Here is a 54,956-nt window from a genome sequence, read left to right as displayed (position 1 = left end):
GCCGGGTGCGGGTGGAGCTGATCCGCCTCAGCCGCAACTTCGGCAAGGAGGCGGCACTGACCGCCGGCCTCGACGCCGCCATGGGCGATGCGGTGGTGTTCATGGATTCGGACGGCCAGCACCCGCCGGAACTGATCGACACCTTCGTCCATCACTGGCTGGTCGATGGCGACGACATCGTCTACGCCGTGCGCCGCCGGCGGCAGGAAGGGCCGGTCTACCGGCTGCTGGTCCGGTCCTTCTACGGGCTGATGAATTCCGGCAACGCCTTCCGCATCACGCCGGATGCGGCCGATTTCCGCCTTTTGTCGGCACGGGCGGCGGAGGCGCTGCGCGGCCTCAGGGAGCGCGGCCGGTTCTTCAAGGGCCTGTCGGTCTGGGTCGGGTTCCGGCAGCGCCGGATCGACTACCAGCCGGCCGAGCGGATCGGCGGCACGACCAAATGGTCGTTCTGGAAGCTGCTGCTGCTGTCGCTCAACGGCGTGACGTCGTTCAGCCGCATGCCGCTGAGGATCTCGACGCTGCTGGGCTTCGCCATGGCCCTCGCCGCCTTCGCCTATGGGTTGTGGATCACCGCGGTCTGCCTGGTCGAGGGCGTGGCCCTGCCCGGCGTGCCCGGTGTGATCGACATCCTGGTGCTGATCGGCGGCGTGCTGCTGATCAATCTCGGCATCCTCGGCGAATATCTCGGCCAGATCCTCGACGAGGTGAAGGACCGTCCCCTCTATGTCGTCGCCGAGCATATGCGGCGGGACCGTGTGGAAGAGCTGCCCCATGTCCTCCAGGCGTATCACGCTGGTCGCCGATGACTACGGCCTGGCCCCCGGCGTCTCGCTGGCGATCCGCCAGCTCCTGTCGACGGGGAGCCTGTCCGGCACGAGCTGCCTGACGGTCGGGGCGTCCTGGCCCGAGGAAGCCGAACTGCTGCGCGGCCTTCCCGCCGATGCCGGACCGATCGAGGTCGGCCTGCATCTGTGCCTCACCGGCCCCTTCGCCCCGCTGTCGCCGCAGCTGCGCGTCGATGCCGGCTGGTACCGGTTCCCGAACCTCGCCGCCATGGCCCGGCTGAGCTTCGGCCGGCGACTGCCGCAGGGCGCCCTGTCGGCCGAGATCGAGGCGCAATACGCCGCCTTTGTCGCCGCCTTCGGCCGGGCACCCGATTTCATCGACGGGCACCAGCATGTCCATCTTCTCCCGGGGATCGCGGAGACCCTGGCGCTGACGCTGCGCTCGGCCACGATCCGGCCGCGCTGGATCCGGCGCTGCGGCGACCGGCCGTGGCGGATCCTGCGCCGCCCCTTCGCTGCGAAATCCCTCGCCCTCCAGGCCCTGAGCCTGCGGTCCGACGCCGTGCTCGAGCCGGTGGCCGAGCGGCGGAACGACAGCTTCTGCGGGGTCTATGATTTCGCCGACCGCGACTACGCCGCGCTGTTCGAGCGTTGGCTCGAGACCGCGCCGGATCGGACCGTGATCATGTGCCATCCCGGCGTGGTCGACGCCCGGCTCGCCGCCCTCGATCCGGTCCTCTGGCCGCGCGAGGCCGAATACCGCTACTTCGCCGGAACGGAGTTCCGGCGCACGCTGCAGCGGCACGGCGCGACGCTGGCGCCCTTCGGCACGCCGGCGGCGGCGAATGCGCCCGGCGCGGCCGCGGAGGCTCCCTTCCGCCGGCAAATCGGCTAGACTCGCCGGGTCTCATCCGCAGATCCCGGAATGGCCATGCCATCCTTCGACATCGTCTCCAAGACCGACCTCACCGAAGTCGACAACGCCATCGCCGGCGTAACCCGCGAGGTGGCGCAGCGCTTCGACTTCAAAGGGTCGAAATGCTCGATCGAGCGCAGCGACAACACGCTGACGATCCTGGCCAACGACGACCTGAAGCTGAAGCAGATGCACGAGCTGCTGCGCGGCTATTTCGCCCGCCGCAAGCTCGACGCCGGCGCGCTCGATTTCAAGGCGCCGGAGAAGGCCTCCGGCAACATGGTGCGGCAGGAGGTGGTGGTGAAGCAGGGCATCGACCGCGACCTGGCCAAGACCATCATCAAGGCGATCAAGGACAGCAAGCAGAAGGTCCAGGCCGCGATCCAGGGCGACGAGCTGCGCGTCAGCGGCAAGAAGATCGACGACCTGCAGGCCACCATCGCGCTGGTCCGCGGCCTGAAGATCGAGCAGCCGCTGCAGTATCTCAACTTCCGGGACTGACGCGGGGGCTGGGGCGCCGATCCCCGCGGGGACGGCGCCCGCCCGGTCAGAGCACGAAGTCGGCCGCGGTCAGGGTGGCGGTTCCCTGCACCAGGATGGCGAAATCGGCGACCATGTCGCCGTTCACGTCGCCCTCGACCAGAAGGTCGTCACCCGCGGTGGTGAAGCGCACCTCCGCTCCCGCCCCGGTGAAGGGATCGGTGCCGATGAAGCTGAAAGTGCTGTTCCCGTTGCCCACGTTGCCGTCCGCATCGATCTGACTGAGGTCGATCTTGTCCTGCTCCAGGCTGTTGAGGTCCTGGATCGTGTCGCGGCCCGCGACGGCGACGGTGCTGTCGCCAACAGCCCGGTAGGTGAAGAAGTCTCCCCCGAGCCCGCCGTTCAGCACATCGGCCCCGCCGGCCCCGGTGAGCCGATCATTGCTGTCCTCGCCGGACAGCATGTTGGCGCCACTATTGCCCGTCAACGTGTCGCCGCGGGCGGAGCCGGTCAGGTTCTCGACGCCGACGAACACATCGCCCTGGGCATCGCCGAAGCGGGCCGTGCCGGTGCCGAGATCGACCGTGACGCCTAGGCTCGAGTGCGCGTAGCTGGCCGTGTCGATGCCATCGCCCCCGTCGAGGCGATCCACACCGAGGCCCCCGTCGAGGACATCATCGCCCGCACCGCCTCGCAGCACATCCGCCCCGCCGTTACCGGCCAGCGAATCGTTGCCGATTTCGCCCCAGATCCCGTTGTCGGCGCCGTCGCCGGTCAGCGCGTCGTCATGGGAGCTGCCGACCAGGTTCTCGATACCCGACAGCGTGTCCCCGGCGGCCGAACCGCCGGCGCCGGTGCCGGACTGCAGATTGACCTGCACCCCGGCCGTGCTGTCGCCGTAGGTTGCGGTATCAATGCCGGCGCCGCCGATCAGTTGGTCCGCCCCGGCGCGGCCCGCGAGATAGTCGTTTCCGGAGCCACCATCGAAACGATCGTTTCCGGCGCTCCCGGTCAGGGTGTCAGCGAAGGCGCCGCCGACCACACGGTTGACATTGGTGAAGGTGTCGCCGTCGGCATCACCGCCCATGGCGATGCCGCTGGTGAGGCTGAGGACGATTCCCGTCGCGATCCCGTCATAGGAGACGGTGGCCAGATGGGCGCCGTCGAAATGATCAGCGCCGGCGCCGCCCATCAGGACGGCGGTCGCGGTCGTGCCGAGCAACGTGTCGGCGCCGCCCTCCCCCCGTAGGATGTCGTTCCCGGTTCCGCTGACCAGAGTGTCGTCGCCGTCCCCGCCGAACAAGAGGTCGTCGCCCGCGCCCCCCTCCAGCCGGTTGTCTCCGCCGCTTCCCTTCAGCACATCACTGCCGCTGCCGCCGACGGCGTTCTCGATGCTGACATAGGTGTCGCCGAACGCGCCCCCGGTGATCCCTTGGGCGAGTTCGAGGTCGACTCCCACCGCGGCGCTGAGATCCCCGTAATCGACCGTGTCGCTGCCGTCGCCGCCATCAATGGTATCGCCGCCGCCGGAACCGCTCAGCCGGTCGTCCCCCGCCAATCCCTGCAGGTGGTTGACGACCCCGGCGCCGTTATCTCCGATCAGCCGGATGACGTCGTTGAAGTTGCTGCCGACGGCGTTTTCGATCGAAGTCACCTGGGGGCCGCCGTTGAACTGGGCCCCTGACGTCCGGTTCACGAAGCTGACCGTATCGTCGCCGCTGCCTCCGAACAGATAGGTGATAAACCCTCCGTCATCGAGCCGGAACAGATCGTCGCCGGCGCCGCCATCCATGACGTAGACACCGATGTTCACGGCAATCACGTCGTCGCCGCCATTACCGTAGATGTACGGAGTCCCGCCCAGATTGACGAGGATCTCATTATAGCCTGGATAGGAACCCGGCGCGCCCGGCGAGTGGATAAAGTCACTCCCCTCCGTTCCATTGTAATTTGGCACGATATTCCTCCATATATTATCGAAAATGATGGCAATCCTATCAACTCAGTCGCCCAAATCAAGGATCGAACTTCTAAAATATTATTGCGCTTCATAGTTCGGATATTTCAGGTTGAGCCGTAATAAAGCAACCGCTCCGGATCCCTCAACCGCCCTGGCGAATCGAGGAAGGAGGTCCATCGAGGCGCAACCGATTGACGCGCGGAGCGTTGTCTCCCGACAGTGCATTGGCTCGTTTGGGCCTGGAGAGACCGATGAACCGCTTGTCCCTTCTCGCCGTCACCCTGGCTGCGGCCTTCGTCCTCGCCGCCTGCGGCCCGACCGGAGAACCCGTCACGCCCATGCAGACGGCCACGCCCGCCGCCAGCGCCGCCGTCACCGGCACCGCGACCTATCGCGAGCGCATCGCCCTGCCGGCGGATGCGGAGCTGATCGTGCAGCTGCTCGACGTCTCGCTGGCCGATGCGCCGTCGACGGTGATCGCCGAGCAGCGCATCGCCCCGGTCCGCGTGCCGGTGTCCTTCACCCTGTCTTACGACCCGGCGCGGATCGATCAGAGCCACCTCTACGCCGTCTCGGCCCGGGTCGAGCGCGGCGGCCAGCTGCTGTTCGTCACCGACACCCGCCACCCGGTGCTGACCCAGGGGGGCGGCAGCAACGTCGAGATCACGATGGTGCGGGCGCAATCGCGTTAGCCGCGCCCTGATCAAGCCTTCTGCCGGTCGCGCCACAGCGCATAGAGGTCGAGACCGTCCGGCCGCACCGGCAGGTGACGGATGGCCATCGCCTGCTCGGCCAAAGGCTTGGCCAGCTCGGCATAAACCCCGGCGGTGGACAGGCCGTAGGGCGCCCCGTCCTCGTTCGAATAGGCGTAGTACACCGCCGTGACGCCGGTCATGATCATGGCGGCGAGGCACATCGGGCAGGGATGGCCGCTGGCGTAGACGGTGCAGCCGTCGAGCCGGAGGGCGCCGAGCGCGCGGCTCGCCGCCCGGATCGCCTGCAGCTCGGCATGCGCCGTGGGGTCGCCGGTGGCGCCCATCTGGTTGACCCCGTTGGCGACCACGGCGCCGTCCCGCACCACGATCGCACCGAAGGGCCGGCCCCCCTCGTCCTCGACATTGCGGCGGGCGAGCTCGATCGCCTGGGCGAGGAAGCGTTCGTGCATCGTCATCGTCTCACACCCCTCGTGCCGGCAGTCCCCGCCGGGTCTCGGCGATGCGGGCCAGGATAGCATCGACGGTCTCGTCGACGGTCATCACCGAGCTGTCGAGCCACAGCCCGAGCCGCGGCGTGTCGGCACGCAGGCCGCGATCCAGGTCGGCGGGCGTCCAGGCGCCGTACCCCGTCTTCACCCGACCTGCTTCGCGCTCGGCCACGGCCTCGGGCGACGGGCAGAGCACGACGATGCCGAATGACCGGCCGCGCAGCAGCTCGGCGACCCGTGCCAGCGCGGGCCCGAGGATCACGTCCTGCCAGATCACGGCGAAGCCGGCCTCGGCATAGCGCCCGGCCGCCATCGCCGCCAGCTCGTACCGGAGGTCGAGCTGGCGCAGCACCTCGGCCGGCAGGTCCGGCGTCACCTCGACCCGGCCGGAGACGATCATGCGCCGGAACACGTCGCCGCGCAGATGCACCGCGCGCGGCAGCCGCTCGGCCAAGGTCTGGGCCACGGTCGACTTGCCCGCCGCCATGATGCCGGTGACGACGAGGATGTCGGGCATCTCGGTTTCGGTTGGCATAGCGGCAAGGCTCCTAGACCATCCCTATGGTAGACAGGTTCACGGCCCGACAACGACCGCCGTATTTTAGACGTCCAACGGCAATGGATGAGGTCAGCTCGATGAAGCATATCGCCTGCGCCATCCTGCTGCGCGACGACCACATCCTGCTGGGCCGCCGGGCGCCGCAGCGCCGGTTCTATCCGGACTGCTGGGACGTGCTGGGCGGGCATCTCGAATCCGGAGAAACGCCGGAACAGGCGTTGATCCGTGAGGTGCAGGAGGAGGCGGGTGTCACGCCCCTCCACCACCGCCTGATCGCGACGTTGGCGGATCCCGATCCCACCCGGAATGGCGAGGCCCTGTGCCACATTTTCGTCGTCACCGGCTGGGCCGGGGGCGAGCCGCAGGTGCTGGGCGACGAGCACAGCGAGATCCGGTGGATGCCGATCGCCGAAGCCGCCCTGCTACCCGACCTGGCGATCGAGGACTACCGCGACATCTTCCGGTCGTTGGCCTCGGCCTCCTAGGCCCGGCCGCTGCACTCCCGCACCAGCAGGGTCTGGAACCAGTCGTCCTTCAGCAGGAAATTGAGGTTCTTGGCGATGGCGTCGTCCACCGCGCGGTCCACCGACTGGCCGCGGGCGACGGTGAAGGTGGTGCCGAAGGCCTGGTCGAACTCGACATTGTTGCCGACGGTCAGGACGTAGCGGATGTCGACGCCGTAATGCTCCTCCGCCCCCGCGCGGTCGACCTTGAAGTCGCGGATCGTGCCGTCGAGGACGCAGCGCGCCGAGTTCAGACCGGCGCCGGCGCGGCGCAGCTCGGCCTTCAGGGCGTTGGTGACATAGCCCGGCACGTCCCGGACGCTGCCCTGCGGCGCCACCCCGCCGCGCGGCTGATAGCCCATCGGATTGACCGCGATCGATCCGGTCAGATGCGCCGTGGTCCGCGGCTGATAGCCGGTGCGCGGCCCCGGCCCCGGCGGCTGCACGGCGCAGGCGGCGACCAGGAGAGCGAGGGCGAGCGGCAGGCGACGCGGCATCGAGTGGGCTCCGATGGTTCCAACGGGGCCCGAACGCCCCGCCCCGACATAGCCTCGCCGCCGCCGCAGGGTCAATCCGATGCAGGTGCCGCCGGCCCCGCCACGGGCTCAGCGGAAGCCGGTCACCCGGTGCGGCACATAGGGAGCCTCCAGCGCCGCGATCTCCTCTGCGGTCAACTGCAAGGACAGCGCGGCCACGGCGTCATCGAGATGCTCGACCTTGGTGGCACCGACGATCGGGGCCGTGATCCCCGGCTGCTGCAGCACCCAGGCCAGCGCCACCTGGGCCCGCGGCACGCCGCGCGCCCGGGCGACCGCAGCCACCGCCTCCACCACCTTGCGGTCGGCCTCGGCGGTCGCGGCATAGAGCGTCTTGCCAAACTCGTCGGTCTCCGACCGGGCGCTGGTCTCGTCCCAGTCGCGCGTCAACCGGCCGCGGGCCAACGGGCTCCAGGGAATCACGCCGATCCCCTCCGCCCGGCACAGCGGCAGCATCTCCCGCTCCTCCTCTCGATACAGCAGGTTGACGTAGTTCTGCATCGAGACGAAACGGGTCCAGCCGTGGCGATCGGCCAAGTACAGCGCCTTGGCGAACTGCCAGGCATGCATCGAGGACGCGCCGATGTAGCGGGCCTTGCCGGCCCTGACCACGTCGTGCAGCGCCTCCAGCGTCTCCTCGATCGGCGTCTCCGGATCCCAGCGGTGGATCTGGTAGAGGTCGACATAGTCGGTGCCGAGGCGGCGCAGGCTGTTGTCGATCTCGCTCAAGATCGCCTTGCGCGACAGGCCGGCGCCGTTCGGTCCCGGTCGCATCCGGCCATGCACCTTGGTCGCCAGCACGATCTCGTCGCGCCGCGCATATTCCTTCAGCGCCCGGCCGACGATCTCCTCGCTGCTGCCGTCCGAATAGACATTGGCCGTGTCGAAGAAATTGATGCCGAGGTCCAGCGCCTTGCGGATGAAGGGCCGGCTCTCCGCCTCGCCCAGCGTCCAGGGATGGGTGCCGCGCCCGGGATCGCCATAGCTCATGCAGCCGAGGCAAAGACGCGACACGTCAAGGCCGGTCCGGCCCAGTCTCGTATAGTCCATGATCTCGTTCCGTCTGGCGGGGCCGCCGGCGATCGCCGGACGGCAAGGGATCCGCGGCCCGATAGGGGGCGGCGTCCTCAGTCTAAGGCGACGGGACGCAGCCGGGAAAGCCGTCAGCGCCGGTCGCGGCCCGGCGTCGCAGCGGGGCATCTCTCAGTCGCCGCCGATTCCCTTCATCGAATTTTAGACAAAATCAGACAAATCCGAAGAGACCAATCTTTTCCGTGACGCTCAGCACAGGGAAATATGAGAAAAGAATTGGGCAAAATTCCCAGAGCAAACAAAGGCGCAGGAATATCTATTGCACCTTTGCTTCGCTTGTAGGCTGAATTCCGACAACGTGCCTTTCCGGAGAGAAAAAGGCATCGTCCAACAACTGTGGAGGCAAACGCATGTCAGACACGATTCGAGGGGCTGTCCTGTCCGCCGGGGAGGACCCGCTGCTCGATCTGCAGTGGCACCTCAAAGGGCCGGAGGCGAACGGCGCCAATGTCGAGGCGGTGTGGGCGGACTACACCGGCAAGGGCATCAGGATCGCCATCCACGACGACGGCATCCAGCTCGATCATCCGGATCTGGCGCCCAACATCGACCGTTCGCTGTCGATCTACGCCGTGACCGGCGAGGAGGCGCCGAACTATGTGCCGTCATCGGTCGACAATCACGGCACCGGCGTCGCCGGCGTCGCGGCGGCGGCCGGCAACAACGGGCTCGGCGGCCGCGGCGCCGCCTATGAGGCGACGCTCGTCGCCATCCACGATCCCACCATCGCCGGCGTCCCGACGCTGGCCGCGATCTTCAACGCCCGCAACCACGCCGCCGAGCACGCCGACATCATCAACGGCAGCTGGGGCTATGCCGACGACCTGGACAACGGCGTCCTGCGCGACAATTTCGACGATCCCTACTTCGCCCCGGTCCGGGACGCGACGATCAACGCCGCCGAGAACGGCCGCGGTGGGCTCGGCACCATCATCGTTCAGGCCGCCGGCAACGGTCGCGAGGACGACGACAACACCAATTATCACTCCTTCGACAACAACCGTTACACCATCTCGGTCGCGGCGGTCGCCGACGACGGCAAGACCTCCTGGTACAGCAACCCGGGCGCCGCGATCCTGGTCGCCGCGCCGAGCAGCGGCTTGACCGGCACCAATGAGCGCATCGTCACCACCGATCGCACCGGCGACGACGGCTACGGCGCCGGCGACTATCAGGGCGTCAACAACGTCCGCGGCTTCGGCGGCACCTCCTCCGCCGCGCCGCTGGTGTCGGGGATCGTCGCCCTGATCCTCGAGGCCAACCCCGACCTCGGCTGGCGCGACGTGCAGGAGATCCTGGCGATCTCGGCCCGCCAGTCGGATCCGGACGAGGCGATCCAGGTCAACGGCGCCCACAACTGGAACGGTGGCGGCTATACCGTCAGCCACGACTACGGCTTCGGCGCGGTCGACGCGCTGGCCGCGGTGCGGCTGGCCGAGACCTGGGGCGCCGCCCACACCAGCCACAACGAGGTGAAGGTCGAGAAGACCGTGCTCCTCGGGCAGGCCGGCGCGATCGCCGACAATCCGGCGGCGCCGCTGGTCTCCACCGCCGTGATCAGCCAGGGCATCGACATCGACCGCGTCGAGGTCACGGTCAAGCTGCAGCACGAGGAGATGGGCGACCTGAAGATCGAGCTGGTTTCCCCGGACGGCACCTCGAGCCTGCTGTTGGACACGCCGACCACGGCGGCCGACTTCATCACCGATCTGCACTTCACCTTCGGCAGCACGCTGCTGCGCGGCGAGACCGGCCAAGGCACCTGGACGCTGCGGGTCACCGACACGGAAGGCAACGACAAGACCGGCCTGCTCGAATCCTGGACCCTGAAGCTGTATGGCGACGCGCTGTCGGCCGACGACACCTACTACTACACCAATGATTTCGCCAAGCTGACCGCCACTTCGCGCCTGACGCTGGCGGACACGGATGGCGGCAGCGACACGATCAACGCCGCCGCCCTGTCGACGGCGAGCGACATCGACCTCGGCACCGGCAGGGCCAGCCTTGCCGGCAAGTCGGTGACATTCGCCGCGGGGTCGATCGAGAACGCCTTCGGCGGCGATCTGGGCGACACGCTGGTCGGCAGCGCCGTGGCAAACCAGCTGCATGGCGGCCGAGGGGACGACACGCTGATCGGCCGGGCCGGCGACGACCGCCTCCACGGCGACAACGGCAATGACGTGCTTCGCGGCGGCGCCGGGGCCGACGTCCTGCATGGCGGCGCCGGAATCGATCTGGCGAGCTACTTCGACAGCTCGGTCGGCGTCACCATCAACCTGGCCACCGGCACCGCCCGCGGCGGCGATGCGCAGGGCGATCTGCTGGTCAGCATCGAGAGCGTCAGCGGCAGCCAGGGCAAGGACAGCCTCGTCGGCAGCGACGGGGCCAACACCCTGTCCGGCAACGACGGCGATGACGTGATCAACGGCGGCGGCAGCCGGGACAGCCTGCGAGGCGGCGCCGGCACCGACCGCTTCGTCTACTCGTCGATCCAGGACAGCGGGATCGGCGCGAATGCCGACCGGATCGGCGGCTTCAGCCACGGCCAGGGCGACCTGATCGACCTCAGGCTGATCGACGCCAACACCCTCGTCTCCGGCGATCAGGCCTTCACCTTCATCGGCAGCGGCCTGTACACGCATGCGGCGGGAGAGCTGCGCTTCGCCGTCAATGCGCATGGCAGCGGCACCGTCACCGTTGCCGGCGACATCGACGGCGACGGCGTGTCCAACTTCCACATCGTGCTCAACGGCGTCGCCGGCCTGGTCGCCGCCGATCTCCTGCTTTGATCCTACCGTTCCGGTAAAATTGCCGGGGGGCCGCTCTTCGGAGCGGCCCTTTCCGCTTCGGCGACGGACCGTTCCGCCGAGCTTCGACGGAACTCGGACCCCATTGCCGCGTTGGTACGATGCTGACGCCGGAGACCCGGCGCTCCTTGCCTTCCAGCTGTGTCTCGCGGCTGCCGCCGCTGTGCTCGATTGCGTCAGTCCGCACAGGGAGCCTGCCATGTCTCCTCACGACCTGACGGTGAAGCTCGACGCCGACATGCCGCAGCTCAAGGTTCTCGATCCCGAGCTGCTCGACTACATTCAGCAGCGCCAGGTCGACGACGTCATCTATCCGGCCGGCGCCCGGATCATCGCGGAGGGGGAGCCGGATCCGCCGCTTTACACCGTGACCAGCGGCTGGGCGATGCGATTCAAGACGCTGCAGGACGGGCGCAGGCAGATTCTGTCCTTCGTCATGCCGGGCGATGTGATCGGATTCCAGGCCCAGTTCTTCGACAGCGCGGTCACCTCGATCGAGGCGATCACCGAGATTTCCCTCTGCGTCGTCCCGTATCACGACATCGCCGGGCTGCATGACGCCCAGCCGGAGATCGCCCTGCGCTTCGCGGCACTGGCCGCGGACCAGAAGCGCGTGATGGAGGAACAGCTCCTGTCGCTGGGCCAGCGCACGGCGCTGGAGCGGGTGGCGGCACTGATCCTGGAGCTGTACGGCCGGGCCGAGGCGCGCGACATGGTGCGGGACGGCGGCATGCCCTTCCCGCTGACCCAGCGGCACATCGCCGACGCGCTCGGCATCTCGCTGGTGCACGCCAATCGGACGCTGATGCGGCTGCAGCGCGATGGGCTGTTCCGGATCAGGGGGCGTCGGCTGCAGATGCTGGATGCGCCGGCCCTGGAAAAAATGGCGCAGAAGCGGACGAGTTGAGCGGCGTTACGCCGCCTCCGCGGCCGGCGGGACATAGGCCATCCGGGCGGCGCGCACCTGGTGGTGATGCTCGTCGGCCCAGTGCACCAGGGCGTTCAGCGGCTCCATCAGCGACTGGCCCAGCGGCGTCAGCGCGTAGTCGACCCGCGGCGGGATGGTCGGATGGACCGTGCGCGACACCAGGCCGTCCTGCTCCAGCCGGCGCAGCGTCTGCGCCAGCATGCGCTGGGAGATGTCGCCGATCTCGCGCTTGACCACGGTGAAGCGCTTCATCCCCGGCGCCAGCGTCTGCAGCACCAGCAGGCTCCAGCGGTCGCCGATGCGGTCCAGCACATCCCGGATCGGACAGGGGTGGAACGCCCCATCCACCATCTTGCGCGCCACCATGACCCCGCTCCCCCTTTCGCCTGCAGCCACACGCCAGTATATTATCGGAACCGAGGTCCTGGCGGGAACCGAAAGCTGTCGCAGGCAGCAAAGCCGCCGGATCGGATCAGAGATCATGGGCCGCGCCTTGGCAGAGCCGAAGGCTACCCAAACGAAGCCGACGCACCGGCTCTAAATTAAGGATTTTTCATTGGGAACCCGGCTTCGCTGCGGCCTATTCCCATGGCGTGAGCCCACAACAAGGGAGCTTGGACCATGGCGAACAGCCAGACTCCGCACCGGGGTGGCGCCGGCAACTTCGCTTACAACCGGGAGCGTGCGGCGGCGGCTGGCCGCAAGGGCGGTCAGATGAGCAGCGGCAATTTCGCCCATGACCCGGCGCGTGCGGCGGAGGCGGGCCGCAAGGGCGGGCAACACAGCGGCGGCAATTTCAAGAACGATCCGGCACGCGCCGCGGCGGCCGGCCGCAAGGGCGGGCAGGAGAGCGGCGGCAACTTCGCCCATGATCGCGAGCGTGCGGCCGAGGCGGGCCGGAAGGGTGGCCTGTCCGGCCACGGACCGCATTGACGCCACCCCGTTGAATTCGCTCCATCCGGGCAGGCTCGAGCCTGCCCTTCTTTTTTGCCTGCGTCCGGCCGGGCCGCCGTCAGGACTCGGCGGCCGGCCGGTCGTGCCGTGCCTCAGGCGGCCTGCGGATGGGCATGCTGGGCTGCCGCGACGTTGATCGCGGTCTTGGCCAGCTTGGTCAGCTTCTCGTCCGTCGCCTTCTCCTCCGCCAGCGTCTCCAGCAGCAGGTTCAAGGCCTGGTCGTGCTTCATCGCCTTGGCCCAGGTGCTGACAGTGCCATAGGCCGCGATCTCGTAATGCTCGACCTTCTGCGCCGCCGCGATCAGCGCGGCGTCGAGCGCATCGGGCTCGAGCCCGAGCTCGGTCAGCTCCTGCGCCTCGGCCAGCAGCCCTTCCATCGCCTCGCATTTCTGACCGCGCGACGACACGTCGAGGCTCTCGAACACATTGTCCAGGCGCTCGACCTGGGTCTTGGTCTCCTCGAGATGCTGCTCGAAGCCCTGCTTCAGCTCCGCATTGCTGGCGGCGCGCGCCAGCTTCGGCAGCGCCCGGGTGAGCTGCCGCTCGGCGTTGTAGATATCCCTGAGCTCGTTGATGAATAGATCATGCAGCGTCTTCGTTGCCATGGCCGGCCTCGCTGTGGCTGATGATGGGAACGGATGGCCGCCGGGCAACCCGGCGGCCATCTTTCCAAGGCAATGGCAGCGATCGGCCCGCGGTTCCACGGGCCCGGAGGTGCTGATGCGTCAGGCCAGGAGCGGCATCATCGCCGCCACCAGCGGGTGGCGCACAATATCGGCGGTGGTCAGGCGGACGACGGCGACGCCGTCCAGCGGCTCCAGCCGCCGCGCCGCCTCCTCCAGCCCCGACAGGCCCGGCAGCAGGTCGGTCTGGTCAGGGTCGCCGGTGATCACCATGGTCGAGTGCCAGCCGAGGCGGGTCAGCAGCATCTTCAACTGCTGGAAGGTCATGTTCTGCGCCTCGTCGACGATGACGAAGCTGCGCGAGATGGTGCGGCCGCGCATATAGGCCAGCGGCGCGATCTCGACGATCCCCTCCTTGGTCATCTGGCGCACCTGCTTGGCGCCGAGACGGTCGGACAGCGCGTCGTAGATCGGGCGCATCCAGGGGTCCATCTTCTCGTTGATGTCACCGGGCAGGTATCCAAGGCTCTCGCCCGCCTCCACCACCGGCCGGGTGATGACGATGCGGCTGATCCGTTCGGCGGTCAGCGCCTCGACCGCCTTGGACACGGCGAGATAGGTCTTGCCCGTGCCGGCAGGCCCGAGCGCGAGGGTCATGGCATGGCCATCGATGGCCTTCATCAACGCTTCCTGATTGGCGGTCCGCGGCTTGACCGTCTTCAGGTAGCTCTGCTCCCGGAAATCGTCGTCGTAGCCCTCGCTGATCGCGACGACACGGGCACTGGAGGCGTTGCGTTTGGCCATGGAACGTCGTCCTTTGCTCTCGCTTGCATCCTCGAAGATGGGATCCCAGCCACCGCCTCCTTCATTGGGAGATCTCATTTGCCGGAATCCTCCTTCAGGTCGGGTGGAACAGGACAGGTTGCGGATCGGAGGGCTGAAAACGACAAACGCCCCTGCGAGGGGCGTTCGAACGGGTGTCGATGCTGAGTCTGGCCCTGGTCGGAGCCGGGAAGCGGATGGTGATGCCAGGCTGCAGCCCGTCGCATGTCGCCTTTCCGATCACAGGCGACGAAATCGCGTCGCCGGATAGAAGAGTCGCATCATCCTCCGTGCTGCACCAGCGAAAAGAACGAGCGACACGGAAAATTCATACCAATTGTGGCCGAACCGCGCCGCGGGTGCAGCTAAATCTAGCGGCTACTACCAAAAGATGAATCGACCCGCGTCGCCATTTCGATGAAGGCGCGCGCCGCCGGGGAGGTCTCGTCGCGGCGCCAGGTCAGCCACATGGTGGTGACGGCGCCCGGATCGGACAGCCGGCGGAACACCACGCCTTCGACCTGGATCCGCTGCAGCGAGGCCGGCAGCAGCGATACGCCGAGCCCGGCCGCGACCAGCCCGACGATGGTGGAGACCTCGCGCGCCTCCTGCCCCAGCCGCGGGCTGAAGCCGGCATCCCGGCACAGGCCGATCATCTGGTCGTACAGGCTTGTGCCGGCGTCGCGCGGATAGCAGACGAAGGATTCGCCGGCGAGCTCGACCAGCGCGATCGGCGCCGGCGCCCCCGCGGCCAGGGCATGGTCGGCGCGCAGCACGGCCACCAGCGGGTCGCGGAACAGCTCGCGCACCTCGATCTCCTCCGGCACCGGCGGGAAGGTCGGGTTGCGCAGGAAGCCGATCTGCAGCCGTCGCTCCGCCAGAGCCTCGATCTGCTGGCGGGTCGGCATCTCCTGCAGCTCCAGATGCACGTCCGGGTGGCTGCGGCGGAACGCGAAGATCGTCTGCGGGATCAGCGTGGTGAAGGGGGCGGAGGCGGTGAAGGCGATGCGGATCTCGCCGATCTCGCCGCGCTGGGCCCGGCGCGCCACCTCCGCCGCCCGGTCGGCGGCGGCCAGCACCGTCCGCGCCTGCTCCAGGAACAGCCGCCCGACCTCGGTCAGCGCCACCCGGCGGTTGCTGCGCTCGAACAGCCGGGCGCCGAGCTCCTCCTCCAGCGCCTGGATCTGCTGACTCAGCGGCGGCTGCGAAATGCCGAGCCGCGCCGCCGCCCGGCCGAAATGCAGCTCCTCGGCCAGGGCCACGACATAGCGCAGATGCCTCAGTTCCATCATTCGTCAAAGCTATCAAATGTGCCGCCAAACATATTGGACACTATCAATCGGCGGGACCATGTTTTTCCGCAAAGGCCGGGCGCCTTCCCTTCCGCAGGCCCGGCCGGAGAGATCCCGTGACGTCATCGATCCAGTCGCTGCCGCGCCCGTCCGCGCCCCCGTCCATAGCCCACGCCGTCCCGGCCGGGACGATCGCGGCCGAGGACCTCGTCGCCTATATCGAGCACGGCACCGCCGCGTTCCACCGCACCAACCTGGCGCTGTTCGCCGCCGGCTTTGCCACCTTCGCCCTGCTCTACTGCGTGCAGCCGCTGATGCCGGTCTTCGCTGGGACCTTCGGGGTCGGCGCCGCCGAGAGCAGCCTGTCGCTGTCGCTGACCACCGGCACGCTGGCCTTCGCCATGCTGGGGGCCAGCGCCCTGTCCGAAGCCTGGGGCCGCAAGCCGGTGATGCTGGCCTCGCTGTTCGCCTCGGCGCTGCTGACCGTGCTGACGGCGCTGATGCCGTCCTGGCACGGCCTCCTGCTGCTGCGGGCGTTGATGGGGCTGACGCTCAGCGGGTTGCCGGCCGTCGCCATGGCCTATGTCAGCGAGGAGATGCATCCGCGCTCGGTCGGGCTGGCCATGGGGCTGTTCATCGGTGGCAGCGCCCTGGGCGGGTTAGGCGGACGCTTGATCGCCGGCGTGCTGACCGATCTCGGCTCCTGGCGCCTGGGGCTCGGCGTGGTCGGGCTGACCGGCCTCATCTGCGCGGTCTTGTTCTGGCGCAGCCTGCCGCCCTCGGCCCATTTCCGCCCCCGGCCGCTGCGGCCGCGGGCGCTGCTCGCCGCCTTCGCCGACCATCTGCGCGACCCAGGGCTCCGCTGGCTGTTCCTCGAAGGCTTCCTGCTGATGGGCGCCTTCGTCACCCTCTACAACTACACCGGCTTCCGGCTGCTGGTGCCGCCCTTCGGGCTGAGCCAGACCGTCGTGGCGGCGATCTTTGTCGTCTATCTGGTCGGCATCGGCGCCTCGATCTGGGTCGGCCATCTCGCCGGGGTGCTCGGCCGCCGTCGGGTGTTCTGGACGCCGATCGCGCTGATGCTGGCCGGCATCGCCCTGACGAGCAGTGACGCGCTGTGGGCGATCGTCACCGGCGTCGCGGTCCTGACCTTCGGCTTCTTCGGCGCCCATTCGGTGGCCAGCAGCTGGGTCGGCCGGCGGGCGCGACAGGCCCGGGCCCAGGCCTCCTCGCTCTACCTGTTCTTCTACTATCTCGGCTCCAGCGTCGCCGGCTCGCTCGGCGGCATCGCCTGGACCGGCTGGGGCTGGCCGGGCATCACCCTGATGATCGGTGCCCTGGTCTTGGCGGCGCTGCTGATCGCGCTCCGCCTCATCGCCCTGCCGCCGCGTCAGCCCTGATGCGCCTGTCGGCGGAGATGCACGCCTTCGCGGTCGAGTCTATCCTGCCGCGCATCGGAATCGTCTCCCAGGCCGCGGACATCGTGCTCGGCCGATCCTGAGGCGGAAAGCGAGGCTGCAGTGGTTTCCATGAGCGGCTCGGCAACGCCGAGCCTGGCCAAGCTGCCGCGTGCCGGGCAATGGGCTCTCCTGCTGGTTGCTTCGGCTGCCATGGCCGGCCTGCTGGAGGCCGCCGACCTGCCCGCGGCCCTGCTGCTGGGGCCGATGATCGCCGGCATCGCGGTCGGCGTCGGCGGCGGCACCATCCGGGTGCCGCGCCGGCCCTATTTCGGCGCCCAGGCGATCATCGGTTGTCTGATCGCCGCCGCGATCACGCCGACGATCCTGGCCTCGTTCCTGCAGGACTGGCCGCTGTTCCTGGCGATCGTGCTGTCGACACTGGTCGCCAGCAGCGTGCTCGGCTGGCTGATGAGCCGCTGGCAGGTGCTGCCCGGGACCACCGGCGTCTGGGGTTCCTCCCCCGGCGCGGCGACCGCCATGGTGCTGATGGCGGAGGCGTTCGGCGCCGATGCCCGGCTGGTCGCCTTCATGCAGTACCTCCGCGTCGTCTGCGTCGCCACCGCGGCCTCGGTTATCGCCCGCGTCTGGATCGATGCCGGCGCCGCCGGCCCACCGGCCATCATCTGGTTCCCGCCGCTCGACGCAGGCCCGTTCGCCGTGACGCTGGCCCTGGCCGGACTCGGCGCCGTGGCCGGGCGGCTGCTGCGCATTCCGGCCGGCCCGATGCTAGTGCCGCTGGTGGTCGGGGCGGTGCTGCACTCCTTGGGCCTGATCGAGATCGAGCTGCCGGAATGGCTGCTCGCCATCGCCTACGCCCTGGTCGGCTGGAACATCGGCCTTGGCTTCACCCGGTCGGTCCTACAGCATGCCGCCCGCGCGCTGCCGCAGATCCTGCTGTCGATCCTGGTGCTGATCGCGTTCTGCGGCGGGCTGGCCTATGTGCTGGTGCGGACGCTCGGGGTCGACCCGCTGACCGCCTATCTCGCGACCAGCCCCGGCGGCATGGATTCGATCGCCATCATCGCCGCCTCCAGCGATGTCGACCTGCCCTTCGTCATGGCGCTGCAGACCGTGCGCTTCTTCCTGGTGGTGCTGCTGGGCCCGACGGTGGCGCGCTTCATCGCCCGGCGGACGCGGCACGTTTGATAGGCGGCTCAGCCGGCCGCTGTCTTCAGCCGCCCCAGCTCGACCAGGAACCGCTCCGCCGCCAGGTCCGGTGCCCAAGGCTCCCACGGCGTGCCGCCATAGATCGGCTGCAGCGGATCGTCGTCGATCGGGCGGAACCGGATCTTCAGCACCCGCGAGACCTCGTCACGGGTCCAGCCGACGACATGGATCGCCTCGCTGGCCGCGGCGACCCGGTCGGCCCGCTTGTGGAAAGCCTTCTGCTCCGCCGTCCAGCGCGGCAGGCCGTAGCGCTGGAACACCGCATCCTCAAGCCGCGCGGTCAGGGCACGGAACTCCTCGCCCAGAAAGGGCTTGATCACCGATAGCGGGTCGAAGCCGAGCAGCCCTTCATCGGCGTCGTGCAGCAGCTCGCGCAGCTCGGCCAGGGGCGACAGAGGGGCCGGCGCCCAGGCGCGGCACAGCGCCAGAACCGCCAGCGAATGCTGAGCGACCGAGAGCGGCAGCGGCCAGGCCGAATGCCCGCCCCAGCGATAGGTCCGGGCGAGGCCCAGCGCCAGATCGCGGTCGTCCCAGTCGAAGGGAGTCGGATTGAGCAGGTCGAGCCGCTTGCCCGACGGCAGCCGGACCCAGGCCCGCGCCATCGCCGTCCGTCCTTCCCAGCGCATCCGTTCCCCTCGATCGCCCGACCATGCTGACTCCCGGGTAGCACCGTACCGACGGGCTGTCATCCGCGGTCGGTGCGGAAAGCCGTTCCAGACCGCGGGCAAGCGAAAGCCGGCGGGCCGCGTCGGCGGCCGCCGGTTCGATCGAGAACTGTGCTCGGAGAAGGCTAGAGCTTGATGCCGCTCGGCTGCGCCTGCCGCGGCGCCCAGTTGCGCACGACGGAACTGGCCGGACCGTAGCGACGGGCGAATTCAGCCTGCGACAGGTGCAGCCCGCGGCACAGCATCTCGGCCCGCAAGGCCGCATGCACGCGCGACGGGCGGGGCATGGGGGCTTCGGCCGGACGGTCCACTTCCGCGATCTCCCTCATCGGGACCACAGCGCCGGTGTCGTTCGCGGCCTTGGGCGGAAGGGGAACCATCTCGTGTTCATCCGCCCGAAGCGGGGCCGGGCTCGACCTGGGACGCCTGCGGTGCTGACCAGCCATGGCGGTTCCTCCAGCAGCTTTTGTCATTGCGGCCCTTGGCAGCCCCGAAAGCCTGCCGCGCGCCGTGTTCTCGCAGGAGAAGATCGATCACTGCATGTTCATCGGCGATGCGACGGATCCTGTGAAGCGCATCGACATCGGGGAACGGATGCCAAACCGATAAGCACACGGGCCGGCGGGGCTGACGGCAATATCTGTTTGCTGCCCCGCGGTCGATCTCCGACCTGCAGGGTCGGCACTCTGCGCCAGTGAGGGCGTGCCGACAAGGAAAATCATCAATCAGGACATAATATTACATTCCTATGACGCTCCGGTACCTGAACCGTCGAACATATGTTCAGGATCCGTCACCTTGAACACTGACGCCACCTCGGCCTGGTCCAGGAGCCGCCATCGGCCTTCAGCCAAATCGCCGAGGCCGAGGCCGCCGATGGCGATCCGGTGCAGCGCCTCGACATGGTTGCCGACAGCCGCGAACATCCGGCGGATCTGATGGTAGCGGCCTTCGGTCACGGTCAGCCGGGCCCGGCGCGGCCCCAGCGGCTGCAGCACCGCCGGCTCCAGCGGTGTCGTCTCCGACCGCAGCATCAGCGTGCCAGAAGCGAAGACCGCCGCTTCCTCCCCCGTCAGGTCGCGCGCCAGCGTGGCCTGGTAGACCTTCGGGATCCGGCTCTTCGGCGAGATGATCCGGTGCAGCAGCGGGCCGTCATCGGTCAGCAGCAGCAGGCCGGTGGTGTCGCGGTCGAGGCGCCCGACCGGGGCGATGATCGGATTGCGCAGGCGGAAGCGCGGCGGCAACAGCTGATAGACCACGCGGCCGGGATCGCTGGTCGAGCAGGTGTAGCCGGCCGGCTTGTGCAGCATCAGCACGGCGCCCGGCGGCGGGTCGAGCGGCCGGCCGTCGACCCGGACCGCCTCGTGCTCCGGCTGCGCCTCGGCTCCGAGCGGCCGGCCCTCGGCATCGGTGACGCGGCCGTCGCGCAGCATCGCTTCGACCTGCTTGCGGCTGCCGTAACCGAGATTGGCGAGGCGGCGGACCAGCTTCATCGCGCCCCCTTCGCCGCTTCGATCACCTTGTAGGCACCGTCATCGGCGACGCGGCGGACCATGGTGAAGGCCTGCTCCAGCGCCGCCTCGTAGGGCAGATGCCGGTTCGCCACCAGCCACAGCCGCCCCTTCGGCCGCAGCGCCGCCGCCGCGGCGGCGATGAAGGCGCGGCCGAGATCGTGGCGGTCGGCCCGCCCGCCCTCGTGGAAAGGCGGGTTGGTGACAATGAAATGGTAGCGTCGGCCCGGCATCAGCCCGGCGGCGACGTCGTGCCAGAGGAAGTCGAGCTCTGCTCGGCCGGCATAGGGTTCGAGATTGCGGCGTGCCAGCTCCAGCGCTTTGGCCTCCGCCTCGTAGAGGTCAAGCGCCGTCACCTCCGGGCAGCGCTCCAGCACCTCGGCGGCGAGGAAGCCGAAGCCGGCCCCGAGATCGGCGCCGCGGCCCTTCAGGTCCGACGGCAGATGCGCGGCCAGCAAGGCGGAGCCGGGATCGATCCGGTCCCAGGCGAACAGGCCGGGGCGGCTGAGGAAGCGGCCGCCCGCCACCGGCCGCGGCGCGTCCAGCGCCGCCCATTCGGCGCGCAGGGCGGGATCGCCCGTGTCGTCACTCGGCTGCGCCCAGAACACACGGCAGCGGTTCTTCGACCGGCTCTCGACCGGGCCGGCCAGACGGGCCAGATCCTCCTCGACCGAGCGAGCCCCGTCGGTGTTGGCCAGGCTGGCCACCACCGTCCCGCCGGGTTCGGCCTGGTCCAGCGCCCGGGCCAGCAGTGCCCTCGCCGCCTCGCGCTGCCGCGGCGGCAGCACGAGGACCAGCGGGAACCGGCCTTCGACCCGGGTCGAGACCGCGAGCCCAGCCCGCTCCAGCGCCGCGGCCTGCGGCCGGAAGCTCTGCTCGCAGGCCAGCGCGGGCGAGGCGAATTCGGCCAGGGCGGCGCCCGCGCGGGCGCCGAGGAACAAGGCCCGGTCCTCCGCGGGCCAAGCCAGGGCCCCGGTCCGGAACGGCAGGAACAGGGTGTCGAGCGCGGGATCGTCGGTCATGCCGGCCCTCCCTGGCATATCGACGCTGAAAACGGAAGCGTCACCCTCCGCGCGAGGCGCTGCCCAATAGCTGCGCCGGCCGGCGCAGCGCCGGGTCGAAGGGGTTGAGGCGCGGGCCGATCGCCGCCGCCTCGCGCTTCAGGATCTCGACCACGGTCGGCAGCCGGTCCTCGCCCAGCCGCTCCGAGATCGTGCCGATGCTGAGTGCCGCCACCGCCCGCTCCTCACGATCGAGGATCGGCACGGCGACGCCGCCCATGCCGGGGAAGACGAAGTCGCGCCGGGCGGCGAAGCCGGTCTCGCGCGCCTTGGCCATCTCGGTCCGCAGATAGACCTCGTCCATCATGAAGCTCTGGCCGATCAGGCGCGGGACGTTGAAGCGGATCACCTCCTCCCGCTCCGCCTCCGGCAGGAAGGCCAGGATCACCAGCGCCCCCTGTCCGACCCCGAGCGGCACCCGGCCGCCGATGTCGCCGGTGAAGGAGCGGATCGGGAACGGCCCCTCGCAGCGGTCGAGGCACAGCGCGTCGAAGCCGCTGCGCACCAGGAGGAACACGGTGTCGCCGAGCATGGCGGAGAGGCGCTGCAGCACCGGTCGGCACAGGTCGCGCAGGTTGCCGGGGTTCCCGGCCCGCGCTGCCAGGGCGAAGAACTCGATGCCGAGCCGGTAGAGCCGGCTGCGCCCGTCCTGCTCCACCATCCCTTCCGCCTGCAGCGCCTGCAGCAGCCGGTGAACGGTCGCCTGGGTCAGGCCGGTGGCCTCGGCGATGCGGATCAGCTTCGCCCCCTCCCCGCCCGCCTCGGCCAAGGCACGCAGAATGGCGAAGCCGCGCTGCAGGCTCTTGACCGGGGCTTCGCTCTCTTTCGTCATTTCCGGAAACTCCAGATCAGTATCGACGCCAATGATTCCGACATATGGAATTAAAATGATAATACCTCCTATAAAACGGAATGTCTCCTTGACTCTCCGCTTTGAAAGGGTGTTCTGAAAAGACGCGCCGGCGCCTTTCGTTCCACGGAAGCCAAGATCGGCGGGGCCGATGCGCGGCAGCGCGGAACGGCCGGACATCGACAGGGATGCCAGGGAGCCGGCAGTGACCTTTCTCCGTCTCGAGCGGATCTCGAAGCTCTATGGCGACGTCGCCGCGGTCGCCGATCTCGACCTGACCGTGGAGCGCGGCGAGTTCGTGTCGCTGCTGGGCCCGTCCGGCTGCGGCAAGACCACGACGCTGCAGATGATCGCCGGCTTCGTGCCGGCCACCACCGGGCGGATCGTGCTGGACGGGCAGGACCTCACCCGGGTGAAGCCGAACCGCCGCGGCCTCGGCGTGGTGTTCCAGAGCTACGCCCTGTTCCCGCACATGACCGTGGCCGACAACATCGCCTTTGGCCTCGAGATGCGCGGCGCACCAAAGCCGGAGCGGGCGAAGCGGGTGGCCGAGGCGCTGGCGCTGGTCCATCTCGACCATCTCGCCGGCCGCTATCCGCGGGCCCTGTCGGGCGGGCAGCGCCAGCGCGTCGCCCTGGCCCGGGCGCTGGTGATCGAGCCGCCGGTGCTGCTGCTGGACGAGCCGCTGTCGAACCTGGACGCCAAGCTGCGCGAGGCGATGCAGTTCGAGCTGCGCCAGATCCAGCGCCGCACCGGCACCACCACGATCATGGTCACCCACGACCAGGCCGAGGCGCTGTCGATCAGCGACCGGGTGGTGGTGATGGAGCACGGCCGCATCACCCAGATCGACCAGCCCTACCGGATGTACGAGCATCCGCGCAGCCGCTTCATCTCCGACTTCGTCGGCAAGGCCAATCTGCTGGACGGGGTGGTGGCCCAGGCCGGCGCCGTGGCGCGGGTGACGGTCGGCGCCTCGACGCTGGAGGTGCCGGGCGATGGCCTGGCCGCCGGCGCCCGGGTGCTGCTGTGCCTGCGGCCGGAGAAGCTGACGCTCGGCGCGCCCGGCACCGGCCGGCTGCCCGGCACGGTGTCGCGCCGCTACTTCCTGGGCAGTCAGTGGCTGTACCACCTGGACAGCCCGGCCGGCGAACTGCTGGCCGCGGCGCCGAACCTGGGCGGCGAGCCGCTGGCCGAGGGCGCCCAGGCTGGCATCGACTGGGCGCCCGGCATGATCCGGGTGCTGCGCGACGCCGAGGCGGCGGAGGCGGCCCCATGAGCGCGGCGGCAGGGAGCCGCCTGGCCCCGGCGGCGATGGTGCTGCCGGCGACGATCCTGTTCGCCGGGCTGGTGCTGGCGCCGCTGGCGCTGACCCTGATCCTGTCCTTCCGCGTCTACGACCACGCCACCGGCGTGCAGGACGCGCTGACCCTCGGCCAATACCTGACGGTGCTGACCGACCCCTACTATTACGAGATCTTCCTGCGCACCTTCCGCCTGTCGGCCCTGACCACGCTGATCTGCATCGTGGTCGGCGCGCCCGAGGCCTATGTGCTGAGCCGGATACGCAGCCCCTGGCGGTCGATCTTCCTGCTGGTGGTGCTGGCGCCGCTGCTGGTCTCGGTCGTGGTCCGCGCCTTCGGCTGGAGCATGCTGCTGGGCCCGACCGGGCTGGTGAACGAGGCGCTGATCGCCCTCGGCATCGGCCGCGTCCGGCTGCTCTACACCGAGACTGCGGTGGTGGTGGCGCTGGTCCACATCATGCTGCCCTTCATGGTCATCCCGGTCTGGACCTCGCTGCAGAAGCTGGACCCGGCGGCCGAGCAGGCGGCGCTGTCGCTGGGCGCGTCGCACGCCACCGTGCTGCGCCGGGTGGTGCTGCCGCAGATCCTGCCCGGCCTCCTGTCCGGCAGCCTGATCGTGTTCGGCCTCGCCGCCAGCTCCTTCGCCATCCCGGGGCTGCTCGGCGGACGGCGGCTGAAGATGGTCGCGACCGTGGTCTATGACGAATACCTGAACTCGCTGAACTGGCCGCTGGGCGCCGCCGTCGCGGTGATCCTGCTGGTCGCCAACCTGGCCATCATGCTCGGCTACAACCGGATCGTCGAAGGACGGTACCGGAAGAGCCTCGGGTGAGGCGGCGATGTCCCGCAACGGCCCCCTCGCCCTGGTCTTCCACACGCTGGTCGTGGCCTTCATGCTGGCGCCCCTGGTGATCGTCTGCCTGGTCGCCTTCACGCCGGAGAACACACTGGGCCTGCCGACCGCCGGCGCCTCGCTGCGCTGGTTCGAGGCGGTGTTCCACCACCCCGATTTCCTGCAGTCCTTCTGGAACAGCCTGGCGCTGGCGACCCTGTCGGCGACATTGTCGACCGCGATCGCGGTGCCGGCCGGCATCGCCATCACCCGTTATCCCTTCCCTGGTCGTGACGCGCTGAACGCGCTGTTCCTGTCGCCACTGTTGATCCCGCATCTGGTGCTGGGCGTGGCGCTGCTGCAGCTGTTCTCGCGGCTCGGCGCCGCCGGCAGCTTTTTCTGGCTGGTGCTGGCGCATTGCGTGGTGATCACGCCCTATGCGCTGCGGCTGGTGATCGCTGCCCTGGTCGGCTTCGACCGGTCGACCGAGCAGGCGGCGGCGTCGCTGGGCGCGAGCGCCTTCACCGTGTTCCGCCGCATCACCCTGCCGATGATTCTGCCCGGCGTCGCCGGCGGCTGGCTGCTGGCCTTCATCAACAGCTTCGATGAGCTGACGATGTCGATCTTCGTCACCTCGCCCGCCACCGTCACCCTGCCGGTGCGGATGTACATGTACGCGACGGAATCGATCGACCCGATGATGGCCGCGGTGTCGGCCCTGATGGTCGCCGTCACCGCTGTCGCCATGGTCGTGCTCGACCGCATCTACGGCCTCGACCGCATCCTGGTCGGCCGCCAGTGACCGGATCCTCCACCATGCCCATCCTGATCCGCCTCGCCGAGACCGGCCGGCCCGAGATCCGCTTCCGCCTGGACGGGCGCCCGGCCACGGCACTGGCTGGCGACACGGTGCTGACCGCGATCCTGACCGCGGCCGACCGGCTGCGGCGATCAGAGTTCGGCGGCGCCCCCCGTGCCGGCTTCTGCCTGATGGGCGCCTGCCAGGATTGCTGGGTGGCGACCAAGGACGGCCAGCGCTTCCGCGCCTGCTCCACCTTCATCGCCGAGGGCATGCGGCTGGTCACCGGGCCGGGGGAGGCGGCATGAGCGGCAACATCCGCCCGGTGATCGTCGGCGCCGGCCCGGCCGGCATCCGCGCCGCCCAGGCCCTCGTGGCCGCCGGGCTGCGGCCGGTGCTGGTGGATGAGGCCGCTCGGGGCGGCGGCCAGATCTACCGCCGCCAGCCGGACGGATTCACCCGCGACGCGAAGACCCTCTACGGCACCGAGGCGGCCAAGGCCGAGGTGCTGCACCGGACCATCGACGACCTCGCCATCGACCACCGGCCGAACACGCTGGTCTGGAACATCGAGGCCGGGGCGCTGGACCTGCTGCGCGACGGGCGTGCCGAGCGCCTGCCCTATAGTCATCTGATCCTGGCCACCGGCGCGACCGACCGGATCCTGCCGGTCCCCGGCTGGACCCTGCCCGGCGCCTACAGCCTGGGCGCGGCGCAGGTGGCGCTGAAGTACCAGGGCTGCGGCATCGGCCGGCGCGTCGCCTTCATCGGCACCGGCCCGCTGCTGGCACTCGTCGCCTCGCAGTATCTGAAGGCAGGGGCCCAGGTTGCGGAGGTGCTGGACACGGCGCGGCAGGCCGACAAGCTCGCCGCTCTGCCCGGCCTGCTGCGAGGCCCGGCGGTGCTGGCCAAGGGCTTGCGCCTGATGGCGGCCCTGAAGGCTGGCGGCGTTCCGGTGCGGCACGGGGCCCGGCCGCTGCGCATCCTCGGGACGGAGCGGGTCGAGGGGCTGGTCTGGCACGACGGCGAGCGCGAGCGGCGGATCGACTGCGATGCCGTCGCCTTCGGCTATGGCTTGCGGTCCGAGACCCAGCTGGCCGATCTGGCCGGCTGCCGCTTCCGCTTCGACCCGCTGAACCGCGCCTGGCTGCCGGAGCGCGACGCCGCCGGCCGCAGCAGCGTGGCCGGCCTCTACCTGGCCGGCGACGGCGCCGGTATCGCCGGGGCGGATGCCGCCGAGCTGGCGGGCGAGCGCGCGGCCCTGGCTCTCCTCGAAGACCTCGGCCGGCCGGTCGACACGGCCCGCGCCAGACGGCTGGAGGCGAAGCTGGCCGCGATCGGCCGGTTCCGTCGGGGGCTGGAGCGCGCCTTCCCCTTCCCCGCCGACTGGGCCGCGGCGGCGCCGGACGAGCTGGTGGTCTGCCGCTGCGAGGAGGTGTCGGCCGGCACGCTGCGCGCCACCGCCACCCGCTGGGGCACGCCGGAGCTGAACCGGCTGAAGGCGCTGTGCCGGGTCGGCATGGGCCGCTGCCAGGGCCGGATGTGTGGCGCCGCCGCGGCGGAGATCCTGGCCGCCCATCGCGGCGTGCCGGTCGAGGCGGTGGGACGGCTGCGCGGCCAGGCGCCGGTCAAGCCGATCCCGGTCGCGATCGAGGACGCGCCGGAAGAAGCGGCGTGATGGATACCATGACCGACTCGTTCAAGCGCCTGCACCAGCCCCCTCACCCTCCCATTCGCTGTCGCGAATGGGCCCCTCCCTCTCCCCGAGGAGAGGGGAAGACTATCGGCGCCCGACACCTCTCCTTGGGGAGAGGTCGGAAATCCGCAGGATTTCCGGGTGAGGGGGCGGCTCAGGCCCATCCCCTTCCGCGCCACCCGCTGGTCCGGAGCGCCGCATGACCGCGACCGAGCGGATCACCACCGACGTCGCCATCATCGGCGGCGGCATCGCCGGCGCCGCCGCGGCCCTGGCGCTGCGCCGCATGGGCATGCCGGTGCTGCTGCTGGAGCGCGGCTTCTGCGGCGCCCAGGCCAGCGGCGTGAACTATGGCGGCGTGCGCCGGCAGGGCCGGCCGCCGGAGCAGATCCCGCTGGCTCAGCGAGCGCATGCGATCTGGCAGCGCCTGCCGGAGGTGATCGGCATCGATGGCGAATACATCCGCTCCGGCCATCTGAAGCTGGCGCGCAGCGAGGCCGACCTGGCGTCGCTCGAAGCCTATCAGGACCGGGTGCGCGACCTCGGCCTCGGGCTGGAGATCGTCGCCGGCAGAGCCTTCCGCGCCCGCTGGCCCTGGCTGAGCGACCGCGCTCTCGCCGGCTCCTGGTGCCCGGGCGACGGCCACGCCAATCCGCGGCTGGTGTCGCCCGGCTTCGCCCGCGCCGCGCGCAAGGCCGGGGCCGACATCCGGGAGAACACGGCGGTGCGGGAGGCGATGGGCGATGGCGACGGCTTCCGCCTGCTGGCCGGCGACGGGCTGGAGGTGCGGTGCCGCATCCTGCTGAACTGCGCCGGCGCCTGGGCCGGCCGCTTCGCCGCCGCCTTTGGCGAGCCGGTGCCGCTGGTCTCGGCCCATCCGAACATGGCGGTGACCGAGCCGCTGCCGCGCTTCATGGACGTCAACATCGGGGTCGAGGGCGGCGGCATCTACGCCCGCCAGGTCGAGCGCGGCAACTGCGTCATGGGCGGCGGCCGCGGCTTCGCGCTGGATGCCGACCGCGCCCGGCCCGGCCGCTCCGCCATCGGCTCGTTGCTGCGCCAGGCGGCGGAGCTGTTCCCGGGGCTGCGCGGCGCCCAGGTGATCCGGTTCTGGAGCGGCGTCGAAGGCGACACGCCCGACCGCAACCCGGTGCTGGGGCCGAGCCGCACCACCCCGGGGCTGATCCACGGCTTCGGCTTCTCCGGCGCCGGTTTCCAGATCGGGCCGGCGGTCGGCGAGGTGGCGGCCGAGCTGGCGCGCGACGGCCGCAGCACCACCCCGATCGAGGCGTTCGACATCGGGCGCTTCGCCACCCAAGCGGCGACCACCGCCGCGTGACCAACACCAAACAGGAGAGCGCGGAATGAAGACACAGGGACGGATCCGGGCGGGGCTGCTGGCGACCGCGGCGCTGCTGGCCTCGGGCGCCGCCATGGCGGAGACCAAGACCCTCTACATCGGCATGAACGGCGGCGACATGGAGCGCGCCTTCACCCAGCACGTTTTCCCCGAGTTCGAGAAGGCCAACGACGTCAAGGTCGTGGTCGTACCCGGCACCTCGTCGGAGGTCCTGGCCAAGGCGCAGGCGGCCAAGGACAATCCGCAGATGCATGTGATGTTCCTGGACGACGGGGTGATGATGCGGGCGATCGGCATGGGCCTGTGCCAGAAGACCGAGCCCGACCCGGTGCTGGACGAGCTGTTCCCGGCCGCCCGGATCAAGGACGACATGGCAACCGGGGTGACGCTGGGCCTGACCGGCCTCGGCTACAACACCAAGATGTTCAAGGAGGAGGGCTGGCCGGCCCCGACCTCCTGGATGGACCTCGCCGACCAGAAGTTCGAGGGCAAGGTCGTGTTCCAGTCGCTGTCGAGCAGCACCTACGGGCTGCACGGCTTCCTGATGTTCAACCGCATCCAGGGCGGCAGCGAGGCGGATGTCGAGCCCGGCTTCGCCAAATGGGGCGAGAGCATCGGCCCGAACGTGCTGGAGTACATCCCGAGCTCGGCCAAGCTGTCCGAGATGGTGCAGACCGGCGAGGCCGCGGTCTTCCCGCTGACGCCGACCGCCGTTGCCGGCATGCAGGACAAGGGCATCCCGGTGGCCTATGCCCAACCAAAAGAAGGCGGCGTGCTGCTGATGGTGACGCAGTGCGTCATCGCCGGGAACACCGAGCCGGCCCTGGCCCAGAAGCTGGCGCACTATCTTCTGAGCGCCAAGGCCCAGGCGGCGGCCCTGGAATACGGCAACCAGATCCCGTCCAACAGCAAGGCCGAGGGCGCGACCCCGGAGGCGAGCAGGATGCTGTCGGACATCCGCGGCTATCTCGAGCACGCGGTCACGGTCGACTGGGACCAGATCAACGCCCATCGGCCGGAGTGGAACGACCGCTGGAACCGGACGGTGGAGCGGTAGGAAGGCCCTCCCCACCAAAACGTCCTCGCGAGGTGTGAAGCGAACCGCATTGCCAGCGCGGCGAGGGCGTGGCAATCCGGCGCGGCCGACCCGCAGGAGGACAGCAGCGCATGACCGACCTTCCCGTCCGTCAGTTCCGGGGCCGCGACGGCGTCGATCTCGCCTATCGCGAGATCGGGGAGGGCCGGCCGCTGGTGCTGATCCACGGCTTCTTCTCGACCGCCACGGTCAACTGGCTGCGCTACGGCCACGCCGCCGCGATCGCGGCGCGGGGCTATCGCGTGATCATGCCGGACCTGCGCGGCCATGGCGACAGCGCCAAGCCGCATGACGCTGTCGCCTACCCGCCCGACATCCTGGCCGATGACGGCTTCGCCCTGGTCGAGCATCTCGGCCTCGCCGACTACGATCTCGGCGGCTATTCGCTGGGCGGCCGGACGGTGGTGCGGATGCTGGCGCGCGGCGCCGCGCCGGCGCGGGCGATCATCGCCGGGATGGGGCTCGACGGCATCGTCAGTGCCGGCGGCCGCAACGCCTATTTCCGCCGCATCCTGACCAATCTCGGCAGCTTCCAGCGCGGCTCGCCGGAATGGATGGCGGAAGCCTTCCTGAAGACGGTCGGCGGCGACCCGGAGGCGCTGCTGCAGGTGCTCGGCACCTCGGTCGACACGCCGCGCGAGGCGCTGGCGCGGATCACCGCGCCGACCCTGGTGGTGGCGGGCGCCGAGGACGACGACAACGGCTCCGCCGCGGCGCTGGCGTCCGCCCTGCCGAACGGCCGCCACGTCGCGATCCCCGGCAACCACATGAGCGCGGTCGCGAAGCCGGAGCTGGGCGCGGCGATCGCCGAGTTCCTGGGGGATGCGCCGCGGGGCTGAGGTCACGCCTTGGTGACGACGACCTCGAGATACTCGCTGGGCACGACCATGGAGCCGTCGCCGCTCCGGTTGAACCGGTCGATCAGGGCGACGAGATCGGCCTCCAGCGCCGCCTGTCCCGCCGGTGGCAGCGCCGCGAAGGCCTTCAGCACCGGGCCGTAATAGGTCTTGAAGACCTCCAGCCAATGCCCCGGCGAGCGGTACCGGAACACGAAGTGCCGCTGCGCCGAGGCGACCGACGCCGCCCGCGCCGAGAACAGCTCCGCCAGCCGCTCGCGCGTGCCCCACAGCGCCGGTGACCGCGTGCCGGCCGGCGGCGGCAGGTGCCGGCCGATGGTCTTGAACAGCTGGCCGATGAAGCCGTCCGGTGTCCAGTTGGCGAGGCCGATCCGGCCGCCACGCCGGCACACCCGCAGCAGCTCGGCCGCGGCCCGATCCTGGTCCGGGGTGAACATGACCCCGAAAGTGGACACGACGACATCGAAGCTTTCGTCGGCGAACGGCAGGGCCTCGGCGTCGGCCTCCCGGAACTCGATCGGCAACCGTTCGGCCTCGGCGCGCTCGCGGGCCCGCTGCAGCAGCGCCGGCACATAATCGGTCGCGACCACGTCGCACCAGCGCCGTGCGGCGGCCAGGGCGACATTGCCGTTGCCCGCAGCGACATCCAGCACGGTCTGGCCGGCACGGAGGTCGAGCGCCTCGCACAGCTGCTCACCGACGATCTGCAGGGTCGTGCCGACCACGGCGTAGTCGCCGGAGGACCAGGCTCCCTGTTGGCGGGCCTTCACAGCCGAGAGGTCAGGTTGAGCGGGCGGCGGGTTCTGAGTCATGCTTTCGCTGGCGGTGGCCATGATCGTTCTCCATGGGGCCGTCGGCCCAAGGGGTCCGCCCCCGCGGGATGCGGTGGCGGTCGGCCCTGACGTGCGCGGGCCTGGATCGCGATGACGAGCGTAGCCGGCTCGCGTGGAGGCGAGCGTGGGTGGTGGCGTGGGAATGCCCGAGGAATCCGCCAAGCCGGACCGGACCGGCCCGCCGATCGAGCTGCGGCTGCTGGGGCCGATGGCCGTGCGCCGGCACGGCGTGGCGGTGGCGCTGCCGGCGTCGCGCAAGACCCGCGCCCTCCTGGCCTATCTGGCGATGGCGCCGCATCCGGTCGGCCGCAGCCAGCTGTGCGAGCTGCTGTGGGACGGACCCAGCGATCCGCGCGGCGAGCTGCGTTGGTGCCTGAGCAAGATCCGCGGCCTGGTCGACGAGCCCGGCCGGCACCGGGTCGTGGCCTCGGCGGACGCCATCCGGCTCGAGCTCGCGGATGGCTTCGTCGACGCCGTCGAGATCGCCCGGGCGGCGCAGCAGGGCATCGCGGCGATCGCGCCGGAGCGGCTGCGGGCGATGACCGCGCTGTTCGCCGGGGAATTCCTCGAAGGGCTGGAGATCGAGCACAGCCCCGGCTTCACCAGTTGGCTGGCGGCGCAGCGCCGCCGGTTCCGCGGCTGCCGCGCCGCCCTGCTGGAGCACCTTGCCACCGGCGATGAGGACGAGGAGCGGCTTGGCCATCTCGAGGCATGGCTGGAGCTGGCGCCGTTCGATCCGCGCGTGCACGCATTATTGCTGGCGGAGCTCGCTCGCCGCGGCCGGATCCGTGAAGGGGAGGCTCATCTCGCGGCGACAGTCCGGCAGTTCGAAGCCGACGGACTTGACGCCGCGCCGTTGCGCGAATCCTGGCGGGCGGCGCGGGCGCGGCGTGCCGAGCCCCCCAGTGCCGCGTCGGCCGCCACCCCGACCGAAGCCGTCGGCGACGTCGCCGGCATCCGGCGCGCGTCCATCGCAGTGATGCCCTTCGCCGACCGATCACAGGCGGCGACACCTCCGGGCAGCATCGCCGACGCCCTGGCCCATGACGTCACCGTCCGGCTGGCCAAGCTGCGGAGCCTGTTCGTCATCGCCCAGGGCACGATGTTCGCTCTGCGCGACCGGCACGTCGGGGCGGAGGACGCCGGCCGGATGCTGAATGTCGACTACGTCGTCAGCGGCTTCGTCGAGCAGCAGGGGCCGCGCCTGACCGTAGCCGCCGAGTTGGCCGAGACGCGGACCGCCCGGATCGTCTGGGCCGAGATCTTCAACCACAGGCTGGACGATGCCTTCCTGGTGCTCGAGGAGATCGGCAACCGGATCGTCGCGGCGATCGACAGCGAGATCGAGACGATCGAGCGCAACCGCGCCATCCTGCGGCCGCCCAACTCCCTCGACGCCTGGGAAGCGCATCACCGCGGCCTGTGGCACATGTACCGCTTCACCCGGGCCGACAACGACCAGGCGCGGCACTTCTTCCAGGCCGCGCTGCGCCAGGACCCGACCTTCGCCCGGGCCCATGCCGGCCTGTCCTTCACCCATTTCCAGAGCGCTTTCCAGGGCTGGGCCCCGCGTGGGCCGGAGGTCGACCGGGCCTTCGAGGCCGCCGGTCGGAGCCTGATGGCGGACGACCGCGACCCCACCGCGCATTGGGCCATGGGCCGGGCGCTGTGGCTGCGCGGCGAGCACCACCAGGCCATCGTCGAGCTGGAACAGGCCATCGAGTTGAGCCCGAACTTCGCCCAGGGCCACTATACCCTTGCCTTCGTCCACTCCCAGACCGGCGATCCAGGCACCGCCATCGCCTCCTCCGAGCGGTCGCGCCGACTCAGCCCCTTCGACCCGATGCTGTTCGGCTTCCTCGGCGCCCGCGCCATGGCGCTGGTGCGCCTCGGCCGGTTCGACGAGGCGGCCCATTGGGGGGTGAAGGCGGCCGCCCGACCAAACGCGCATGCGCAGATCCTGGCGATCGCCGCGCTGTCCCTGGCGCTGGCCGGCCGGACGGACGAGGCGCGCGGCCATGTCACCGCGATCCGCCGGGCGCTGCCGCACTATCGCGTCGACGATTTCCTCACGGCCATGCAGTTCGCCCCCGAGGACCAGCGCCTGTTCCGTGAGGCTGCAAAGCGCATCGGACTCGACTGACCCGGCCCCGGCCGGTCCCTACAGCACGAAATCGCCCACGGCCAGGGCGTGGTCGGACAGCACGACGATGGCGATGTCGGGCGTCTTGTCGCCGTCGGTGTCGCCATAGACCGCCTGGTAACCCTCGGGGATGGCCACCACCCGCAGCTCTCCGGCCGTGCCGGTGAAGCCGCCGGTGCCGAAGACGAAGGCGGTGTCGCCCGCGCCGGAGCCGTTGGCGTCGATCGCCGACAGGTCGATCCTGTCGCCGGTCGTGAAGTCGTTGATCGTATCGCGGCCTGCGGCCGCCACGGTGCTGTCGGCCGTGCTGCCGTAGGCGAAGCTGTCGGTGCCGGCGCCACCCTTCAGCGTGTCGGCGCCCGCGCCTCCGGTGAGCACGTCGTTGCCGCCGTCGCCCCACAGCCCGTTAGCGCCGGCATTGCCGGTCAGCCGGTCGTTAAAGGCCGAGCCGAACAGCTGCTCGATGCCGGTCAGATTGTCACCGGCCGCGTCGCCGCCGGTCGCCGTCCCGGCGCCGAGACTGACCGTCACCGCAGCCGTGCTGCTGTCGTAGACCGCCGTGTCGATGCCGGCACCGCCGGCAAGGGTGTCGCCGCCGGCCTCACCGATCAGGATGTCGTTATCGGCCCCGCCGGTCAGGCTGTCGGCGCCGCCGCCCCCGCGCAGATTGTCGTCGCCGCCGAAGGCATCGATGACGTCGGCGGCGCCGGTGCCGACGAATCTGTCGTCATTCTCGCTGGCGCGGGTGACCAGCTGCCCGCGGATCGCGCCGCCACCGAACTGGGCGGTGTGGATGTTGAAATAGAACGAGACGTCGTTCGGGCCGGTCCCCGCCTGCAGCGCGGCGACGATGTCGGCCGGCAGCGGATCGCTGTCGGTGGTCTCCCAGACGCCGCTGATCGTGACCGAGCCGTCGCCGTTCTCGACGATGGTCAGGTCGTCGTCATCGTCGGTCACGGCCCGCGGCAGGATATCGAACACGACCCCGCCGTTGCTGCCGCGGGCCTGGGCGTGGATGTGCATCAGGGTGGCGTCGTCGAGAGGATCCGCCGTCCGCCCGACGCCGTCGATCAGCTCGCCGAAATCGATACCGGCGGAGACCGTGACCGAATAGGTCATGGCGGTGCCCGCCGTGTTCAGGCTCACCGTCGCCACGCCGGTCGCGGTCTCGGTGCTGCCCGTCCCGACCTCCTGGGACGAGTCCAGATTCGCTGTAAAGGTGGTGGTCATGGCGAATCTCCCCTTTCCCCATGTTGCCTCGGGGACTGTTCGGTTCGACGCGCCTGCCTGTTTCGCCCCGGACCGCCGCCAACGGCAGCGGTCCGGGGTCGAGAGGCCTTTCTAGAGCAGGAAATCCGCCGCAGTGAGAGCGTGGTCGGAGATGACGTTGATGGCGAAGTCCGGCGCCTTGTCGCCGTCGACATCGGCATAGACCACCTGGATCGCGCCCGCCGTCACCACCCGCAGCTCGCCGCCGTCGCCGGTGAAGCCGCCGGTGCCGAAGGTGAAGGCGGTGTCGCCGTTGGCCGAATTGCCGTCGGCATCGATCGCCGACAGGTCGATCCGGTCGCCTGTCGCGAAGTCCGCGATGGTGTCCTTGCCGAGGCCGGAGACGGCGCTATCAGACAGGGCGGTATAGACGAAGCGGTCGTCGCCGGCGCCGCCCTTCAGCGCATCGCCGCCGCCACCGCCGGTGAGCACGTCGTCGCCAGCCCCGCCCCACAGCGTGTTGGCGTTGGCGTCGCCGGTCAGCACGTCGGCCAAGACCGAGCCCAGCACCTGCTCGATGCCGGACAGGGTATCGCCCTCGGCATCCCCTCCGGACACCGCCCCGGTGGCGAGATCGACCGTCACCCCGGCGGCCGAGCCGGCGTAGCTGACCGTGTCGGTGCCGGCGCCGCCGGTCAGGACATCGGCCCCGGCCGCCCCTTCCAACAGATCGTTGCCGTCGCCGCCGTCGAGGCTGTCGGCCCCGGCGCCGCCATAGAGGACATCGTTCCCGGCCTCGCCGAAGACGGTGTCGTTCTCGCTGCCGGCATCGACCGAATCGGCACCGATGCCGCCATGGATGGTGTCGATCCCGGCCCCGCCGACGAGCCGGTCGTTGCCGTCGCCGCCATCGAGGCTGTCATTGCCCGCCTCCCCGGCCAGGACATCGTCGCCGCCATTGCCGACGAGGGTGTCATCGCCGAGCTCGCCGCCGATGATGTTGCGGGCATTGTTGCCGGTGAGCTGGTCGTTGTGGCTGGATCCGTACAGGTTCTCGATGTTGGTCAGCACATCGCCCTGGGCGTCGCCGCCGGAGGCGGTGCCGGCCAGCAGGTTGACTGCGACCGCCGCGGCCGAGCCCTGGTAGTTGGCGAAGTCCGAGCCGTTGCCGCCGTTGATGGTGTCTCCCCCGGCTCCGCCGCGGAGCGTGTCGTCGCCCGCCCCGCCGCCGAGCGCGTTGGCGCCGGCGGAGCCGTAGAGATGGTCGGCCTGGGCCGACCCGGTCACGTTCTCGATCGCCGTCAGCGTGTCGCCCTGGGCGTCGCCGCCGCTGCCGGTGCCGGCCGCCAGGTCAATCGTCACCCCGGCGGCCGAGGCCGAGTAGTCCGCCGTGTCGGTGCCGTCGCCGCCGAGGAGCTGGTCCGCCCCGGCGCCGCCGGTCAGCTGGTCGGCGCCCAGCCCGCCGGTGAGAATGTCGTCGCCCGCCAGCCCGTCGATGGTGTCGTTGCCGTCTGAGCCGATCATGCGATCGGCCCCGGCCGAGGCCGCCAGCGAGATGCGGAACACGTCGAAGCCGGTGCCGTTGGCGTCGGTGCCCGCCCCGACATTGGTCGCCTGCGTCTGGAAGGTGACATAGCGGCCATCGGCCGAGATCGAAGGCGTGTTCGAGAGATCATTGAGCTGCGACCCGTCGATGCCAACGGAGAGTCGCGTCACCGTGCCCGTCACCAGGTCCTTCAGGAAGATGTCGCGGACGCCGTTGGTGTCGCCCTGCACCAGGTTGCTGGCATTGCTTTGGAACACGACGAAGCGGCCATCGGCAGAGATCACCGGCTGGAGCGACTGGTCGTTCGCCTGGCTGCCGTTGGTGGCGGTGGAGACGCGGGTGGTGGTGTTGGTCTGCAGGTCGCGGACGAAGACGTCGCCGAAGCCATTGCTGTCGCCTGCGACCAGGTTGGTTGCGTCGCTCTGGAACACGACGTAGCGGCCGTTGCCGGAGATTGAGGCGCCGGAAGACGCGCCGTCGCCCGACCCGCCGCCGGTGGAGACGGAGACGAGGGTGGTGGTGCCGGCGGCGATGTCGCGGACAAAGACATCTCCAACCGCGCCGTTGCTGTCGTTCGCGGTCAGGTTGCTGGCGTTGCTGACGAAGGAGACGCAGTTGCCGTCCTCGGACAGGCGGGCCACGAAGGACGCCCCGTTCGACTGCGAGCCGTCATTCGCCACCGAGACGCGGGTGACCGCGCCGGTCGCCAGATTCTTGACGAAGATGTCGCCGACACCGTTGCTGTCGCCGGCCACCAGGTTGCTGGCGGTGCTCTGGAACCCGATGAAGGCACCGTTGCCGGTGACATCCACATTCTGCGACGCGCCATTGGCCTCGCCACCGGCGGAGGTGGTCGAGACCCGGGTGGTGACGCCCGTCTGGGTGTCCCGCATGAAGATGTCCAGGACACCGTTGGCGTCGCCGCCGACCAGGTTGGTCGCGGTGCTGCTGTAGAACACGAACCGGCCGTCATCGGTGATCGCCGGCACGCTGGAGACGTTGTTGCCTTGCGTCCCGCCGGTCGCCGTGGAGATCAGCGTCGTGGTGCCAGTCTGCGTGTCGCGCAGGAAGACGTCGAAAAAGCCATTGGCGTCGCCGGCGACCAGGTTGGTCGCGGTGCTCTGGAACACGACGTAGCGGCCATCGGCCGACATCAGGCCGCCTGTCGCGATGTTGTTGGCGGCATTGCCGCTGCTGTCGACTGAGATCCGGGTGATCGAGCTGGCGTTGACAGTCATGACGGAAAACCTCCCCATCAAATCTGTTGTCGATGGCGCCCGTTGGCGGGGCTGCACCGTCGGGAAAATCAGGAGGAAAACAAAATCGTACGAATAGCAGTGATACGAGTAATGAACGTGGGTTCACACACCGGGCCTCAGGGTTCTACACGCCCCCGCCTAGTTCCGACGATCGTCCAGGACTTAAGTCAGTTCCGGCATATCCGGCAATGCAGCCAGACTAGCGCACCAGGATCGCGCGGAAGTCGTTGACGTTGGTCAGGGTCGGGCCGGTCACCACCAGCCGGTCGAGCGCGGCGAAGTAGCTATAGGCGTCGTTGTTCGCCAGGAATTCGGTCGCGACCAGCCCCTGCTCTCGCCCAAGGGCCAGCATCGTCGCGTCGATCCAGGCGCCGGCATTGTCCTCCGACCCGTCGATGCCGTCGGTGTCGCAGGCGATGGCGGCGATGCCGGGACGGCCCTGCAGCTGGATCGCCAGCGCCAGCAGGAACTCGACATTGCGGCCGCCCCGCCCCTGCCCCTTCACCGTCACCGTGGTCTCGCCGCCGGACAGCAGCACGCAAGGCCGCGCCGCCGGCTGATCGTGCCGCGATACCTGCTCGGCGATACCGGCCAGGACCCGCCCGACCTCGCGCGCCTCGCCCTCCAGCGCGTCGCCCAGGATCAGGGGCGTCAGGCCCAGCTCCCGCGCCTTCGCCGCCGCCGCCTCCAGCGCCATCTGCGGCGTCGCCAGCATGTGCAACTGCTGCCCCGGCGGCAACTCGGCCGGGGCAGCGTTGGTGCGGACCGCGCGCTCCACCGGCTCCGGCACAGCGATCTCGTAGCGGCGCAGGATGGCCAGCGCCGTCTCGGGATCGGCGCCGCCGGCGACCGTGGGACCGGATCCGATCACCCCCGGCTCGTCGCCCGGCACGTCGGAGATCAGATAGGTGACGACCCGCGCCGGCGCCGCGGCCGCGGCCAGGCGCCCGCCCTTGATCGCGGACATCGCCTTGCGCACCGCGTTCATCTCCTGGATCGGCGCGCCGGAGCGCAGGAGGGCCTTGTTGATCGCCTGCTTGTCTTCGAGGGTCAGCCCCTCGGCCGGCAGGGACAGCAGGGCCGAGGCGCCGCCCGAGATCAGGCAGACCACCAGGTCGTCCGGCCCGGCGGCGCGGGCGAGGTCGAGGATGCGGCCGGCGGCGGCCCCGCCGGCCGCGTCCGGCACCGGATGCGCAGCCTCGACCACCTCGATCCGTTCGGTCGGCGTGCCGTGGCCGTAGCGGGTGACGACCAGGCCTTCGCAGGGATGCGGCCACAGCGTCTCGAAGGCCCGCGCCATCCGCGCCGCGCCCTTGCCGGCGCCGAGCACGATGGTGCGGCCCTTCGGCGGCTCCGGCAGCAGATGCCGCATCCGCGTCTCCGGATAGGCGGCGCTGAGCGCGGCCTGGAACAGGGCCTCGAGGACGGCGCGGTCGGACGCGGACATGGAGGCCCCTTCTCTCCGGATGCGGCTGCGGGCGCCCATCCAAGGCGAGGATCGGCCGCGGTTCAAGAGCGAATCGCAGGCGAGCGGCGGTGGATGTTCCACGCTGCGGAAAAGCGCCTCAGAGCCCGATCCGCTCCGCCTCGAAGGGCACCGTCAGCGCCGGGCCGCCGGCGATGCGCAAATCGAGCCCGGCGGCGCCGTGGCTGATCGCCTCGACCCGGTCCCAGCCCGGCTCGGCCGGGATGGCGCCGAAGGCGTAGGCGATCTCGACCCGCCCTGTCGGCTCCAGGGCGATCGCGGTCGGGTAGCCCTCGGCGTTCAGCGGGTTCGGCCCGGCCGAGGCGCGGTGGCCGAGATGCAGGTACATGCAGCCCTCCTCGACCCCCAGCACATGGCGGTGCCGGCCGGAGAAGGGCGGGTAGTCGCGGCCGCCATTGCTCATCCACAGCATGGTGAAGGGCAGGCGCCGCGGGTCCTTGAGGCCGAAGAACAGGAAGCCCTCGCGCGCCGCCAGCGCCGCCGACCAGCCGAGCGGCGAGCCCGGCGCCTCGGCGAGCAGCACAATGTCCTCATGGCTCTCGGCGAAGGGGTAGCGCGAGGCGTCAACCGTGCGCCCGTCGGCCAGGCGCAGGGCGTCGAGCCCGGCGAAGCGCTGCGGATAGTGCAGCACCGACCGGCCGCGCGCCGGGTCGGGCTCGACCGGGGTCGGCGGGGTGGTGCCGAAGGCCTTGGGCGAGAAGCTGAGCGCCGCCCCGCCCGGCGCCCGGATCATGGCGTGATGCGCCATCGGCAGCGCCCCGGCGCCGCCCTCGAACACGTGGCGCTGATAGACGATCGGCTGGCCGCGGCGCAGCGTGATCGCCTTGCGCACGGTGGCACCGAACACCTTTTCCTGCAGGGTGAAGCGCGCGGTGACGCCGCCCGCCTCCTCGTCGATGCCGTCGAGGTCCCAGTGGCCGTTGGCGGTCCAGCCATGGCCGGGCGCGCCGTCCAGGTCGCTGTCGGCGAAGGGGGCGCAGAAGAAGTCGCCGGCCAAGTTGCGCAGCCCGAGCGGGATGTCGGCCGGCAGCGCCTCGCCGCTGTCGATCCACGGCGCCCGGTGCAGCGGCCGGATCTCCCGCCCGTTCCAGCGCATCACGACGTCGTGCAGATGCCCGCCCGCCGGGTTGAACACGATCTGGACCGTATCGACACCGAACTCGATCATCGTCTTCTCCCGGATGGCCTGACAGCGGGGTAGCATCGATGCCGCGGCGGCGCGAGCGTGTAAACGTCAACATCGGAGCGATTGCAGCCGTCGGGGATTCCGGCGAGAATCACGGCAAGCCATGGCCGATCGCTCCAAGACCTCTCCTGTGAACGTTTTCCCGGCCCGCCGGCCGACGATCCGCGACGTGGCGGCGCGGGCCGCCGTCTCGATCGGCACCGTGTCGCGCGTCGCCGGCGGCAGCGCCCGGGTGGCGGAGGCCACGCGGGCGCGCGTGCTGGCGGCGATGGCGGAGACGGGATACCAGCCCAATGCCGCCGCCCGGACCATGCGCACCAGCCGCACCCGCACCATCGGCTTCCTGATCCCGGACATGGCGAACCCGGTGTTCTCGCGCGTCGCCATCGGGGCCGAGCCGGTGCTGTCCGCCGCCGGCTACATGCTGTTCGCCGTCTCCTCCAACCGCTCGCCCGCCCGCGAGATCGCCTTCCTAGAGGCGGCGCAGCAGCGCCAGATGGACGGGCTGATCGTCACCCTGGCGGACGAGACGCATGCGCCGGTGGTCGAGCGCCTCGGCCGGATCGGCGTGCCGCTGGTGATCCTGGACCGCGACGTGCCGGTTGCGGCCGATGTGGTCTACAGCGACCATGCCCGGCCGATCGAGACGCTGGTGCGGCAGATGGCGGCGCAGGGCCATAAGCGGATCGCGCTGATCACGGCGTCGGAGAAGATCCGCCCCGGCCGCGCCCGCGCCGAGGCCTTCCGCAAGGCCGTGGCCGAGGCCGGCCTGCCGGTGGAGGAGCGGCTGATCCGCTCTCGCGCCCAGACCGCGGATTACGGCGCGGCCGAGGCGCATGACCTCTTGACCGGGCCGAAGCCGCCGACCGCACTGATCGCCGGCGGCAACGAGATCTTCCAGGGCGCCCTGCGCGCGATCCGGCTGCTGGGCCTGTCGGTGCCGCGCGACCTGTCGCTGGCCGGGGCGGACGACCGGGTGCTGGCCGAGCTGGTCGATCCGCCGATCACGGTGATCGACCGCGACATGGCCGAGGTCGGCGCCACCGCGGCGCGGATGCTGCTGGAGCGCCTCGCCGGCCTCGACGCCCCGCCGCGCCGGGTGCTGCTGGGCAGCAGCGTGGTGCTGCACGGCTCGATCGGGCGGCCGAAGGGGAAGCAGACGAAGGATGCGCGGTGATGACATCCTCGTCATCGCGAGGCACGTGGGGGCGATCCAGGGGCCGGGACCACTGGATGGCCACGCCCCTTCGGGGCTCGCCATGACGGATCAATATTTTGGGCCGGTGATATGCTGCAGCAGCGCATCGGCGAGGCGGAGCCGGCTTTCTTCGTCGAGGTGCTGCAAGGCATCGCGGCGGGCCGGCTGCCGGTTCCGCAGGCCCTCCCAGACTGTCATGCCCGGGCTTGACCCGGGCATCCAGAGACTGTCGAGACCTTCTGGATTGCCGGGTCAAGCCCGGCAATGACAGAAAAAGGAAGGCGCAGCCGGAGAAAATACCCTCAGAAGTTGAAGTCCCCAATATTGCTCTTGTCGAAGGTGGTCGGCTGGGACTGGGTCAGGATCTGGTTGTTCTCGCCGATCTTGATCGTGCCCAGCTTCGGCACCTCGAAGCTGCTCCCCGGCTTCAGTTCGATCTTGCCGCCCATCACTCCGACCGCGAGATGCGAGGCCAGCCAGCCTTCGTTGTAAGGGCTCCACAGCTGGAAGGCCGTCACCGTACCGTTCTCGATGAAGCGGCGCATCTGGTTCGGGGTGCCGAGGCCGGTGACCTTCACCTTGTCGGCCTTGCCCGCCGTCTCCACCACCTGGGCCGCGGCGGCGACGCCGACCGTGGTCGGCGAGATGATGCCGGCCAGGTTCGGGTAGTTGGCGAGCAACGCCTCGGTCTCGGTCGTGCTCTTCTGCGGGTCATCGTCGCCATAGGCGATGGTGACCAGCTTCATGTCCTTGTACTTGGCGTCGCCCTCCAGCACCTTCTTCATGTCGGCGATCCAGACATTCTGGTCCGGCGCGTCGGTGGTGGCGGACAGGATCGCCACCTCGCCCTTGTAGCCGATCAGCGAGCCCATCAGCTCGACCTGCGCCGCGCCGGTCTGCGAAAAGTCGACCGGCAGGATGGCGGCGTCGCGATGCGCCTCGTTGCCCGGCACGTCGGAATTGACGACCAGGATCTTTACCCCGCGCGACCGGGCGCGGTCGAAGATCTGGTTCAGCGCGTCCGGGCTGTTCGGCGAGATGGCGATGACGTTGACGCCGCGCTGGATCTGGGCGGTGACGAAGGGGATCTGCGAGGTCGCCTCCGGCGTCGCCGGGGCGACCGTGGTGAACTCGCAGCCCAGCTCCTTGCAGCCGTCCTCGAAGCCCTTGATGATGCTGTCGAAATAAGGATTCCCGGTGTTCTTCGGGATATAGACGATCTTGACCGGGTCGGCCGCGAGGGCGGTGCCGGCGAACAGGCCGGCGGCGACCGCGAGGGCGGTGAGAAGCTTGGGCATGGTTTCCTCCTTGTTCAACTCTTGTCAGCGTCTGCGGGCGGCGGTGATGGCGTTCGAGGCGATGATCGACAGGATCAGCAGCAGGCCCAGCACGGTCAGCTGCGCCTCGATCGCGATGTTGGCCACGGTCATGCCGGTCTGGATGATCACCAGCAGCCACAGCGCCAGGAAGGTGCCGGCGATGGTGCCGCGGCCGCCGAAGATCGAGGTGCCGCCGAGCATCACGATCAGCACCATCTGCAGCTCGCCCCCCGCGGCTAGGTCGTAGCGGACGGAGCCGAGGCGCGAGGCCATCATCTGGCCGGCCAGCGCCGAGACCACGCCGGAGGCGACGAACAGCATGGTCTTGATGCGGTCGACCCGGATGCCGGCATGGCGCGCCGCGGTCTCGCTGGTGCCGATCTGGTAGATCTGGCGACCGAACACGGTGCGGCCGAGGAGGAGCCCGAGCAGCAGCGCCAGCACCAGGAAGATCAGCACCGGCACCGGCACGATGCCGATCTCGACGAAGTCGATGCCGACGAACCAGCCCGGGAAGCCGCCGATCGAGCGGTCGCCGGCGAAGATCTGGGCGATGCCGCGATACAGCGTCATGGTGCCGATCGTCACGATGATCGAAGGCAGGCGCAGCCAGGTGACCAGCAGGGCGTTGAAGCCGCCCATCGCCGCCCCGGCCAGAACGCCCAGCGCCATGGCGGCCGGCATCGGCAACCCGGCCTTGGCGGCGAGCGCGAACAGGCAGGTGGACAGCGCCATCATCGCCGCCACCGACAGGTCGATCTCGCCCGACACCACGATCATGGTCAGGACGAGCGCGACGATGCCGAACTCGATCGAATAGGTCGCGCTCTCCAGCACGAAGCCGAGATCGGCGAAGAAGGGCGAGAGCTGCGTGCCGACGACCGCCGCGGCCACCAGCAGCAGGAAGGTCATCGTCTCCGGCCGCAGCAGGGCGCGGCGCCAGGAGAAGGCGGGTCGCTCCATCGGCAGCACCGTCATGCCGGCCCCCGGCGCCAGAGATGGGCGAAGCCGCCTTCGCGCACCGAGCGGTCGATCACCAGCGCCAGGATGATGATGGCGCCGTAGATCGCGTTCTGCCAGAAGCCGGAGATGCCGAGGATCGGCAACGCCACGGTGACCGAGCCGAGCAGCAGCACGCCGAGCGCGGTGCCGGCGACGCTGCCGGTGCCGCCATTGATGCTGACCCCGCCGATGACCACCGCAGCGATCACCGTCAGCTCGAAGCCGACGCCGGTGATGCCGGGGTTCACATAGCCGAAGCGGGAGGCGTAGAGCAGGCCGGCGAGGCCGGCGCAGGCACCGGAAAGGGCGAAGACGGCGAGCGTGACCGGCACCACCCGGATGCCGCGCAGCCGCGCCGCCGGCGGGTTCGAGCCGATGGCGTAGATCTCGCGCCCGAAGCGCAGATGGCGCAGCGCCAGATGGGTGGCGATGGCGACGGCGAAGGCGATCAGCACGATCCAGGGGATCCCGATCGGCGAGGTCTGGGCCATGCGGATCAGTTCCGGCGGGATGTGGTTCGGGTCGACCTGCCGGCCGCCGGACAGGATGAAGATCAGCCCGCGGAACAGGCTCATCGTGCCGAGGGTGACGATGATCGAGGGCAGGCCGAACAGGGTGACGACGAGGCCGTTGACGAGGCCGAGCCCGGCGCCGATCGCGATGGCCAGCAGGAAGCCGAGCCAGATCGGGAAGCCCGGGTCGTCGCGGAAGATCATGCCGACGGCGATGGCGGCGAAGCCGAGGACCGAGCCGATCGACAGGTCGACGTGCCGGGCCAGGATCACCATCATCTGCCCCATCGCCGCGACCAGTATCAGCGGGATGGCCAGGAGGACGATGCGGAAGGTCTCCCAAGTCAGGAAGCGCGGCTCGATCGCGCCGACCACGGCGTAGAACAGCACCAGCATCACCACGATGCCGGCCTCTCGTGCGGCGAGGAGGCGGGTCAGGGCGGTCATCTGGGTGCCCCCTCGCGCCAAAGTCTATCCTCCCCCTCCCCTCGCGGGAGGGGGCAGGGGGAGGGGGTTGCCGATGAAGCCGGCCGGTCCACCCCGGAGGCTCGGAGACGTGCCGTCGCGCGCGAGACCGCTCTTGCGGCGCGAGCCCCCTCCCCCTGCCCCCCTCCCGCAAGGGGAGGGGGAGGTTGAAATGGGCAAGGAAGGGGGCGAGGCATCTGCATCACGCCCCCTCCGCCCGGCGGCGGGGCACGGCGGCTTCCATGATCGCCTCCTGGGTCGCCTCGGCGCGGCTGAACTCGGCGGTCAGCCGGCCCTCCGACATCACCAGGATGCGGTCGCTGAGGGTCAAGAGCTCCGGCAGCTCGGAGGAGATCAGCAGGATCGCCCGCCCGTCCGCCGCCAGCGCGTTGATCATGTCGTAGAACTCCGCCTTCACGCCGATGTCGATGCCGCGGGTCGGCTCGTCGAGGATCAGGATCTCCGGGTCGGTCATCAGCCAGCGCGCCAGGATCGCCTTCTGCTGGTTGCCGCCGGACAGCTCGCCGATCGGCTGGCGCGGCGAGGCCAGGCGGATGCGCAGCCTCTCGATCGCGCCGCGCGCCGCCGCCCGCTCCGCCGCCGTGCTGATCACGCCGCGCCGCGCGATCCGGCCGGGCGCCGCGGCGGTGATGTTCTGGTCGACCGGCAGCGACCGGAAGATGCCGGCGGCCGCCCGGTCCTCCGGCACATAGGCGAGGCCGAGGCCGATCGCCCGGGCCGGGTCGGTGATCGCCACCTCCCGCCCCTTCATCCGGATCCGGCCGCGATCCGCCGGGGCGATGCCGAACAGCGCCCGGGCCACGTCGGTGCGGCCGGCGCCGACCAGCCCGGCCATGCCCAGCACCTCGCCGCGGCGCAGGGTGAAGCCGATATCGGCGAAGCGGCCGGCGTGGCCCAGCCCCTCGACCTCCAGCGCCGTCTCGCCGATCGCCGCCTTCTCCTTGTGCAGGAAGGCCTTGAGCGGCCGGCCGATCATCAGCCGGATGATCTCGCCATCCGGCAGGTCGGCGGCCGGCGCGGTCGCCACCCGCTCGCCGTCGCGGAAGATGGTGACCCGGTCGCACAGCGCCCGCACCTCCTCCAGCCGGTGGCTGATGAAGACCACGGCGCGGCCCTCGTCGCGCAGCCGGCGGACGATGGCGAACAGCGTCTCGACCTCGCGCGGGGTCAGGGGCGCCGTCGGCTCGTCCATCAGGATCAGCCGGCTGTCGGCGGCCAGCGCCCGGGCGATCTCGACCATCTGCTGGTCGGCGATCGACAGGCCGCCGGTCGGCCGCGTCACGTCGATGGCGACGCCGAGATCCTCCATCAGCCGCCGCGCCGCGGCCGCCATGCCGCGCCAGCGCACCCGGGCGAACGGCCCGCCGTCGATGCCGCCGATGAACAGGTTCTCCGCCACCGACAGATGCGGGAAGGAGATCGGCTCCTGATGGATCAAGGTGATGCCCAAGCGCTGCGCCTCGAGCGGCGAGCCGATCTCGACCGGCCGGCCCTGCAGCAGCAGGCGCCCGGCGCTGGGCCGGTGCACGCCGGCGAGGATGCGGGCGAAGGTCGACTTGCCAGCGCCGTTCTCGCCCAGAAGCGCGTGGATCTCGCCGCCGGCCAAAGCGAGGTCGATGCCGCGCAGCACCTCGACCCCGGCGAAGGATTTCGAGATGCCTTCGGCGGCGATCACGGCCGGCGTGCCGGCGGACAGTTCGGACGAGGCGGTTTCCCGGACGCTCACATCCCTCCCCTCGACGCTCTTCGCCCGCGGGAGGTGCCCGCGCCGGCGCCTATTCATCAGACCGTTGCCATGTTTGGACGAATCCGTGTGAACGTCAACATCCGTGCGGCGAAGTCCAATGATAAGACCGGCGGTGCAGGGGCAGATCGCGCCACGCATGATTGTTAAAACGTTTCCACAACCGGCGCCTGATGGCCGCCTGCCGCGCATGCCAGCCCTTCCGGCTTTCGCCACCCGTTTTCCGCCGACAGGCGTATGTCTGACCTCCGGGGCAGGACGGGCAGCCCGCCGCCCCCGAGGGAAACGAAACGACCATGCGACTCTGGCGGCGCGGCGACGATGATGTCCCGATGGCCCCTGTGCCTGCGCCGGCGGCGCCCCCCGCCGCCCTGTCCCCGCTGGCCGCACCCGCGGCCGAGACGCCGCTGCTCGGCGTGCTGTGCTCGCTTCTCGCCAATCTCATGTTCGCGTCCAGCGACGCGCTGGTGAAGGGGCTGACCGCGAGCTATTCGATCTTCCAGATCATCCCGATGCAGGTCGCCTTCGCCTGCATCCCGATCCTGATCATGCTGCAACGCGACGGCGGGCTCGGCCGGATGCGGGCGGCGCATCCGCGGCTGATCGTGCTGCGCGGCCTCTTGGCCGGGATCGGCACGATCTTCGGCTTCTACGCCTTCTCCGCCCTCCCCCTGGCCGATGTCTACGCCATCGCCTTCTGCACGCCGATGGTGGTGACCATCCTGTCGATCCCGATCCTGGGCGAGCAGGTGCGCGCCCATCGCTGGGCCGCCGTGGTGGTCGGCTTCCTGGGCATCCTGGTGATGGTGCGGCCCGGCTTCGAGTCGCTGACGCTGGGGCATCTCTCGGCCCTGTGCTCGGTCTTCACCGGCGCCGGGGTGGTGCTGATCATGCGCAAGATCAGCCGCGACGAGCAGCGCGCCGTGCTGGTGACGGCGGTGATGCTGGGGCTGCTGACCACCAGCCTGCCGGTCGCCTTCTTCGTGTTCAAGCTGCCGAGCTGGTTCGACCTGCTGCGTGTCGGCGTCGCCGGCCTGCTGATGGGATCGGCCCAGTTCCTGGTGGTGCGGGCGCTGTCGCTGGCGCCGGCCAGCACCATCGCGCCGATGCAGTACACCATGATCGTCTGGGCGCTGGCCTATGGCAGCCTGTTCTTCGGCAACGAGATCGACCCCTTTGTCGTGATCGGGGCCTGCATCGTCATCGCCTCCAGCCTCTACATCATGCATCGCGAGCGCGTCCGCGGCCGCACCCTGCGGGCGCATGTGAAATAGCTTTCAGAATATTGCCTGCTTGGTAGAATAATATTCGTCAGATTCTATAATTTTATTACTAATTCGAGGAATTGATCATGCCCACTCCGCTTGCCACGGTGGATGCCGCGAGCATCAGCCTGCTCCAGCTCTGCCAGATCTCCTACCTCGATCCCTCCGCCATCCCCGGCAAGTTCCCGCTGGCCTGGCCGGCGCCGGACGGCGGCAGCTGGTCGCTGGCCTGGGGGCCGGCGCAGGATCCGTCCCAGGCCAATCTCGCCTATGTCGCGGTGCGCAGGACGACGGGACAGACCCTGTCCCTGGCCGTCGTCGTGCGCGGCACCGACTGGGACGTGCCTCTGCTCGGGCTGTGGAACCAGATCGTCCAGGATCTCGACGCCGACAGCCAGCAGGCGCCGCCCTGGACCGCTCCGAGCGGCGCGCTGATCGCCGCCGGCACCGCCGACGCACTGTCCCGGGTCACCGGCATGACCGCGGGCGGGCAGTCCCTGGTCGATTTCCTCGCCGGCTTCTACGGCACCGCCGCCAACCAGCAGGTGCCGCTGCAGGTGACCGGGCACAGCCTGGGCGGCTGCGTCACCACCGTGCTGGCGCCGTGGCTGCAGGCGCAGCTGGGGCAGCGGAACCTGTCCCCCGCGATCGTGCCCACCACCTACGCAGCGCCGACCGCCGGCAACCAGGTCTTCGCCGATGCCTTCCGCAGCGCCTTCCCGACGGCAATCTGCTATCGGAACACGCTCGACATCGTGCCGAAAGCGATGGCCGATCTGGACGAGATCCCGCTGATCTATGCGGATGTCGGCCCGGGACTGCTGGCACCGGTCTATATCGCCACCGCGGTGCTCGGTTATGCGTTCTGGCTGTGGGATTGCGGCGCCACCTACGCCGACATTCCGGACAGCCAGCCGCTACCGGGCACATGGCTGACGCCCGATCCCGACTCCCCGTTGGGCCCATGGCTCGACGAGGTGCTGCAGCAGCACGACACCAAGACCTATATGAAACTGCTCGGCGGCACCTCGGTGACGGAGGGCGAGGCGGTTCGGCTGAGGACACTGGCAACGGCGGTGGCCGCCCGGCCTCTGCCGCGGCAACGCACCCTGTCAGGCGACCCGATCTACGCGGCGCAGCTGAAGGCGGCCTTCGCCAGAGTGCGGCAGACGGCGCAGCCGGCCGACGGCAGCCCTTGACCGTCAGAAAGACGCCCGGCCGGGGGAGGAGCCGGCCGGGCGCAGTCAGGCGAACAGGGGCCGGGGGCTCAAGTCGAGCCCGGCCGCGGGTCGTAGGTCGGGTGGCCGGTGTCGCGGTCGGCGGCCTCCAGCGCCTGCAGGATCCGGATGATGCGCTCGTCGCGCCAGCGCTCGATCCGCTTCACCGGCCAGCCGCCCGCCTGCTCCCGCGTGCCGTCGACCATGCGCTGGAACAGCGTGTCGGTCAGCTTCGGCGCCTCCAGCCTGGTCCAGGGCAGCTCCAGCGCCGGGCCGAACTGCTCCAGCATATGGGCCATGCCGCCCTCGCCGCCGGCGAGGTGGTAGGTCAGGCAGGTGCCCATGAAGGCCCAGCGTATGCCGGCCCCGAAGCAGATCGCCTCGTCGATCTCCTTGGTCGTGGCGATGCCGTCGGCGACCAGGTGCAGCGCCTCGCGCCACAGCGCCTCCAAGAGGCGGTCGGCGATGTAGCCGTCGATCTCGTTGCGGACATGCAGCGGCTTCATGCCGAGCGAGGCGTAGAAGGCCGAGGCCGCCTTGATCGTCTCCGGCGCCGTCTGCTTCCCGCCCACCACCTCGACCAGCGGCAGCAGATAGACCGGGTTGAAGGGGTGGCCGATCACGATCCGCTCCGGATGCCGCGCCCCGTCCTGGATCTCGCTGGGCAGGAGGCCGGAGGAGGAGGAACCGAGGATCACCTCGGCCGGCGCCGCCTCCGCCATCGCGGCGTGCAGCTTGCGCTTCAGCTCGATCCGCTCCGGCGCGCTCTCCTGCACGAAATCGGCCTCGGCGGCCACGGCCTCGGCCGAGCTCAGGAAGCGCAGCCGCTCCGGGTCGGCGCCCGGGGCCAGGCCGATGCGGATCAGCGCCGGCCAGGCATTGGCGACGGCGTCGCGCAGCGCCTGCTCGCCGGTCGGGGCCGGGTCCCAGGCGACGACGTCGAGGCCACAGGCCAGCGCCCGCGCGGCCCAGCCGCTGCCGATGACGCCGCCGCCGACGATGCCGAGGGTGCGGATCTCACGCGGCATGGGCCTGCCCCCTCGCCTTCAGGCCGAGATGGCTGCGCGCCTCGGCCGGGGTCATCACCTTCGACCCCATCGCCTCGATGATGGCGCGCGCCCGTTCGACCAAGCTGCCGTTCGAGGCGTAGACGCCCTTGTCGAGATAGAGGTTGTCCTCGAGCCCGACCCGGACATGGCCGCCCAGCAGCACCGCCTGGGCGACGAAGGGCAGCTGCAGCCGGCCGATGGCGAAGCCGACCCAGACCGCGCCCTCCGGCAGCATGTCGCGCATCGCCAGCATCATCCGCGGGTCGGGCGGCGCACCCCAGGGAATGCCGAGGCAGAGCTGGAACAGCGGCGGCGCGTCGATCAGCCCTTCCTCCACCATCTTCCGCGCGAACCAGAGATTGCCGGTGTCGAAGATCTCGAGCTCGGGCTTCACCCCCAGCTCCTGGATCCGCTTCGCCTGCTTCCGCAGGATGTCGGGGGTGGAGACATAGACCAGCGAGCCGTCGCCGAAGTTCAGCGAGCCGCAGTCGAGGGTGCAGATCTCCGGCAGCAGCTGCTCGACATGCGGCAGCCGGGCGATGCCGCCGACCAGGTCGGTGTCGGGGCCGAACTGGGTCGGGTTGTCCTCGGGGCCGATCACCAGGTCGCCGCCCATGCCGGCGGTCAGGTTGATGACGATGTCGACCCCCGAGGAGCGGATGCGGTCCACCACCTCGCGATAGAGCGCCGGGTCGCGGCTGGGCTTGCCGGTCTCGGGGTTGCGGACATGGATATGGGCGACGGTGGCGCCGGCCTTGGCCGCCTCCAGCGCCGCATCGGCGATCTGCTGCGGCGTCACCGGGATCGCCGGATGCCTGCCCACTGTGTCGCCGGCGCCGGTGACGGCGCAGGTCACGATCACCCGCCGGTTGATGTCAGTCTGCAGGGCCATCGCCCGCCACCTCCCCGTCTCGCCGGCGAACCGGCATCCGGGTCAGGCTACGCCCTGGCGGGCTCCGGAGCCTTGATCGGGAGCGACAGCGGCTTGACGCTTTCCGTTATGTGGCGGAGGCGCGCCGGTCGCGGCTGGGCGGCACGCCGAATTCGCGCCGGTAGCAGCGGCAGAAATGCTCGTAGCTGCCGAAGCCGCAGGCGACCGCCACCTCCAGCAGCGGGTCATCGGAATACTGCACCATCGACCGCGCCCGCTGCAGCCGCAGCGATTGATAGAAGCCCTGGGGGCCCTTGCCGAGATGGCGGGCGAACAGCCGTTCGACCTGGCGCGGCGACATGTCGACGGTGCGGGCCAGGGCGGTGACGGCGATCGGACTGGCCACGTTGCGCTCCATGATCTCGACCATCCGGGCCAGGCGGCTGTCGCGGATGTCGAGCTGCCGCGGCACCGACAGGCGCTGCCGGTCCTCGGCGTGGCGCAGGGTGTTGTAGATGAACTGCTCCGACACCGCGGCGGCCAGCCGGGCGCCGTGGTCCATGCGGATGATCTGCAGCATCAGGTCGAGCGCCGCGGTGCCGCCGGCGCAGGTCAGGCGGCGGCGGTCGGCCTCGAACAGGCAGGCGCGCGCCTCGACCCGCGGGAACTGCTCGGCGAAACCGTCCAGCGCCTCCCAATGCGCGGTGGCGCGGTAGCCGTCGAGCAGCCCGGCGGCGGCGAGCGCGAAGCAGCCGGTGTCGATGCCGCCCAGCACGGCGCCGGCGCGGTCGAGCCGGCGGAACCAGCGGATCAGCGCCGGGGTCACCGCGGCCAGCGGCTCGAAGGCGGCGCAGACGATCAGCATCGGCAGGTCGTCCTGGCTGCCGGCCACGGCGTCGGCCGGCAGCGGCAGGCCGTTCGAGGCCGGCACCGGCAGGCCGTCGGCGGAGAAGATGGTCCAGCGATAGACCTGGCGCCGCGACAGTCGGTTGGCGACGCGCAGCGGCTCCAGCGCCGAGGCGAAGGCCATCATCGAGAATTGCGGCAGCAGCAGGAAGCCGATGCGGCGGGGGGCGTCGGTCGTCATGGTGGGCCCGATCGGAAGCGTCGCCTTTCATCAAGCCGGCGGGCCCGGACGTCAAGCCCGCCCGCAGGCGCCCGCCCTGCCATGCCGGCGACATCGTCCGGCCATCTTCCGCTGATCCACTGATCCCGTCGGGCACGGGGGGACAGAGACGATCATGGCACGGCCTGCGGACCACGGGGTTCCGTCACGATGGGGCGCGCTGGCCTTCCAGGCGAAGGCCACCCTGCTGCGCACCCGCCGGACCCTGGCCGAGATCCGCAGCCGGCCGGCACGCCATCGACGGGCCGAGGCGCTGCGCGATGCTCCCGTCGTCGCCGAGATCCGGTCGCCGCTGTGGTCCGGCGTCGAAAGGGCCGGCGAGCACGATCTGACCGCCGGCAAGATCCAGAATCTGCGTCTGGCCGTGCGCGCCGTCGACGGCGTCGTGGTGCCCGCCGGGACGGTGTTCAGCTTCTGGCGGCAGGTCGGCCGGGCCACCAGCCGGCGCGGCTTCGTCGCCGGGCGCGAGCTGCGCGAGGGCTGCCTCGTCGCCAGCACCGGCGGCGGGCTGTGCCAGCTGTCGAACGGCCTGTACGAGGCGGCGCTGGCCGCCGGCTTCGAGATCGTCGAGCGCCACGCCCACAGCCGGCGGGTGCCGGGATCGCGCGCCGCCGTCGGGCGCGATGCCACCGTGTTCTGGAACTATGTCGATCTGCGCTTCCGCAGCCCGGCGAGCTTCCGCATCGAGGCGCGGCTGACGGCGTCGGAGCTGGAGATTCGCTTCCGCAGCGCCGCCGCCCCGGCCGCCGGCGTCGTGGTGCCCTTCCCAGCCCCGCGGGAGGCGGCGCATGACTGCGTCGGCTGCGTCCGGGAGGGTTGCGTCCACCACCTGCCGAGGGGCGCGGCGGTCACGCGGCGGCCGACGGCCTGGCTGGTCGATGGCTGCTGGCCGGAATATGCGGCGCTGATACGCGCCCAGGCGGGGCCGAAGGACAGGCTGTTCCTGCCGATGCGCTGGCCGGCCCGGGCCCGCTACGCCTGGCCGGAGCTGCCCGGCGGCGAGAGCCGCGCCACGCTGGTCGCGCTGGCCCGCGCCCGGGCGCTGCGCCGCCTGCCGGCCACGGGCGGCGCCCTGCCGCGGGCGATGCTGGACCACGACCGGCGTCTGGCCGAGTCCTATGCAAGCCGCCTGTCCTACCGGCACACTCATCTGGTGGTCGGCCAGGGGCTGCTGCCGCATCTCTGGCGCCTCGGCTGCCTGCAGGGCCGCAGCTTCGACGTGCTGATGGAGCGCTGGCCGCTGGCGGCACTGCAGGCGCGGCTGGACCGCGCCCTGGCCCGCCACCCCGAGAGCCCGACCCTGGGCGACTTCCGGGCGCCGGAGGAGATCGTGGCGGCCGAGGCCGAGGCGCTGGCCGCCGCCTCCCGCCTCTACACTCCGCATGCCGGCATCGCCGCGCGTTTCCCGGACCGGGCGGTGCATCTCGACTGGGCGCTGCCGGATGTGGCTGCCGCACCGCGGCCGGCGATCGGCGGCCGCACCATCCTGTTCCCGGCCTCGGCCCTGGGCCGCAAGGGCGCCTATGCCCTGCGCGACGCGGTCGAGGGCATGGACATCGACCTCGTCGCCACCGGCCGGGCGCGCGAGCAGGACGGCCCGTTCTGGCGCAACGTCGCGGTGCGGACGCTGCCCGCCGGCCCCTGGCCCGACCCGATTGCGGCCGTGGTGCTCCCGGCCATCGTCGAGCACCAGCCGCGGGCGCTCCTGCGCGCCATGGCGCTCGGCATCCCGGTGATCGCCACCGCCGCCTGCGGCATCGATGCGGGTCTAGGCGTCACCCTGGTGCCGGAGGACGACGCCGCGGCCCTGCGCCAGGCGCTGCAGCAGGCGCTGGGCGACGCGCCGCGGCGGCGTCAGGCCTCTTCCAGGAACTCCGCATAGGTGCCGGCGATCGCCTCCACCGCGGCGTCGTAGAACTGCTTGCCATGCTCCGGCGTCGCCAGGCCGGGGTTGGAGCCGATGCGGCCGTCCGGAAAGCGGCGGCGGTAATCGGCGGCGTCGTAGAAGCGGCCGGAGGGCGCGATCGGCGGATCCAGCTCAGCTGTCTTGATGTGATCGGGGAACAGATACTGCGTCACCGCCACCTCGCTGGCGGTGGCGTGGCTGCCCTCGGCCACGCCGTACAGCTGCTTCGCCAGGCGCTGCACGCCGGGATTGTCCCACCAGTTGACCAGGCGGCAGCGCACCGATGGCCGGCCGAGCGCCCGCAGCTCGGAATAGGTCTCGTAGAAGGCGGCCTGGATGCTGGGAATGTTGCCGCCATGGCCGTTGACGAAGAGAAAGCGCTCGAAGCCGTGCTCGGCCAGCGCCATGACGTAGTCGCGGATCACCAGCACCAGGGTCGACGGCTTCAGCGTCATGCTGCCCGGGAAGGTCATGTGGTGATGCGCCATGCCGACGCCGATGGTCGGGCCGACCACCGCCCCGGTCCGATCGCCGACGCCGCGGGCGATGCCCTCGGCGCACAGCGCGTCGGTGCCGATCAGCCCGCTCGGGCCGTGCTGCTCGGTCGAGCCGATCGGCATGATCGCGCCGCGCGAGGTCTTCAGATAGGCCTCGATCTCCGGCCAGGAGCTGAGCTGAAGCTGCATGGGTCCTCCGGTTCTTCTCACGTATTCGGGCGATGGTGCTTAGAGAGCAACGGATGAACCGCCGTTCGTTCTCCGAAAATCGTCATGGCGAGGAGCGTAGCGACGTGGCCACCCCAGGGGCCGGTGCCGCTGGGATGGCCACGCCCCTGCGGGGCTCGCCATGACGGCTTTAGACTCGCATGGTCGTGATCAGATCCCCAACGCGCAGCCGTCCTTGCGGGGGTCGGAGCCGGCGATCAGCACGCCGCGGTCGTGGTCGATCAGGATCGCCTGGCCGCCACCCAGCGGCTCGTCGCGCCGTTCGACCGTGTGGCCGCGGCCGGCGAGATCCGCCGCCACCGCCTCGCCGATCCGCGGCTCGAGCTGCAGCACCCCGTCGAAGGCGAAGCTGCGTGGCAGGTCCAGCGCCGTCTGCGGGTCGAGGCCGCGGTCGATGACCGAGGAGACGAACTGCGCCTGGCCGGCCGCTTGGTAGTGCCCGCCCATCACCCCGAACACCCCGGCGGTGCGGCCGTCGCGGCGCAGCAGGCCGGGGATGATGGTGTGCATCGGCCGCTTGCCCGGCCCGATCGAATTCGGATGGCTCGGCTCGACCCGGAAGGACCGGCCGCGGCTGTGCAGCAGCACCCCGGTCCCGGAGTCGAGCAGACCGCTGCCGAAGCTGTCGAAGATCGAGTTGATGAAGGAGACGGCGTTGCCGTCGCGGTCGACGACGCAGAGATAGACCGTGTCGCGGTGCTCCGGCTCGGTCCACAGCGCCGGGCGGCCGGCGCGCTTCGGGTCGATCC

At 70.2% G+C, this 54,956-nt stretch carries 53 protein-coding genes (2 of these 53 cut by a window edge); 24 read left to right on the top strand and 29 right to left on the bottom strand.

Annotated features, from left to right (window positions below):
- The 3 genes in view from KXR53_RS22350 to KXR53_RS22340 are tightly spaced (at most 36 nt apart) and all read left to right on the top strand, a layout consistent with a single transcriptional unit that may run on beyond the window.
- Positions 1–809 carry the 3' portion of a glycosyltransferase family 2 protein gene (locus KXR53_RS22350; RefSeq protein WP_437377481.1) on the top strand. The gene continues 208 nt to the left of window position 1, outside the view, so only the last 809 of its 1,017 coding nucleotides appear in the window; the start codon falls outside the window, past its left edge; it ends in the stop codon at positions 807–809.
- A complete protein-coding gene (locus KXR53_RS22345; protein WP_437377480.1) occupies positions 775–1,683 on the top strand; it encodes a ChbG/HpnK family deacetylase in 909 nt (302 codons plus the stop codon). Before KXR53_RS22350 ends, KXR53_RS22345 begins: the two co-directional genes overlap by 35 nt.
- Before the next feature lie 36 nt (positions 1,684–1,719).
- Positions 1,720–2,205 carry a YajQ family cyclic di-GMP-binding protein gene (locus tag KXR53_RS22340; RefSeq protein ID WP_437377520.1) on the top strand — a complete coding sequence of 162 codons (486 nt, stop codon included), beginning with the start codon at positions 1,720–1,722 and terminating at the stop codon, positions 2,203–2,205.
- Between the two features lie 46 nt (positions 2,206–2,251).
- On the opposite strand, the gene KXR53_RS22335 is transcribed toward KXR53_RS22340, so the two are convergent.
- On the bottom strand, positions 2,252–3,997 hold the full coding sequence (locus KXR53_RS22335) for a calcium-binding protein (protein ID WP_437377479.1): 1,746 nt from the start codon (positions 3,995–3,997) through the stop codon (positions 2,252–2,254).
- 398 nt (positions 3,998–4,395) lie between these two features.
- Here KXR53_RS22335 and KXR53_RS22330 point away from each other — a divergent pair, with 398 nt between their 5' ends.
- Positions 4,396–4,836, top strand: coding sequence for a YbaY family lipoprotein (locus KXR53_RS22330; RefSeq protein ID WP_437377478.1), 441 nt, complete (start codon positions 4,396–4,398; stop codon positions 4,834–4,836).
- Between the two features lie 11 nt (positions 4,837–4,847).
- Here the strand turns inward: KXR53_RS22330 and KXR53_RS22325 are convergent, their stop codons facing one another.
- Together KXR53_RS22325 and KXR53_RS22320 are read right to left on the bottom strand one after the other, a co-directional pair.
- Positions 4,848–5,315: a nucleoside deaminase gene (locus KXR53_RS22325; protein ID WP_437377477.1), complete on the bottom strand. Its 468-nt coding sequence runs from the start codon at positions 5,313–5,315 to the stop codon at positions 4,848–4,850.
- Between the two features lie 4 nt (positions 5,316–5,319).
- Positions 5,320–5,883, bottom strand: a complete 564-nt coding sequence (locus tag KXR53_RS22320; RefSeq protein WP_437377476.1) for an AAA family ATPase — start codon at positions 5,881–5,883, stop codon at positions 5,320–5,322.
- A gap of 101 nt (positions 5,884–5,984) precedes the next feature.
- Between KXR53_RS22320 and KXR53_RS22315 the strand changes: the two genes are divergently transcribed.
- Positions 5,985–6,392, top strand: a complete 408-nt coding sequence (locus tag KXR53_RS22315; RefSeq protein WP_437377475.1) for an NUDIX hydrolase — start codon at positions 5,985–5,987, stop codon at positions 6,390–6,392.
- Here KXR53_RS22315 and KXR53_RS22310 read toward each other — a convergent pair.
- Together KXR53_RS22310 and KXR53_RS22305 are read right to left on the bottom strand one after the other, a co-directional pair.
- The gene (locus KXR53_RS22310) at positions 6,389–6,907 is read right to left on the bottom strand and encodes a hypothetical protein (protein ID WP_437377474.1); all 519 of its coding nucleotides are present in this window, start codon (positions 6,905–6,907) and stop codon (positions 6,389–6,391) included. The genes KXR53_RS22315 and KXR53_RS22310 overlap by 4 nt on opposite strands.
- 108 nt (positions 6,908–7,015) lie before the next feature.
- Positions 7,016–7,996 (bottom strand): aldo/keto reductase, encoded by a 981-nt coding sequence (locus tag KXR53_RS22305; protein WP_437377473.1) that lies wholly within the window; start codon positions 7,994–7,996, stop codon positions 7,016–7,018.
- Positions 7,997–8,388: 392 nt separating this feature from the next.
- Between KXR53_RS22305 and KXR53_RS22300 the strand changes: the two genes are divergently transcribed.
- Positions 8,389–10,830 carry a S8 family serine peptidase gene (locus KXR53_RS22300; protein ID WP_437377472.1) on the top strand — a complete coding sequence of 814 codons (2,442 nt, stop codon included), beginning with the start codon at positions 8,389–8,391 and terminating at the stop codon, positions 10,828–10,830.
- Positions 10,831–11,047: 217 nt separating this feature from the next.
- Complete coding sequence (locus KXR53_RS22295; RefSeq protein ID WP_437377471.1) at positions 11,048–11,755, top strand: Crp/Fnr family transcriptional regulator; 708 nt, start codon at positions 11,048–11,050, stop codon at positions 11,753–11,755.
- Between the two features lie 6 nt (positions 11,756–11,761).
- Here the strand turns inward: KXR53_RS22295 and KXR53_RS22290 are convergent, their stop codons facing one another.
- Positions 11,762–12,142: a winged helix-turn-helix transcriptional regulator gene (locus tag KXR53_RS22290; RefSeq protein WP_437377470.1), complete on the bottom strand. Its 381-nt coding sequence runs from the start codon at positions 12,140–12,142 to the stop codon at positions 11,762–11,764.
- Positions 12,143–12,397: 255 nt separating this feature from the next.
- On the opposite strand from KXR53_RS22290, the gene KXR53_RS22285 reads away from it, so the two are divergent.
- Positions 12,398–12,709, top strand: coding sequence for a general stress protein (locus KXR53_RS22285; RefSeq protein WP_026870263.1), 312 nt, complete (start codon positions 12,398–12,400; stop codon positions 12,707–12,709).
- A 113-nt stretch (positions 12,710–12,822) separates the two neighbouring features.
- On the opposite strand, the gene KXR53_RS22280 is transcribed toward KXR53_RS22285, so the two are convergent.
- From KXR53_RS22280 to KXR53_RS22270, 3 genes are all read right to left on the bottom strand, one after another.
- Positions 12,823–13,335, bottom strand: a complete 513-nt coding sequence (locus KXR53_RS22280; RefSeq protein WP_437377469.1) for a ferritin-like domain-containing protein — start codon at positions 13,333–13,335, stop codon at positions 12,823–12,825.
- A gap of 120 nt (positions 13,336–13,455) precedes the next feature.
- Positions 13,456–14,157 (bottom strand): PhoH family protein, encoded by a 702-nt coding sequence (locus KXR53_RS22275; RefSeq protein WP_026870265.1) that lies wholly within the window; start codon positions 14,155–14,157, stop codon positions 13,456–13,458.
- A 389-nt stretch (positions 14,158–14,546) separates the two neighbouring features.
- Positions 14,547–15,467 carry a LysR family transcriptional regulator gene (locus KXR53_RS22270; RefSeq protein ID WP_437377468.1) on the bottom strand — a complete coding sequence of 307 codons (921 nt, stop codon included), beginning with the start codon at positions 15,465–15,467 and terminating at the stop codon, positions 14,547–14,549.
- A gap of 116 nt (positions 15,468–15,583) precedes the next feature.
- Between KXR53_RS22270 and KXR53_RS22265 the strand changes: the two genes are divergently transcribed.
- Together KXR53_RS22265 and KXR53_RS22260 are read left to right on the top strand one after the other, a co-directional pair.
- Positions 15,584–16,867 (top strand): MFS transporter, encoded by a 1,284-nt coding sequence (locus KXR53_RS22265; protein WP_437377467.1) that lies wholly within the window; start codon positions 15,584–15,586, stop codon positions 16,865–16,867.
- A gap of 129 nt (positions 16,868–16,996) precedes the next feature.
- On the top strand, positions 16,997–18,073 hold the full coding sequence (locus KXR53_RS22260; protein ID WP_437377466.1) for an AbrB family transcriptional regulator: 1,077 nt from the start codon (positions 16,997–16,999) through the stop codon (positions 18,071–18,073).
- 8 nt (positions 18,074–18,081) lie between these two features.
- Here KXR53_RS22260 and KXR53_RS22255 read toward each other — a convergent pair whose 3' ends face one another.
- Positions 18,082–18,696, bottom strand: a complete 615-nt coding sequence (locus tag KXR53_RS22255) for an HD family hydrolase (RefSeq protein WP_437377465.1) — start codon at positions 18,694–18,696, stop codon at positions 18,082–18,084.
- Between the two features lie 188 nt (positions 18,697–18,884).
- The gene (locus KXR53_RS22250) at positions 18,885–19,139 is read right to left on the bottom strand and encodes a hypothetical protein (RefSeq protein ID WP_437377464.1); all 255 of its coding nucleotides are present in this window, start codon (positions 19,137–19,139) and stop codon (positions 18,885–18,887) included.
- A gap of 64 nt (positions 19,140–19,203) precedes the next feature.
- On the opposite strand from KXR53_RS22250, the gene KXR53_RS22245 reads away from it, so the two are divergent.
- Positions 19,204–19,368, top strand: coding sequence for a hypothetical protein (locus KXR53_RS22245; RefSeq protein WP_437377463.1), 165 nt, complete (start codon positions 19,204–19,206; stop codon positions 19,366–19,368).
- A 137-nt stretch (positions 19,369–19,505) separates the two neighbouring features.
- Here the strand turns inward: KXR53_RS22245 and KXR53_RS22240 are convergent, their stop codons facing one another.
- From KXR53_RS22240 to KXR53_RS22230, 3 genes are read right to left on the bottom strand one after another with little or no spacing between them, the layout of a single operon-like run.
- On the bottom strand, positions 19,506–20,252 hold the full coding sequence (locus KXR53_RS22240) for a pseudouridine synthase (protein ID WP_437377462.1): 747 nt from the start codon (positions 20,250–20,252) through the stop codon (positions 19,506–19,508).
- Entirely contained in the window at positions 20,249–21,292 is a 1,044-nt protein-coding gene (locus tag KXR53_RS22235; protein ID WP_437377461.1) for a class I SAM-dependent methyltransferase, read from the bottom strand. Before KXR53_RS22235 ends, KXR53_RS22240 begins: the two co-directional genes overlap by 4 nt.
- 40 nt (positions 21,293–21,332) lie before the next feature.
- Entirely contained in the window at positions 21,333–22,163 is an 831-nt protein-coding gene (locus KXR53_RS22230; RefSeq protein ID WP_437377460.1) for an IclR family transcriptional regulator, read from the bottom strand.
- Between the two features lie 223 nt (positions 22,164–22,386).
- On the opposite strand from KXR53_RS22230, the gene KXR53_RS22225 reads away from it, so the two are divergent.
- From KXR53_RS22225 to KXR53_RS22190, 8 genes are all read left to right on the top strand, one after another.
- Complete coding sequence (locus KXR53_RS22225) at positions 22,387–23,460, top strand: ABC transporter ATP-binding protein (RefSeq protein WP_437377459.1); 1,074 nt, start codon at positions 22,387–22,389, stop codon at positions 23,458–23,460.
- Positions 23,457–24,317 (top strand): ABC transporter permease, encoded by an 861-nt coding sequence (locus KXR53_RS22220; RefSeq protein ID WP_437377458.1) that lies wholly within the window; start codon positions 23,457–23,459, stop codon positions 24,315–24,317. Before KXR53_RS22225 ends, KXR53_RS22220 begins: the two co-directional genes overlap by 4 nt.
- A gap of 7 nt (positions 24,318–24,324) precedes the next feature.
- Positions 24,325–25,119 (top strand): ABC transporter permease, encoded by a 795-nt coding sequence (locus KXR53_RS22215; protein ID WP_437377457.1) that lies wholly within the window; start codon positions 24,325–24,327, stop codon positions 25,117–25,119.
- 14 nt (positions 25,120–25,133) lie between these two features.
- The gene (locus tag KXR53_RS22210; RefSeq protein WP_437377456.1) at positions 25,134–25,424 is read left to right on the top strand and encodes a (2Fe-2S)-binding protein; all 291 of its coding nucleotides are present in this window, start codon (positions 25,134–25,136) and stop codon (positions 25,422–25,424) included.
- Positions 25,421–26,794: an FAD-dependent oxidoreductase gene (locus KXR53_RS22205; RefSeq protein ID WP_437377455.1), complete on the top strand. Its 1,374-nt coding sequence runs from the start codon at positions 25,421–25,423 to the stop codon at positions 26,792–26,794. Before KXR53_RS22210 ends, KXR53_RS22205 begins: the two co-directional genes overlap by 4 nt.
- Before the next feature lie 217 nt (positions 26,795–27,011).
- Positions 27,012–28,151 (top strand): NAD(P)/FAD-dependent oxidoreductase, encoded by a 1,140-nt coding sequence (locus KXR53_RS22200; protein ID WP_437377454.1) that lies wholly within the window; start codon positions 27,012–27,014, stop codon positions 28,149–28,151.
- A 25-nt stretch (positions 28,152–28,176) separates the two neighbouring features.
- Positions 28,177–29,229, top strand: coding sequence for an ABC transporter substrate-binding protein (locus tag KXR53_RS22195; RefSeq protein ID WP_437377453.1), 1,053 nt, complete (start codon positions 28,177–28,179; stop codon positions 29,227–29,229).
- Between the two features lie 110 nt (positions 29,230–29,339).
- A complete protein-coding gene (locus tag KXR53_RS22190; RefSeq protein ID WP_437377452.1) occupies positions 29,340–30,107 on the top strand; it encodes an alpha/beta fold hydrolase in 768 nt (255 codons plus the stop codon).
- A gap of 2 nt (positions 30,108–30,109) precedes the next feature.
- On the opposite strand, the gene KXR53_RS22185 is transcribed toward KXR53_RS22190, so the two are convergent.
- Positions 30,110–30,958: a class I SAM-dependent methyltransferase gene (locus KXR53_RS22185; RefSeq protein ID WP_437377451.1), complete on the bottom strand. Its 849-nt coding sequence runs from the start codon at positions 30,956–30,958 to the stop codon at positions 30,110–30,112.
- A gap of 142 nt (positions 30,959–31,100) precedes the next feature.
- On the opposite strand from KXR53_RS22185, the gene KXR53_RS22180 reads away from it, so the two are divergent.
- The gene (locus tag KXR53_RS22180) at positions 31,101–33,101 is read left to right on the top strand and encodes a tetratricopeptide repeat protein (protein ID WP_437377450.1); all 2,001 of its coding nucleotides are present in this window, start codon (positions 31,101–31,103) and stop codon (positions 33,099–33,101) included.
- An 18-nt stretch (positions 33,102–33,119) separates the two neighbouring features.
- Here KXR53_RS22180 and KXR53_RS22175 read toward each other — a convergent pair whose 3' ends face one another.
- From KXR53_RS22175 to KXR53_RS22160, 4 genes are all read right to left on the bottom strand, one after another.
- Complete coding sequence (locus KXR53_RS22175; RefSeq protein WP_437377449.1) at positions 33,120–34,331, bottom strand: CHRD domain-containing protein; 1,212 nt, start codon at positions 34,329–34,331, stop codon at positions 33,120–33,122.
- A 111-nt stretch (positions 34,332–34,442) separates the two neighbouring features.
- Positions 34,443–37,094 (bottom strand): beta strand repeat-containing protein, encoded by a 2,652-nt coding sequence (locus KXR53_RS22170; RefSeq protein WP_437377448.1) that lies wholly within the window; start codon positions 37,092–37,094, stop codon positions 34,443–34,445.
- 220 nt (positions 37,095–37,314) lie between these two features.
- Positions 37,315–38,562 carry a glycerate kinase type-2 family protein gene (locus KXR53_RS22165; RefSeq protein ID WP_437377447.1) on the bottom strand — a complete coding sequence of 416 codons (1,248 nt, stop codon included), beginning with the start codon at positions 38,560–38,562 and terminating at the stop codon, positions 37,315–37,317.
- A gap of 118 nt (positions 38,563–38,680) precedes the next feature.
- Positions 38,681–39,769 carry a hypothetical protein gene (locus tag KXR53_RS22160; protein ID WP_437377446.1) on the bottom strand — a complete coding sequence of 363 codons (1,089 nt, stop codon included), beginning with the start codon at positions 39,767–39,769 and terminating at the stop codon, positions 38,681–38,683.
- Positions 39,770–39,890: 121 nt separating this feature from the next.
- Between KXR53_RS22160 and KXR53_RS22155 the strand changes: the two genes are divergently transcribed.
- A complete protein-coding gene (locus KXR53_RS22155; protein ID WP_437377445.1) occupies positions 39,891–40,964 on the top strand; it encodes a LacI family DNA-binding transcriptional regulator in 1,074 nt (357 codons plus the stop codon).
- Positions 40,965–41,054: 90 nt separating this feature from the next.
- On the opposite strand, the gene KXR53_RS22150 is transcribed toward KXR53_RS22155, so the two are convergent.
- The 5 genes from KXR53_RS22150 to KXR53_RS22130 all read right to left on the bottom strand — a co-directional run bounded on the left by KXR53_RS22150 (position 41,055) and on the right by KXR53_RS22130 (position 46,030).
- Positions 41,055–41,183, bottom strand: a complete 129-nt coding sequence (locus KXR53_RS22150) for a hypothetical protein (protein WP_437377444.1) — start codon at positions 41,181–41,183, stop codon at positions 41,055–41,057.
- A gap of 104 nt (positions 41,184–41,287) precedes the next feature.
- Positions 41,288–42,283 (bottom strand): substrate-binding domain-containing protein, encoded by a 996-nt coding sequence (locus tag KXR53_RS22145; protein ID WP_437377443.1) that lies wholly within the window; start codon positions 42,281–42,283, stop codon positions 41,288–41,290.
- 24 nt (positions 42,284–42,307) lie between these two features.
- On the bottom strand, positions 42,308–43,282 hold the full coding sequence (locus KXR53_RS22140) for an ABC transporter permease (protein ID WP_437377442.1): 975 nt from the start codon (positions 43,280–43,282) through the stop codon (positions 42,308–42,310).
- Positions 43,279–44,265, bottom strand: coding sequence for an ABC transporter permease (locus KXR53_RS22135; protein WP_437377441.1), 987 nt, complete (start codon positions 44,263–44,265; stop codon positions 43,279–43,281). The genes KXR53_RS22140 and KXR53_RS22135 overlap by 4 nt, the downstream gene beginning before the upstream one ends.
- Before the next feature lie 220 nt (positions 44,266–44,485).
- Entirely contained in the window at positions 44,486–46,030 is a 1,545-nt protein-coding gene (locus KXR53_RS22130) for a sugar ABC transporter ATP-binding protein (protein WP_437377440.1), read from the bottom strand.
- A gap of 350 nt (positions 46,031–46,380) precedes the next feature.
- Here KXR53_RS22130 and KXR53_RS22125 point away from each other — a divergent pair, with 350 nt between their 5' ends.
- Both KXR53_RS22125 and KXR53_RS22120 read left to right on the top strand, forming a co-directional pair.
- On the top strand, positions 46,381–47,322 hold the full coding sequence (locus KXR53_RS22125; RefSeq protein WP_437377439.1) for a DMT family transporter: 942 nt from the start codon (positions 46,381–46,383) through the stop codon (positions 47,320–47,322).
- A 77-nt stretch (positions 47,323–47,399) separates the two neighbouring features.
- Positions 47,400–48,512 (top strand): lipase family protein, encoded by a 1,113-nt coding sequence (locus KXR53_RS22120; RefSeq protein ID WP_437377438.1) that lies wholly within the window; start codon positions 47,400–47,402, stop codon positions 48,510–48,512.
- A gap of 68 nt (positions 48,513–48,580) precedes the next feature.
- On the opposite strand, the gene KXR53_RS22115 is transcribed toward KXR53_RS22120, so the two are convergent.
- The 3 genes from KXR53_RS22115 to KXR53_RS22105 form a co-directional block, all read right to left on the bottom strand.
- The gene (locus KXR53_RS22115; protein ID WP_437377437.1) at positions 48,581–49,558 is read right to left on the bottom strand and encodes an L-carnitine dehydrogenase; all 978 of its coding nucleotides are present in this window, start codon (positions 49,556–49,558) and stop codon (positions 48,581–48,583) included.
- Positions 49,548–50,471: a 3-keto-5-aminohexanoate cleavage protein gene (locus KXR53_RS22110; RefSeq protein WP_437377436.1), complete on the bottom strand. Its 924-nt coding sequence runs from the start codon at positions 50,469–50,471 to the stop codon at positions 49,548–49,550. The genes KXR53_RS22115 and KXR53_RS22110 overlap by 11 nt, the downstream gene beginning before the upstream one ends.
- Positions 50,472–50,577: 106 nt before the next feature.
- A complete protein-coding gene (locus KXR53_RS22105) occupies positions 50,578–51,537 on the bottom strand; it encodes a GlxA family transcriptional regulator (RefSeq protein ID WP_026869595.1) in 960 nt (319 codons plus the stop codon).
- Positions 51,538–51,691: 154 nt separating this feature from the next.
- Here KXR53_RS22105 and KXR53_RS22100 point away from each other — a divergent pair, with 154 nt between their 5' ends.
- Positions 51,692–53,458 (top strand): VanW family protein, encoded by a 1,767-nt coding sequence (locus tag KXR53_RS22100; RefSeq protein ID WP_437377435.1) that lies wholly within the window; start codon positions 51,692–51,694, stop codon positions 53,456–53,458.
- Here KXR53_RS22100 and KXR53_RS22095 read toward each other — a convergent pair.
- Both KXR53_RS22095 and KXR53_RS22090 read right to left on the bottom strand, forming a co-directional pair.
- On the bottom strand, positions 53,431–54,168 hold the full coding sequence (locus tag KXR53_RS22095) for a creatininase family protein (protein WP_437377434.1): 738 nt from the start codon (positions 54,166–54,168) through the stop codon (positions 53,431–53,433). The genes KXR53_RS22100 and KXR53_RS22095 overlap by 28 nt on opposite strands.
- A gap of 189 nt (positions 54,169–54,357) precedes the next feature.
- Positions 54,358–54,956, bottom strand: partial view of a gamma-glutamyltransferase family protein gene (locus KXR53_RS22090; protein ID WP_437377433.1) — the 3' end only. 991 nt of this gene lie beyond the right edge of the window; 599 of the gene's 1,590 nt are visible here — the last part of the coding sequence; its start codon lies beyond the right edge, outside the window; its stop codon occupies positions 54,358–54,360.

The sequence above is a fragment of the Inquilinus limosus genome (assembly GCF_051487185.1).
Lineage (GTDB): Bacteria > Pseudomonadota > Alphaproteobacteria > DSM-16000 > Inquilinaceae > Inquilinus > Inquilinus limosus_F.
Note: the sequence above shows the minus strand (reverse complement) of the source record. Positions and strands in the feature narration are given on the sequence as shown.

What these genes read in the sequence shown, in the direction of transcription:
- KXR53_RS22345 (WP_437377480.1), top strand. Translation starts at nt 775, where the DNA reads ATGTCCTCCAGGCGTATCACGCTGGTCGCCGATGACTACGGCCTGGCC.
- KXR53_RS22340 (WP_437377520.1), top strand. Translation starts at nt 1,720, where the DNA reads ATGCCATCCTTCGACATCGTCTCCAAGACCGACCTCACCGAAGTCGAC.
- KXR53_RS22330 (WP_437377478.1), top strand. Translation starts at nt 4,396, where the DNA reads ATGAACCGCTTGTCCCTTCTCGCCGTCACCCTGGCTGCGGCCTTCGTC.
- KXR53_RS22325 (WP_437377477.1), bottom strand. Translation starts at nt 5,315, where the DNA reads ATGACGATGCACGAACGCTTCCTCGCCCAGGCGATCGAGCTCGCCCGC.
- KXR53_RS22320 (WP_437377476.1), bottom strand. Translation starts at nt 5,883, where the DNA reads ATGCCAACCGAAACCGAGATGCCCGACATCCTCGTCGTCACCGGCATC.
- KXR53_RS22315 (WP_437377475.1), top strand. Translation starts at nt 5,985, where the DNA reads ATGAAGCATATCGCCTGCGCCATCCTGCTGCGCGACGACCACATCCTG.
- KXR53_RS22310 (WP_437377474.1), bottom strand. Translation starts at nt 6,907, where the DNA reads ATGCCGCGTCGCCTGCCGCTCGCCCTCGCTCTCCTGGTCGCCGCCTGC.
- KXR53_RS22305 (WP_437377473.1), bottom strand. Translation starts at nt 7,996, where the DNA reads ATGGACTATACGAGACTGGGCCGGACCGGCCTTGACGTGTCGCGTCTT.
- KXR53_RS22300 (WP_437377472.1), top strand. Translation starts at nt 8,389, where the DNA reads ATGTCAGACACGATTCGAGGGGCTGTCCTGTCCGCCGGGGAGGACCCG.
- KXR53_RS22295 (WP_437377471.1), top strand. Translation starts at nt 11,048, where the DNA reads ATGTCTCCTCACGACCTGACGGTGAAGCTCGACGCCGACATGCCGCAG.
- KXR53_RS22290 (WP_437377470.1), bottom strand. Translation starts at nt 12,142, where the DNA reads ATGGTGGCGCGCAAGATGGTGGATGGGGCGTTCCACCCCTGTCCGATC.
- KXR53_RS22285 (WP_026870263.1), top strand. Translation starts at nt 12,398, where the DNA reads ATGGCGAACAGCCAGACTCCGCACCGGGGTGGCGCCGGCAACTTCGCT.
- KXR53_RS22280 (WP_437377469.1), bottom strand. Translation starts at nt 13,335, where the DNA reads ATGGCAACGAAGACGCTGCATGATCTATTCATCAACGAGCTCAGGGAT.
- KXR53_RS22275 (WP_026870265.1), bottom strand. Translation starts at nt 14,157, where the DNA reads ATGGCCAAACGCAACGCCTCCAGTGCCCGTGTCGTCGCGATCAGCGAG.
- KXR53_RS22270 (WP_437377468.1), bottom strand. Translation starts at nt 15,467, where the DNA reads ATGATGGAACTGAGGCATCTGCGCTATGTCGTGGCCCTGGCCGAGGAG.
- KXR53_RS22260 (WP_437377466.1), top strand. Translation starts at nt 16,997, where the DNA reads ATGAGCGGCTCGGCAACGCCGAGCCTGGCCAAGCTGCCGCGTGCCGGG.
- KXR53_RS22255 (WP_437377465.1), bottom strand. Translation starts at nt 18,696, where the DNA reads ATGGCGCGGGCCTGGGTCCGGCTGCCGTCGGGCAAGCGGCTCGACCTG.
- KXR53_RS22250 (WP_437377464.1), bottom strand. Translation starts at nt 19,139, where the DNA reads ATGGTTCCCCTTCCGCCCAAGGCCGCGAACGACACCGGCGCTGTGGTC.
- KXR53_RS22245 (WP_437377463.1), top strand. Translation starts at nt 19,204, where the DNA reads ATGGCGGTTCCTCCAGCAGCTTTTGTCATTGCGGCCCTTGGCAGCCCC.
- KXR53_RS22240 (WP_437377462.1), bottom strand. Translation starts at nt 20,252, where the DNA reads ATGAAGCTGGTCCGCCGCCTCGCCAATCTCGGTTACGGCAGCCGCAAG.
- KXR53_RS22235 (WP_437377461.1), bottom strand. Translation starts at nt 21,292, where the DNA reads ATGACCGACGATCCCGCGCTCGACACCCTGTTCCTGCCGTTCCGGACC.
- KXR53_RS22230 (WP_437377460.1), bottom strand. Translation starts at nt 22,163, where the DNA reads ATGACGAAAGAGAGCGAAGCCCCGGTCAAGAGCCTGCAGCGCGGCTTC.
- KXR53_RS22220 (WP_437377458.1), top strand. Translation starts at nt 23,457, where the DNA reads ATGAGCGCGGCGGCAGGGAGCCGCCTGGCCCCGGCGGCGATGGTGCTG.
- KXR53_RS22215 (WP_437377457.1), top strand. Translation starts at nt 24,325, where the DNA reads ATGTCCCGCAACGGCCCCCTCGCCCTGGTCTTCCACACGCTGGTCGTG.
- KXR53_RS22210 (WP_437377456.1), top strand. Translation starts at nt 25,134, where the DNA reads ATGCCCATCCTGATCCGCCTCGCCGAGACCGGCCGGCCCGAGATCCGC.
- KXR53_RS22205 (WP_437377455.1), top strand. Translation starts at nt 25,421, where the DNA reads ATGAGCGGCAACATCCGCCCGGTGATCGTCGGCGCCGGCCCGGCCGGC.
- KXR53_RS22200 (WP_437377454.1), top strand. Translation starts at nt 27,012, where the DNA reads ATGACCGCGACCGAGCGGATCACCACCGACGTCGCCATCATCGGCGGC.
- KXR53_RS22195 (WP_437377453.1), top strand. Translation starts at nt 28,177, where the DNA reads ATGAAGACACAGGGACGGATCCGGGCGGGGCTGCTGGCGACCGCGGCG.
- KXR53_RS22190 (WP_437377452.1), top strand. Translation starts at nt 29,340, where the DNA reads ATGACCGACCTTCCCGTCCGTCAGTTCCGGGGCCGCGACGGCGTCGAT.
- KXR53_RS22185 (WP_437377451.1), bottom strand. Translation starts at nt 30,958, where the DNA reads ATGGCCACCGCCAGCGAAAGCATGACTCAGAACCCGCCGCCCGCTCAA.
- KXR53_RS22180 (WP_437377450.1), top strand. Translation starts at nt 31,101, where the DNA reads ATGCCCGAGGAATCCGCCAAGCCGGACCGGACCGGCCCGCCGATCGAG.
- KXR53_RS22175 (WP_437377449.1), bottom strand. Translation starts at nt 34,331, where the DNA reads ATGACCACCACCTTTACAGCGAATCTGGACTCGTCCCAGGAGGTCGGG.
- KXR53_RS22170 (WP_437377448.1), bottom strand. Translation starts at nt 37,094, where the DNA reads ATGACTGTCAACGCCAGCTCGATCACCCGGATCTCAGTCGACAGCAGC.
- KXR53_RS22165 (WP_437377447.1), bottom strand. Translation starts at nt 38,562, where the DNA reads ATGTCCGCGTCCGACCGCGCCGTCCTCGAGGCCCTGTTCCAGGCCGCG.
- KXR53_RS22160 (WP_437377446.1), bottom strand. Translation starts at nt 39,769, where the DNA reads ATGATCGAGTTCGGTGTCGATACGGTCCAGATCGTGTTCAACCCGGCG.
- KXR53_RS22155 (WP_437377445.1), top strand. Translation starts at nt 39,891, where the DNA reads ATGGCCGATCGCTCCAAGACCTCTCCTGTGAACGTTTTCCCGGCCCGC.
- KXR53_RS22150 (WP_437377444.1), bottom strand. Translation starts at nt 41,183, where the DNA reads ATGACAGTCTGGGAGGGCCTGCGGAACCGGCAGCCGGCCCGCCGCGAT.
- KXR53_RS22145 (WP_437377443.1), bottom strand. Translation starts at nt 42,283, where the DNA reads ATGCCCAAGCTTCTCACCGCCCTCGCGGTCGCCGCCGGCCTGTTCGCC.
- KXR53_RS22140 (WP_437377442.1), bottom strand. Translation starts at nt 43,282, where the DNA reads ATGACGGTGCTGCCGATGGAGCGACCCGCCTTCTCCTGGCGCCGCGCC.
- KXR53_RS22135 (WP_437377441.1), bottom strand. Translation starts at nt 44,265, where the DNA reads ATGACCGCCCTGACCCGCCTCCTCGCCGCACGAGAGGCCGGCATCGTG.
- KXR53_RS22125 (WP_437377439.1), top strand. Translation starts at nt 46,381, where the DNA reads ATGGCCCCTGTGCCTGCGCCGGCGGCGCCCCCCGCCGCCCTGTCCCCG.
- KXR53_RS22120 (WP_437377438.1), top strand. Translation starts at nt 47,400, where the DNA reads ATGCCCACTCCGCTTGCCACGGTGGATGCCGCGAGCATCAGCCTGCTC.
- KXR53_RS22115 (WP_437377437.1), bottom strand. Translation starts at nt 49,558, where the DNA reads ATGCCGCGTGAGATCCGCACCCTCGGCATCGTCGGCGGCGGCGTCATC.
- KXR53_RS22110 (WP_437377436.1), bottom strand. Translation starts at nt 50,471, where the DNA reads ATGGCCCTGCAGACTGACATCAACCGGCGGGTGATCGTGACCTGCGCC.
- KXR53_RS22105 (WP_026869595.1), bottom strand. Translation starts at nt 51,537, where the DNA reads ATGACGACCGACGCCCCCCGCCGCATCGGCTTCCTGCTGCTGCCGCAA.
- KXR53_RS22100 (WP_437377435.1), top strand. Translation starts at nt 51,692, where the DNA reads ATGGCACGGCCTGCGGACCACGGGGTTCCGTCACGATGGGGCGCGCTG.
- KXR53_RS22095 (WP_437377434.1), bottom strand. Translation starts at nt 54,168, where the DNA reads ATGCAGCTTCAGCTCAGCTCCTGGCCGGAGATCGAGGCCTATCTGAAG.